This window comes from Microbulbifer yueqingensis, from assembly GCF_900100355.1.
Taxonomy (GTDB): domain Bacteria; phylum Pseudomonadota; class Gammaproteobacteria; order Pseudomonadales; family Cellvibrionaceae; genus Microbulbifer; species Microbulbifer yueqingensis.
The window spans coordinates 631614-689284 of record NZ_FNFH01000002.1; the positions used below are offsets into that span (position 1 = coordinate 631614).

Consider the following 57671-nt stretch of genomic DNA (forward strand, 5'->3'; position numbering starts at 1 on the left):
GCACCGCACCCGCGCTGGCGGTGAAATACCAGATACTGATCATGTTCGCCATCGCCGCCGGCACCGGCTTCGGCGCCTTCCTGGCGGTGAGTATCGCCTCCCGGCGGCTGTTTGACGGGCGCGAGCGCCTGCGTCTCGATCGGCTGGGCTCCGGCAGGGGGCGCTAGGCGCCGAGTCGGTTAGCGGCCCCGGTCAACGCTCTCCCTCCCCGGACTCGTCGCCGGATCCGTCCTGGTCCGTTCTCTTGGCCACCCCGGTATTATCTTTCGCGCCCGGCAGGTGTTCCTTGGCCGAGGTGATCACCTGCAGGGTGAGGAAGGTCATTGCGCTCAGGACGACGGCGATCTCCAGCCGGGCGGTGGCCACCGCCAGGCCGATGGCACCGGTGGCCCAGAGACTCGCAGCAGTGGCCGTGCCCTGCACGCGCCCCTTGCCCTCTGACACACTCTTCAGAATCGCCCCGCCGCCGATAAAGCCCATGCCGGTGATGATGCCCTGGATCACCCGCGAATGGGCGGTTGAGCCCTCCAGCACCTGCAGGCCCACCAGGGTGTAACCACAGGCGGCCACAGCCACCAGGGGGAAGGTGCGCAGCCCAGCGGTACGTTCATGTTTTTCCCGGTCCCAGCCGATCGGCAGCGCCAGCATGTAAGCAATCACCATGTCGACGACATGATGCAGTACCAGCGGCCAGTCGAAATCCAGCAACTGCTGTAGTGAGTCCACGGCATTTTCCTGCAATAGCAACGATCACTTTTCCAGCGTGGTCACGGGCATTACCGTGAGATTGTGCAGCCGCCAGTCCAGCGCCGTCGCGCGCTCCCGGATATGCTCCACCTGCCGGGCCGTGTCGCCGCTGGAGGACAGGACCACAAAAACCTCGCCGGAAAACACATGTCCCTCCTCCCGCAGCCTGACGCCCACATCCTGTACTTCCTGCAGTGCCCCCAACTCTTCGCTCAACTTGTCGGCCAGCCCGAGCTGCTTCCCGCTCTTTACGTCCGTCGGGCTCTGGCCGAGCAAATCGGAGGTGGCGCGCTTGACGTTGGTGACACCATCCTTGATCACATCCAGGGAGATCACTGCCGCCGCCACCGAGTCTGCCCACCAGAAACCGAAACCCACCCCGACAATCCCAAGGCCCGCAGCCACCGCCGTCATCCAGTCGGCCTTGTTCATGTTTGCGTCGGCAAAGAGAGTCTTTTCCTGCAGGCCGGGTGCCAGCCGCAGCTTCATGCGACCGAGGATCACCGGTGGAATCACGCTGTATATGAGAGCGGCGATCATTACCCAACCGGACCAGATGTCCCAGCTGTTACCGAACAGGTGGAAATGGGCCAGGGTTGGGTGGTGCTGCTCCAGCAGCGCTTTCCCGGCGTCGTAAAGCAGATACAGGCCCAGTACCAGGATGGCCACTGCCGCGACCATAAACGATAGCAGCGGCGCGCGCCGGAAGCCGTAGGGAAAGCGGTCGGTGGGGGGATTATTGCGGTAGCGCATGGCCACCAGGAAAGAGATCGGCGGAATAAGACTGAGCACATCCTCAACCCAGGCTGTTTTCATCGCCTGGGACGACCCCATCGCCAGGTACATGACGATGGTGATCGTTATCAGGAAAAAGATGGTCAGCCACTCAAGACGTATCGCGCGCTGGAGCTTATCCTGCTTTTCCTCCGGCAACTTGTACCTTTCCGCCAGTACCGTCATTCCTGCGATCTCCCCGCCAAGAGTTTCTCCACGCGCCCGGGACTCGCCTTCTGCATCAGGAAATTCTCCAGCCGCATGATCAGCGCGTTCTCCCCCGAGGGTACCGCCATCACGTAACGGCGCTTGGTCAGCGTGATATCGGTTTTCCTCAGGCCGAGCCGCTCTATTTCCCAGGCCTCGGCCGCCACCGGCATATCAACATTCTCGAGGTAGCCCCGCTTGAATGGCCTGGCGCCACGCTCCTTCAGCAGGTGATGCAGGCCGCTGTCCGGGCGCAGCGCAACCGCCCGCCCCTCTACCGAGGAGATCCTCTCGCCGGACTGGGGCACACCCACAACTGCATGGCTGACATAGTAGGGAGAGGTAAAGCCCACCTCCTTACGCCAGGGGTTCGACCGCGTGATGCCACCCGCCACCACATCCAGTTCATAATGCTTCAGCGCCTCGAAATGCTCCTGGGCACTGCCCCAGTGCCATTCGATCTCCACCTCAAGCTCGCGGGCGAAGGCTTCCAGTAGCGACGCCTCTATGCCACCGGGCTTCCCGGGTGCATTGCCGGTTACCCACGGCTTGTGGCTGACGACTCCCACACGGAGCTTGCCCCGCTCCTGCACCTGCTTGAGCGAGTGTTGGGGGTCGCGGGGAAACCGCTCGCAGCCGGTGCCGAGCAATACGGGCAGCATGAAAAACACAGCGGCATACCAGAAACTTCCATATCTCTCTCGCATCAGGTCCCTCTGTATGGTTAAAGGTGCGCCGACCCGGCCTCAGTCGATATCCGGATGCTCCTTGCGGGTCTTGTTGATCAGCCCGCCCAGGCGCAGGGTCTCGATCTCTTCCCCGGACAGGTCGTGACGGACCTTGATGGTCTCACCCGAGGAAGTGATCTTCACCTCCACCGGCTTGCCGGGTTCCAGCTGCCCTACCGGGTCGTCTATTTCCAGCTCTGCATCCTGCTCGATCAGGTCGTAGTCCCCGGCATTTTCAAACAGCAGCGGGAGCACGCCGAAGTTGATCAGGTTGCGGCGGTGGATGCGCGCCATGCTCTTGGCGATCACGCAGCGGACACCGAGGTAGCGGGGCGCGATGGCGGCGTGCTCGCGGCTGGATCCCTGCCCGTAATTCTCCCCGCCCACCACATAGCTGTCGCCATCCAGTTCCATGGCGCGGTCGTAGTACTGCTCGTCGAGCCGGCAGAAGGTGTAGCGGCTGATTTCGGGGATATTCGAGCGCAGCGGCAGTATCTCCGCACCGGCCGGCAGTATCTCATCGGTGGAGACATTGTCCCCGGTTTTCAGCAGCACCGGCGCAACCAGCTTGTCGGGCAATCCGTCAAAGTCGGGCAACGGCTGGATATTGGGTCCCTTGACCAGTTCCACTTCCACCGGGATTTCCTGCGGCTCCTGCAACAGCGGGCGCATGTCCGGCAACTCGTCCGGCTCACTGAACTGCGGGTAGTCCATGTCCATATCGCGCGGATCGGTAATCTCACCCCGCAGTGCGCTGACGGTCGCGGTCTCGGGGCTGCACAGGTAAACCTGGTCCTCCTTGGTGCCGGAGCGGCCGGGGAAATTGCGCGGCACCGTGCGCAGGCTGATCTGGCCGCTGGCCGGCGCCTGGCCCATGCCGATACAGCCGCCACAGCCGGTCTGGTGCAGCCGCGCGCCCGCCTCCAGCAACCGTGCCAGGTCACCGGTGCGGCTGATCTCCTCCAGCAGCTGGCGCGACGTGGGGTTGATATCAAACGACACCCGGTCGTCCACCTGCCGTCCCTTCACCATTCGCGCCGGCACGACGAAATCACGCAGGCCGGGATTGGCCGAAGAGCCGATATAGCTCTGGTAGATCGGCCGGCCGGCCACCTCGCTTACCGGCACCACATTGTCGGGGCTCGAGGGGCAGGCAATCAGCGGCTCCAGTGACGAGAGGTCGATACTCTCATTCTCGTCGTAGCTCGCGCCATCGTCAGCCTGCAGCTCGACAAAGTCTTTCTCGCGCTGCTGCTGCCGGAGAAAGGCGCGCACCGCCTCGTCGGCGGGAAAAACGGTAGATGTCGCTCCCAGTTCCTGGCCCATGTTCGCAATCACATGCCGGTCCATGGCGGTGAGGTTTTTCAGGCCCGGGCCGTAGTACTCGATAATCTTGTTCACGCCGCCCTTGACCGAGTGGCGGCGCAGCATCTCCAGGATGATGTCCTTCGCGCTGACCCAGGGCGGCAGTTCTCCCTCCAGCTTCACTCCCATGATCTTCGGCATGGTGACGGAAAAGGGCATGCCCGCCATCGCCAGCGCCACCTGCAACCCGCCGGCGCCAATCGCCAGCATGCCCAGAGAACCCGCGGCACAGGTGTGGCTGTCGGAGCCGAGCAGCGTCTTCCCCGGGATGCCGAAACAGGACATATGCACCGGGTGACTGACCCCGTTGCCCGGGCGCGAATACCAGAGGCCGAACTTGCGACAGGCGCTGCTCAGGAAGAGGTGGTCGTCGGCATTCTTGTAGTCGGTCTGCAGCAGGTTGTGGTCGACGTACTGGGCCGACAGCTCCGTCTTGACCCGCGGCAGCCCCAGGGCCTCGAATTCCAGCATCACCATGGTGCCGGTGGCATCCTGGGTGAGGGTCTGGTCGATGCGAAGCTCGATCGGGCGGCCTGGTTCAAGGTCGCCACTTTCCAGGTGCGACTCGATCAGTTTCTGGGCCAGGTTCTTTGGCATTTTGCGCCTCCTTTACCTGTGCGCTGTATATCTTGAAAGATTAAGGCAGGTTTTACCGGTCGCCTGGGGGCGCGACAAAATGACTGCCATTGGGTCCATCTAAATTCCTGCGATCTCGCGAGCCGGATTTCAACCCCGCCCCGCGGCCCCGGAGCGGCGGCGCGGTCACCACCGGCAGACGTTTATGCGAGGGCTCAGGACCAGATGGAAAATCCTTTACGCGCCTTGACGCTAGCTGGAGAACTCCACCCGCGGCTCACTGAAGTCCCGGCCGTTGTAGTCGGGGGCACACTGGATAAACTTATCCGCAGTGATACCCGCGTCAATAAGGTAACGGGCCACGGCGCGGCCGCGCTTGCGCGCCAGCCGTTCCAGCTCACTGAGTTTTGCCCTCGGGGGATTGCGATAAAACGCCTCCCGCGTCCGGCGGCTCTGGTACATTTCTGGCGTGGATTCCGGATCCAGCGCGTGCCAGTCCCGCGCATTCGCAATACCGCAGATTCCGGGCCGTGCCCCGGGCTTTTCCCTCAGCGTCTCCACCACCTCGGCCAGGTGGCGCCTCGCTCTCTCGGTGAGCTCCACACTGCCCGGCTCGAACTCTATCGAATCCAGATGCACCGCAGTGAGACGCTGCCATGCCAGCTGGGCCAGGCTGTAAAAGCCCACGGGTGTAAAGTAGCTGAATAACGCCTCCAGTATCGCGCGCTGCAGCAGGTCGCTGAAAATAAAGCTGAAAGTAAAATTGGGGTCGTACAGGTTGCCGGTCACCGGCATAGTGAAGCGCACGTCACCCTGCCCGTCGCGCAGCAAGTACAGCGCCACGTTAAGGGGAATCATCGATTCCTCCACTGGCAGCTGGTCACTGTCGCGCACGCGCCGTACCCGAACCTTGTTCAGCCGGATATCCGCTACCGCGTCCACCTTGTTTTCATGGATTACGATGTCGATGATGGCGTCCAGCTGTCCTTGCAATATTTTGTAGCCGAGCAGGTTGGCAATATAGGGCGTGGCGGGGATCAGGTTGGCATTCTCTAGATAGCCGGTCAGGCTGGCATTCCATTTCTGGACATCCAGGTAGTCCAGCTCCCCCGCCAGCTGCATTTTGCCGAAGCCACCCGGTTGGCCCCGCAGCACAATCGTGGCGGGATCGTCCTCGGGATGATTACTGATTCCCCGGAGTTCGACAAAAATCTCGCGGATTGGCACCCGGGCGCGGAACTGTCCCTGGCGATCAAGCCAGGTAAAACGCCCGGCCTGCATCGAGACATGGTGCAGGCGGTAGCGAAAACGCTGGCTTTCACCTGCGCCCGGGACGTCGCCATCGCCCAGCAGCTCCTCCAGCTGTTGCTGGACGGGGAAACTCCCCGACCGGCTGCGGAAGAGAATCAGGTCCGGACGGTCGATGGCAATGCGGCCCACTTCCAGCGCGTTGCGGTTGCTGGAGTAAGCAAGGTTCTCCAGGCGCATCTTCTTAACTTCGCCATTCCAGCCGTGGCGCTGGAACTCGGGGTCCTCCTTTCCCCGCCCGAGAAATCCGAGTTTCTCAGCCTGAAGCCAGGGTAGCTGCAGTTCGCCGCTGTCGAGCAGGAGACGCGCAGTGACAATGGACTCCGCCCGCACCAGCCGCCGCCCATCGGTGTCCAGCACCAGCAGGTCTGCAGTGCGGAACTGCGCCAGGTCCAGGTAGCGCTCACCGACCCGGAAATCAAAACTCGCCTGCAACAGGTCCAGTTTCACACAGTGGTCGACGCCCCCGACGTAGCCTGCGGGCAGGCAGCCTGCGAGATTGTCGATTCGCAGCGCCCGCGCACTGAATTCGCCCTCGCCCAGTCGCGCCGCTTCAGCCTTGAGGGACCGGAACAGCAACAGCTCGGCCGGCAGGCCGGACGGGAATCCGGGCTGGGTAAACCGGCCGCCCCCTACCGACAGGCCATAGATAAGGTTGGCACCGGTACCGGCCTCCTGCTCTCTCCGCTCCACCCTGACCGGCCCCAGCTCATAGCAGGGTGCCAGCGCCGTGCCCGGGAACCAGTCGGCGGAAAGGCATCCGCTGGCACCGGCCAGGCTGATGAAGGGTGACTCGCCGCCATAGCTGAGCCGGTCGAGACGCAGGCTCTTGATTTCCAGCGGCGGCCCTTCCCGCCCGCCAATGACTATGCCGCCGAACTCCATGACGCCGTCGCTGGAGAAAGCGCCACCCAGTGACAATTGCTGGCTGCCGGAGAGTTCGAACCTGCGGACCCGCACGCACGGCTCCGCGGAGCGCGGCTCGAGGGCTTCTGCCACTTCCTCCAGGGCAGTGGTGACCGCCTCGGGGCTGCAACCGACAAACCCTTCCAGAGTCAGCCCGGTCACTGATAATCCTGTGCCCCCGCTCCAGCGCAGTTGCTGCCAGTTCAGGCTCTCTGCCCCGATGCGGGCAAAATCGCCGGTCTCCTGCCAGAAACGAATGGAGCCGGATTCCAGGGCCGCCAGCTCCACCATCGGGGCCGCCTTTCCGATCCCGATGCGGGTCACGCCAGAGAATTCCAGTCGCGGCGCCCGGAAGCAGTCGCCGATGTCGCGCTGGCTGGCAGCCTCCGGCAACAGGTCGCGCATCCCGCAGGCAAGCACGCCGCGAAACTCCAGGTCATAAAGCCGCAGCGCCTGCTCACCCAGGCTGATCCGTCCGGCCTCCACGGAGTCGAACTGCCACAGGGGCTCTGCCGTTGGCGTGCGTTTCAGTGTCGTCACACCCAGTTGCACCGCCGGCTGCGAACCCGGGCCTCCCAGCCGTATATTGTCCGCAGATACACAGCGCGGCAGGCCCGGTCGGAGGGATATGCCGGCGGGCAGGCAGCCATGGGCGGCGGCGACGGTCACCTGGCGCGCACGCACCCGGTCGGGCACTTCGTCGCCGCGGGACCACGCCAGCTTCAGTAACCCGATATCAACCGTCTCCACCTCCGCGAGGGTATCCCCGCCTGCACCGAGCAACCCCAACCACGCCGCACCGGACTGACTGAAGTCCAGCGCCAGCTCCTCCGTGTCTGCATCGAGGCTGAACGCCTTTCCCAGCTCCAGCTCGCGCGCCTCGATGCACCGGGGCGCGGTAACGTCGGGGGCTGCCGGAACGGCGCCCGGCTCGCAAACGCGCGCGCGGGACAGGGACAGGCCCGGCAGCTCGAGCTGGCGGTGAGCGCTACCGGCCGGCCACACCACCAGCGCCTCGGGCACCGCCAGGTCGCTGATAAAGAGTATTTCCCGGCCGCCGCGGGTCTCCGCCACGGCCCGCTCTGCACTGATAGCACCGGTGCGCAGGTGTACCCCGCCCTGCCAGGCAAGCCGCAATTCACTCTCCTGCTCAAGCTGTCGCACGTCGAAACAGGTGGGCATGGCGTCCGGCCGGCTGTAGAAAAGTGCCGCCCATCCCGCCGGCAGGCATCCCTCCAACCGCGCGAGCAGCAACCGCTGCAGGACCAGGTTGGGATCATCCAGGTTCGTGGGGGAGACGGTGCGGGCCGCCGCCGCTGCCCGCTGCCGGCGGCGCGCCAGCTCATCCCGCAGTAAACCTTTTTCCGCCCCGTCATCGTCAGGGCTGGCGGCGTCCGACCGGCGGGTTGCATCGGTTCCCTTTCCAACCGCGCCGCCCTCGATGGCCCCTCCGTCCAGGCGCAGCATCGCGGGCCCGGTGCGCAAGCCGGTCAACAGCAGGCCGGTCGGCTCCTGCAGGCCCTCGGCCAGCAGCAGCCGCTCCACCAGCAACTCTCCCGCCACCAGGTAGCCATCGCGCCGGTGCTGCCAGGCAAAGCTTCCCCTACCCTGCACATGGCGGGCCCGCGCGCAAAGTGGACGCAGGTCTGCCGGCAGGAGTGCATCGGGCACGCAGCCGGCCAGGAAGCGGAGCGAGAAGTCCTGGACCAACCAGGGCATGGCGCCACCCAGGAGGTTGAGCCTGGCCCAGTGCAGGCCCTCCACCTCCAGCTGCGTACCCGCACCCTCGCGCAGCTGGAACTGCCCCAGGCGCAGGGGCCCGCTGGCAACGCCGAATGGCATGCCGTGCCCTGCGGGGGCGAAGCGGAATTGCAGCTGTTCCGGAGCCTTCAGCCCGGCGAGCTGCAGGCAGTACTCGGGCAGCTCCCACAGCCGGGCGGGCACACAGCCGGTGGCGCTCTCCAGGTTGAAGGCACCGATGGCAAGCGTGCGGGTTTCGCCACGGTATGCCAGGGATTCGCCGCCGATGCGGTGAAAGGTCAGGGGCCGGTCGATCTCCCGCACCCGGTCCAACAGCTGGACCTGTTGCAGTCCCACATCATCGGTCTGCACCAGCAGCTTGTCCTGCCAGTCAAACAGGGTGGGATCGGGCAGGCTAAACACCCCGGCGCGCACACAGGCATGCATGTGATTGTCGCGCCATGCCGGCGGGCACCAGTCGAAGTTGCTGGCTCTCGCCTCGCGCCAGCGCAGGGTCTTATCGGCGCGCGAGAAATCCATCGCGAGGATAGACAGGGTGCCGGCATGCCAGTCGGGCCAACGGCGTGCGCGCTGCCGCAGTATCACGCCCTCTCCGCGGCCGCGCTGCCACTGCACCCTGGCTCCCGCACCAAAACTGAACAGGAGCTCCCCCTCCAGCTGCAGGCTGCGGGCGATACCACAGTGGCCCACCACGCGGCCAAATGCCGGTATTGCATCCGCCCAGTACCGGGGCAGGCAGCTGGCGAATCGCTCAGCGGCCAGCTCTGTTGCCGTAATGCGGTGGCCGGGCCGCTGGTAGAAGGCATCCCTCAGGGTCAACCCTCCCACCACGGTATGGATGGAGGTGGCCCCCTCCCGGCTGACCAGCAGATCCCGCAGTGCCAGCTCCTCAGCTCCCACCTGAACCTGCAGCGGCTCGTCGCCGGTGCGCTCCAGGCCGAGCAGGAAGTCCCCCGCCGACAGGCGGGTGAAACGCATGCAGCTCGGCCTCTCCCAGGCGTCCCGGTCGCGGTAACAGAGCCTGCTGTCGCGGATAAGCAGGTCGTCGATCAGCAGGCGCAGGTCCCGGTCAGTCCTTTCCCCGCCCTCGCCCAGGTCCCAGCCCGCCACCTCCCACACCCGGCCGCCAGCCTCGCCGCGTCCCGACTGCAGGTCGAACTCCATCCCGGCGACCCAGGCCCGCTGCAGGCGGGTGCCGCGCCGCAGTAACTGCCACCAGCTGTAGTCGAGCATCAGCTCGCGGGCGCGCAGGCCGCGCCCTTCAGGGTTGCGCAGCTCCAGGTTGTAGACCTCGAGCCGCAGCGACGGGATGGACAGGTGCAGGTAGCCGATATCCGCGCGGTAACCCCGTTCCTCGAGCCATCGCTCGGCCTTCTCTTCGAGGATCAATGACACCACCATCGACAACAGGCCGGTCACCACCACTATTCCCACCAGCAGCCAGAGCAGCTGCGTAACACGGTAGGGACTTTGCTGGGCGGACTGCTCTGGCATTATTTGCGTCGCTGGCCAAGAGAGAATAAAAAGGGACGATGAATCTGGTGCACAGGCAGGTCACAGCTGTGCCCCGTAATTAAAGACCAGCGACACGATTTTTTTTGGCGCCTGTCGCCGGCTTTCGCCATAATGCGCCCGACTTCCCTGCGAACTCCGCACCAGCAGATAGACTAGTTACGGTCAACAACCCATCCGGAACTCCCGGCGAATAACAATGCAACAGAATCCCTATTACCAGGACGTGGTCCTGGTCGGCGGCGGTCACTCCCACGCCATCGTTCTGCAGATGTGGGCAATGAATCCCCTGCCAGGCGTGCGCCTGACACTGGTATCGCCCCAGGTCCAGACCGCCTACTCGGGCATGCTGCCCGGCCTGGTGGCGGGGCACTACAGCCTGGACGAAACCCATATCGACCTGGTGCGCCTGTGCCGCGCGGCAGGCGCGCGCTTTATCCGCGCCAGTGCCCGCCGCATCGACCCGGTAAACCGGCGTATTTCGCTGGAGGGGCGTCCCGACCTGGAGTACGACCTGGTGTCACTGGATGTGGGCAGCGGGCCGGTGTGCGAGCTTCCCGGGGCAGAACACGCCGTGCCGGTAAAGCCGATCAGCCGCTTCCACCATTTCTGGCAGGAACTGCGGGAGCGGGTACGCAGCACCCGCGAGCAGGTGCGCATCGGCGTCGTCGGCGGTGGTGCCGGCGGCTGCGAGCTGGCCATGGCAATTGCGTGGTCGCTGGAAGAGCAGCTGTATTCGGGCCGCGTGGAGGTGCACCTGGTTCACGGCGGCAAGCAGGTGCCGGAAGGCTACCCGCCGCTTGCCCGCCGCCTGGTGGCGCGTGAACTGCAGCGCCTGGGGATTGCCGTACATCGCGACTGGCGCGTGCAGGAAATTACCGCCCAGGGACTGCGAGGCGAGGACGATCGCACTCTCGCGCTGGAGGAGGTCGTGCTCTGCACCCATGCCGGCGCCCACCCCTGGCTCGCAGACTGCGGCCTGGCACTGGACGCCCGGGGGTTCGTGCGCGTGGACGACAAGCTGCGTGCAGAGGGTTTCAGCAATGTCTTTGCCGCCGGCGACACCGCCAGTTTCGTCTCGAGCCCGCTGCCCAAGGCCGGTGTCTATGCCGTGCGCCAGGGGCCGGTGCTGTTCCACAACCTGCGCGCGAGCCTTACGGAGCAGCAGCTGCGCAGTTATCGCCCGCAACGACATTTCCTCAGCCTGCTCTCGTGCGGGGACAAGCGCGCGGTGGCGTCCCGCAACGGGGCGGCAGTAGCCGGCAGTGCCCTGTGGCACTGGAAAGACCGTATCGACCGGAAATTCATGCAGCGCTTCGCAGAGCTGCCGGTGGACATGGATGAAGCGCGAGGCACCCCCTTCTCCTTCCTGCCATCACGGCGCCCGGCCGCCGTGCGCGAGCGCGGCGGTGCGGCACTGGCCCGGATGCGCTGCAATGGTTGCGGCGCCAAGGTGGGTGCAGACATCCTCCACCGCGCCCTGCAGCAACTGCCGCGCCAGCAATCACCGGTGCTGCTGCGCGGCGCCGGCGACGACGCGGCGGTGATGGAACTGCCACCGGGACAGTTGCTGGTACAGAGTTCCGACCAGCTCCGCGCCCCTGTGGACGATCCCTGGATCTTTGGCCGACTGGCGACACTGCATGCACTCTCGGACCTGTTTGCCATGCATGCCCAGCCAGCCACCGCACAGCTCCTGGCCACACTGCCCGTGGCTGCCGCCGAGCTGGTGCAGCGCGACCTGCAGCAACTGCTCGACGGCGCCATCTTCGAGCTCAACCGGCACGACTGTGCGCTGAGCGGCGGCCATACCGCCGAGGGCACGGAAATGCAGCTGGGCCTGACGGTCAACGGGCTCGCGGACGCGGGCCAGCTGCTCGAGAAAACCGGCGCCCAGGTCGGCGACCGGCTGATACTGGCCAAGCCTTTGGGAGTCGGCACGATACTCGCCGCCGAGGGCGCCGGTGCGGCCCACCCGCGCTGGGTCCAGGCAGCCATGGACACCATGTTGCAGAGCAACGCCGAAGCGGCCCGGATTTTCGGCCACTACGGGGCCCATGCGCTTACCGATATCACCGGGTTTGGCCTGCTGGGGCACCTGCTGGAAATGCTCGCCGGCCCCCCGGCCTGCGGTGCCGTGCTCGTGGCAGACCAGCTGCCGTTGATCGAGGGGGCGCCCGAGTGCGCCGACGCGGGCTGGCTGTCCAGCCTGCACCCGCAGAACGCCCGCTTTTACGACCGCGTGCAGAACCCGCGTGACTGGCAGCCGCTGCCCCACTGGGCCCTCCTGGCGGATCCGCAGACCTGCGGCGGCCTGCTCGCCGCGGTGCCCGCCGATCGTGCCGATGACTGCCTGCGCGAACTGCACCGTGCCGGTTACAGTAATGCGGCAACCATCGGCGCGGTGACAGAGCTTGCCGGCGAAGCGCCGCCGATCGAACTGCAGCGCAGCGCAACCAGCAAGCGACCTGCCCTGCAAAAAACGGAAGAGGCCGTGGACCAGGCCTGATATTGCCCCCGGGCGCAATTGCCATTTGCGCCCGGGGGCGCGATACTGCGCGCATAAATATTCCAATACGGTCTTCACAGTTCGGGGAGTCGAATCAGAAACGACACAGGAAGACCAATCATGAAAAAAATTGTCATTGTCGGCGGCGGCGCCGGGGGGCTGCAGCTTGCCACCCGCCTCGGGCACCACTTCAATCGCTCCTCCCTGTTTGGCGGGCAGCCCAAGGAACCCGCCGCGCAGGTCACCCTGGTCGACAAAAACCGCACGCATATCTGGAAGCCCCTGCTGCATCAGGTGGCAACCGGTTCCATCGACTCCAGCCTCGACGCGCTCAACTACCAGGTGCATGCGCGCAAAAACGACTTCCATTTCGAACTGGGCAGCCTGCAGGGACTGGACCGGGATCGACAGGTGATTAGCCTGGCACCGCTGGCCGACGAGGAAGGCGGCGAGCTGGTTCCGGCGCGGGAGCTGGAATACGACTACCTGGTGTTCGCCCTGGGCAGCCAGAGCAATGATTTTGATACGCCCGGTGTTCGTGAACACTGCGTTTTCCTGGACAGCAGCGAGCAGGCCAGTCTTTTCCACCGTCGGTTACTGGACCGTTTCCTGCAACTGGAAACGAAGACCCTGGCCAGGCTGCAGATCGCCATCGTCGGCGGGGGCGCCACGGGGGTGGAACTGGCTGCAGAGCTGGTCGAGGCCACACGACAGATGGGCCACTACAGCAAGATCGAGAGCGGCTCACTGCAGGTGACACTGGTCGAGGCCGGGCCGCACCTGCTGCCCGCCTTGCCGGAAAGACTCGGCAATAATGCCCGGCAGGAACTGGACAAACTGGGCGTGCGGGTAATTACCGGGACCGCCGTATCTGAAGCTACTGCGGAAGGGCTTATCACTGAGGAGGGCGAGGAAATCCCTGCTTCTGTGCGGGTTTGGGCCGCGGGCGTAAAGGCCCCGGACTTTCTCGCGCATATCGGCGGGCTCGCCACCAATAAACTCAACCAGATCGAGGTCTCGCCGGAACTGGTCTCGGTCAGCGACCCCAATATTTTCGCCATCGGCGACTGTGCCGGCTGCCGGGACGTCAAAGATGTACGCGTACCGCCCCGCGCCCAGGCAGCGCAACAGATGGCCGGGGTGGCCGAACACAACCTGATTGCGAAAGTAGAGGGGCACAAGCTGAAAGGTTTCCGCTATCGCGACCGTGGCTCGCTGATTTCCCTGAGCAAGCACACCGCCGTGGGCAACCTGATGGGTGCGCTGGTAAAGGGCAGCCTCACAATTGAAGGCCGCATCGCCGGGTTCGCTTACCGCTCACTGTATCGCATGCACCTGGCCGCAGTGCACGGCTGGGCCAAAGCCATGCTGATTTACATGGTGGGCCAGGCCAACCGATTCGTGAAACCAAGGCTCAAGATGCACTGACGAACGAGCCGGGAGCAGACGGCGAATTATTACGAAAAAGGCGGGAATATCCCGCCTTTTTGCCTCTGCGGAAAATTCAGATTTTCCACTCTTTTACGGTTTCCAGACCGTGCTCCTCAATCCACTGATTGAGCTGCTTCGGGTTGCGCTTCTTCTTCTCCACGGTGCCGCCGGTATACGGGTTGCGATAATGCCCCACCTCCAGTTTCGGCTCGCTCGGCTTGGCTGAAGCAGAGCGACGTGAACGGCGCTGGGTTTCGCCGGTGCGCTTCAATGAGCGCGCCACACGCGCCTTCAGGGTCTGGACGAAATCTGGTGCCTCCTCGTCGTCCAGCTGGCCTACCAGCCAGTTGACGATGGCCTCAGCGCGGGCCACGAAGAACTCTTCTTCTTCCATCTGGTATTCGGCGGCCAGGTTGACCAGTGCCTTGTCGAAAGCTATTACACCGGCTTTCTTGCGCTCAGCCTGGGCCATCTGCTCCTGCAATTGCTCGATTTTTGCCTGGTGTTGTGCAATCTCTTGTTCAATCTGGTCAAAATCCTGAAACATTCAAACAAACCTCAACTGGTAAATAATGACAAAACTGTTAACGCGGGCCTCACGCATCGCGCGCAAGCCGGTCATGCGACCCCACCAAATATCGCCCGCGGGATATGCACGCGAGCCAGCTGGCCGGGAATATTTTTCTGTTAAACGAGAAATGTAGGATTTAATTCCGCTTAAACCCCGAAGGCTGTATTTATAATTCAAGCGGAATACACTTAAGGTCTCGCTTCGATTCGGGGCACAAAATAAATAACAGCCAATATATGACTTTATTTAAATAAAGCCATTCAGGCTGAAATAGGCCAAACGCACTCTTTTGGTGCTGGCCGGGAATTCAGCCCTTGTATCTAATTGGTAATCGATTGGCTCTCAGGTGAATGTGAGGGAGCGACATTCACGGAGGCAGAATAATAAGCATTCGGGATGAAATATCAACTTCCTTTTGAGTGCCCGCATCCTTTACCAAGATACACAAGAACGTCGCTTCCCGGGGGCTGTCGCGAAATTCACCGGTTTGGTTAACGCCGGGCGATGTCCTATTCTAACTGGGCCGAAATTAACCGGGGGCCGATATGTCCAAACCACATGATATACATCATATGCCAACCCTGGCCGCCTTGATGACGCCTTTTCCGCTGCACATCGATATCAACGCTACGGTGGAAGAGGCGCTCGACATGATGGATGAGCATGAGGTTCACCACCTGCCGGTCACCCGCGAAGGGGATCTGGAAACAATCATCTCGCGCGGGGACATCGAGCGCGCCAATGCGCCCGGCCATCGCCTTGAGGAACAGCAGCTTTACGTACACGACCTGTGCGCCCGCCGCCCTTATATCGCCGATATTCACGACCCCCTGGACAAGATACTGCTGGCCATGGCGGAGACGGGGATCGGCTCGGTGCTGGTCATGCGTGAGGGTGAACTGGCCGGCATAGTGACGGTTACCGATGTGCTGCGCTTCTGCGGCAAGCTGCTGGCGGAGTTGGCCCAGCCGGTGGATGACTCCATCGCCTGACCCCGCCCGGTTACGTCGTCGCGGCAGCCCGCTCAGAGAGGCCACACCCAGAGCAACATGGGTACGCTGACCAGGATGACCAGGATTTCCATCGGCAGCCCCATCTGCCAGTAATCGCTGAAGCGGAAGCCGCCCGGCCCGAGAATCAGGGTGTTATTCTGGTGCCCCACCGGCGTGAGGAAGGCACATGAGGCACCGATCGCGACGGCCATCAGGAAACTGTCCGGATTCACCTGCAGCTGTGCGGCAGCACTGATGGCGATCGAGCACATGACCGCAGCGGTGGCGGCGTTATTCATAAAATCCGACAGCGTCATGGTCACCACCAGCAGGATGACCAGCGCCACCACCGGATTGCCCTGCGCGACATTGTCCAGCATCGCCAGGGCCACCAGGTCCGCAGCACCAGTCTTTTCCATCACCTCGGCGACCGTAATCAGGGCGCCGAGCAAGACGATTACTGCACCGTCGATCGATTCGTACACATTGCGCAAAGGCATCACCTTGAGGGCCATAAACGCCAGCACGCAGGCGGAGAAGGAAATGGCCGCAGGCAGCAGACCGAACGCCGCCCCGGCTACCGCCAGCGCCATGGCCACCAGCGCCACCACCGCCTTTTCCTTGTTGGGAATACTGATATCCCGCGTGGCCAGTGGTACGCAGCCCTGCTCCGCGGCAAAGGTATTCAGGCTATCGTCACTGCCCATCATCAGCAGCGCATCACCGGCGCGCAGGGGCGTGGAGCGCAGCCGCCGCACCGAACGGCGTCCCTGGCGCGACAGGGCCAGCAGGTTGATCTCGTAACGGGCAGGCAAGCGCAACATCCGTGAGGTGCGCCCGGTAAGGGGGGAGTCGGGCATGACCACCAGCTCGCGCAACTGAATATCTTCCCGGCGCGCGTGTTCCTTCTCTTTTTCCTTCTCTTTTTCCTTGTCCTTTTCCTTGTCCTTTTTTTTCTCCTTGTCGCCGTCCCCCTTGTCTTCATTCTCGTCGATGCCAATTGCCCCGGCTTCGGCCGACCTCTGGTCCGCCGTCCTGGCCCGTTCCTCTGTTTTTTTCTCCTCTTGTTTCTCTTTCTTCTCCTTCTCCTCTTTTTCCTCCTCCGGGTCGGCGGCCAGCCTCAGCCCCAGCTTCGAGACGGCCGTGGTCAGCGCCTCGGGCTCCGCCTCCATGATGAGGATGTCGCCACTGCGCACCCGCTGGGCCGGCGTCGCCGGCAACACGCGGGTGTCGTTGTGGACCACCCCAACGACCTGGGCGTCATCCTCCTCCAGCATCTGTGAGATTTCCCAGAGGGTCTTGCCGTCGGCGGAACTCTTTTCGTCCACCAGGGCTTCGGTCAGGTAGGTGCCGGTATCGAAGGTGGCGGCCCCCGCCTGGGTGCGGGAGGGCACCAGCCGCCAGCCGACCAGCGAGACGAACGCGATACCCACCAGGGCGACGGCGAGGCCCACCGGTGTGAAATCGAACATGCCATAGCTGCCCGCCCCGGCGGAGTCACGGAAACCGGAGACGATCAGGTTGGGCGGAGTGCCTATCAGGGTGGTCATGCCGCCGAGGATGGTGCCGAAGGACAGCGGCATCAGCACCTTGCCCGGCGGCAGTTTGTGCTTGTCGGCCACGTCGGCAGCCACGGGCATCAGCAGGGCCATGGCGCCCACATTGTTCATGAAGCCGGACATCAGCGCGCCCACTGCAGTGAGCGCCACGATGACGCCAGTGGTGGTGCCGTTCTTTGGTATCAGGCGTTGCGCCATCACATCCATGGCGCCGGTGCTCTGCAGGCCGCGGCTCAGGACCAACACACAGGCGACAGTCACTACCGCGGGATGGCCGAAGCCGTCGAAAGCCTCCTGCGGGGGCACCAGCCCGGTGACGACACAGGCCAGCAGCGCCCCCAGTGCCACCATATCGTGTCGCCAGTTACCCCAGACGAACATGGCGATGGTGATCGTCAGGATGATAAATAGGGTCAGCTGGTCAAAAGTCATGGGCGCCGACATTGAGAGGGCCGTATGCCGGCCCCCGGTCCTGTGTAAATCCTCTTTTCAGGTTACACTCACGCCGCCAGCCGAGGAGTCATGATTTGCGCCACAACACCGATAATTACCGCCAGCTGTTCCTGAATGACGTTCCCCTGATGGATGTGCGAGCCCCGGTGGAGTATGCCCGGGGGGCCTTCCCCACCAGCGAGAACTGCCCCCTCCTGGACGACCGCCAGCGCGAACTGGTGGGCACCGAATACAAGCGCGCCGGCCAGCAGGCAGCGATCGAACTCGGCTGGGAGCTGGCAACCGACGAGGTGCGCGCCGAGCGGCTGGCCGCCTGGCGCGATTTTGTCGAACGGCACCCCCAGGGCTACCTTTACTGCTTTCGCGGCGGCCTCCGTTCGCGCACATCCCAGCAGTTACTGCGCGAGGCGGGCATCGACTACCCGCTAGTGGAGGGCGGCTACAAGGCGATGCGCAACTTTCTCCTGGCGGAACTGGCCCACCAGTGCGTGCAGCTGTCCTTCGTGGTAGTGAGCGGTCACACCGGTTCTGGCAAGACAAAGCTTTTGCAGTACGCACGGCGCGCCGTGGATCTGGAGGGAATCGCGTGCCATCGCGGCTCGTCGTTTGGCCGCACCGGCCAGCCACAGCCGTCCCAGATCGACTTCGAGAACCAGCTGGCGGTGGACCTGCTCAAGCTCGGCGAGGAACAGGGCCCGGTATTTCTCGAGGACGAGAGCCGCCTGATCGGCCGCTGCGCGCTGCCGGTAATGCTGCGCGAGCGCATGCATGTGGCGCCGAGGGTGATGGTGGAGGAACCGGTGGAAGAACGGGCCCGCCGCATTGTGCGCGATTATGTCAGCTCGGCCCTGACCCGCTTTGCTGACGCCGATGAGGGCCCCCATGCCGCGCTGGGTGCGGAGCTGCGCGACAGCCTGGCCAGGCTGCGCAAGAGGTTGGGGGGAGAACGCCATCGCCAGCTGGATGAACAGCTGGCCGCAGCCAACGACGAGCTCGCCCGCGGCGGCGGCAGCGAGGCCTATATTCCCGTGGTCATGGGCCTGCTGATTGACTACTACGACCGCGCCTACGATCACACCATGGGCAAAAGCGCCGGCACAGTGCTGTTCCGCGGCACCTATGCCGAAGTGGCCCAGTGGCTGGAAAGCCAGTAGAAGCCGGGGGAACGATCAGGAGCTGGGGGAAATCCGCGTCAGCTGGAAGCGGCGCGCCAGCAGCCGGTCCCGCAGGCCCCGCGGCAGCCAGCGCGCCATCCACGGCAGCAGGCGACTGCGGTTGCCGACCCGCACCAGGCTGGGCGGGCGCTTGCGCAGCAATTCCTTAACCAGCTCCCGCGCCATCTCGCGCGCCAGGGTGGCATTCTGCTGCGATTCCTGCGCCCGGGCCCGCACCGCATCTTCCTGGCGCTTGTACCAGGAATCCGGCGCCAGCAGCCCCCGCAGCGAGACCTCCGCCGAACGCCCGAACTCGGAGGCGATGGCGCCGGGCTGTACCGTCATCACGCGGATACCAAAAGGTTTGAGCTCGAGGCGGAGCACATCCGACAGCGTGTGGAGTGCCGCCTTGGAGGCACAGTAGGCCCCGGAGAAAGGCGTCGGCAGCACGCCGGAAACCGAACCGATATTGCAGATAAGGCCACGGCGCTCCGAGCGCATGAGGGGGACACAGGCACGGGCCAGCGCCATGGGGGCGAACACATTGGTGCGAAACTGGTTTTCCAGCGCGCGGGTGTCCAGCTCGATCAGCGGCCCCATCTGCCCGAAGCCGGCGTTGTTGACCAGGATATCCAGGCGGCCGTAGGCGGCCTTGAGGGCATGCACCACACGGTTGATATCCGCCTGCGAATTCACGTCCAGGGCCTCGGTGGCAATCCCCATGTCCGCCAGCTCCTGCAGGCTCTCCGGCCGGCGCGCGGTGGCGATGACGATAGTGCCGCGACGGTGGAGCGCCAGTGCCAGTTCCCGCCCGATACCACTGGAACAGCCGGTGATCAACGCGACCCGGTCCGGCACCACATAGCCCCGCCCGATCTGCACCAGGCTCTCAGCCGCGAAACCGGCATCCGAAGGGCGGTAACTGGAGGCTGGTGGTTTGTTCACTGGCTGGCTCCGTTTGCTGGACCGGCGCTCAGGCCGCCGGGTTGCTCTCCCCCGCCCCCGGGGTTGAAGTGGGGGTTCTCAATCAGGCCAAAGATATTGCCGAATGGGTCGAGGAAGCTGGCCATCAGTATGCCCTCACCCACATCCACCGTCTCGCCATGCTGCCGCGCTCCCAGGGCATTCAGTCGCTCCACCTCGGTGGCAATATCGGTCACCCCCCAGTAGGCAATCACACCGTCGGCGCGGCTGATGACATTGCGGGCATCGGGGTTGAGGCCCAGCTCAAATCCGCCGACGTCAAAACCCATGTAGCAGTCGCTTTCGAAATAGGGCTCCCGTTCCAGCACCCTGCTATACCAGGAGCGCGCCTCGGCAAGGTCAGTGACACCATATACCACTGTCCGCAGGCCGAGAATCCGTTCCATTCGGGAAGCCTCCCCAGTTTGGCGGCTGTTTGCGCGGCAAGCCGCTACTGCAGCTCCTGCTCCAGCTGCTCCAGCAGGTCCAGCGGTTCGAGCTCGACCCCCTCCAGCTCACTATTCCAGTTGATGCCTACCAGCAGTACGTCGTCGTGCATTCCGGTGAGCCAGTCGTCCATGAACTCTTCCAGGTCGACGGCCACCGTGCGGTAGCCCGCCCAGTCATCGGCGATATGGATTTCCGCGAATTCCCGCTGGGACCAGAAAGGCATCACATCGGTGTCGGGATGCCGCTCTGATGCACACAGTGCAAATCCCTCCTCGCCCTCGAGGGACCAGACACACCCTTGCGCCGCCGCCTCCGGCAGGAAGCGTGCGCAATTGTCCTCGAAATCATCGCTCAGGGGTTCGACTTGCATGGCTGCGGCACCTTGGAATTCGATCGCAGTTTACGCCAGTTTCGCTGCGGGCACCAAAGACAACGCACGCGCAGGTCCGGCTATTTTCCCGCCGGCATTCACAGCACCAATTGGTGGCCGTTATCACGCAGCCAGCGCCGCAGCTCCCGGTAGTCGGGGCAGGCGCTGGCCACCAGCTGCCAGAAAGCCCGGCTGTGGTTGTGATGGCGCAGGTGGCAGACTTCGTGCGCAACCAGGTAATCCACCACCGCCTCCGGGGCCAGGCACACCAGCCAGTTGTATTGCAGTTCACCGCGCAGGGTGCAGTGCCCCCACTTGCTGCGGGTACGCCGCACCCGCACTGAACTGAACGCCAGTCCCAGCCGCCCTGCCAGTTCCGTCGAGCGCCGGGTGAGCAGCGCCAGCGCCTCGCGCTGGTAGAGACGCTGCAATGCCGCCCTCAGCTGCGCCTCATCCGGCTCACGATAGCGGGTATAGAGCCGGATGGCGTGGCCATCGATGCCGGCTTCTGCCGCGCGCGCCACACGCAGCAACGGCAGCTGCCGCCCCAGCCACGGGAAATATTCGCCAAAGGCAAAGCGGTGCTGCGGAATCTCGGCCGCGCGCTGGCGCGCCCTTAACAACTGGGTGCGAACCCAGTGGATGTTTTCCTGCAGGAAACGGTGGCCGTGGCGTGCGGCACAGCGCTCGGGGATCCGCACCTCCACGCCCGAGTCGGCCATCACCAGCCCCAGCCGCTTGCGCCGTGGAGAGCGCACCAGCCGATAGGGCACCTCCTCGAACTCAAACTGCCCCGCCTCGTTCATCACTCGCCGTGCGCCACCACCGCCATGGTGATCCGGGAGATGCAACTCAGCTTCCCGCCGGCTTCCGTAATGCGGATCTCCCACACCTGGCTGCGGCGGCCGATATGGATCGGCCGCGCGGTGCCGGTCACTATCCCCTCGGGGACCGGACGCAGGTGGTTGGCGTTGATCTCCTGGCCCACGCAGTAATACTTCTCCCCATCCACCACCATGTTGGCGGCAATGGAGCCCAGGGTCTCGGCGAGCACCACGCTCGCGCCACCGTGCAGGATACCCATGGGCTGTCGCGTGCGCTGGTCTACGGGCATGGTGGCCTGGAGGTAATCGTCACCGATCTCGCTGATCTCGACCCCCAGGTGGCCCGGCATACAGCTGCCGGACATTTCATTCAGTTCCGCCAGCGTCGCCGTGCGGTGCCAGATATTCATTCAGACTCCTCAGTGCCAGAAGTTTACGCGCGGTGCGCCGAATCGATGCAGCTCCAGGTCGAGTATGCGCAGCTCGCGCACCAGGCTGCGGCGGCGCAGGTTCAGCACCCGGGCCTCCTCCTCGCTCTCCGCCGAATGCAGGGCTGCGCGCACGGCGAACAGCTCGTCCTGCAGGCGATCGTAACGGTATGCCAGCTGCTGGTATTGCTGCTCCACCCGGTAGAGTTGCAGCCCGCGACGGTACTCCGTCATAAACTGGTCTGCATTGGGGCCGGTACAGACGCCAGCGTAATCACGGCCCCGGCGGCCCTCACGGAAGCCGTTTTCCGGTGTGCAGTACTCCTCCACCCCCTCCTCGTGGCCGCGCAACCAGGCGTCGCTGTCCACGCGTAACCCGTGCGCCTGGCACGCCTGCGCTATCTCGTAGACGGTGGACTGCGCGACACCGCGCTGGCCGCCCGCCACGCCCTGCTCGTACCAGTTGCCGGCCCGGCACTGGTCCTCGGAGATCACCGCGCAACCGGAAAACAGGGCAGCTGCGGCGATGGCGGCGAAAACGGGCAGGCGCCTCAGTGTCTGCATAACGGGTCTCGCTGTGGAAATCCGGCGGGATCAGCCGAACCGGCTGTCCGCCACGAACGGATTGGTTTGCCGCTCGTGACCGAAGGTGGACATGGGACCATGGCCGGGAATAAACCGAACATCGTCCCCCAGCGGCCAGAGCTTTTCGGTAATGGAGCGGATCAGGGTGTCGTGGTCCCCACGGGGAAAATCCGTGCGGCCGATGGAACCGGCAAAGAGGACATCCCCCACCAGCGCCAGCTTGCCGGGACGATGGAAGAAGATCACGTGGCCCGGGGTGTGGCCGGGGCAGTGGTGCACTTCCAGGGACTCATTGCCCACTGTGACCGTGTCCCCCTGCTCCAGCCAGCGATCCGGGGAGAAAGTCTCGACCGGGGGGAAACCGAACATCTGGGTCTGGACCGGCAGCTGCTCGATCCAGAAGGCATCCTCGCGATGTGGCCCCTCGATGGGCAGCTGCAGTTGCGCGGCCAGCGCAGCGGTGCCCCCAACATGGTCCAGGTGGCCGTGGGTAAGGAGGATCTTCTCCAGTTTCAGGCCCCGCTCTTCCACCGCCGCCAGGATGCGCTCGATGTCGCCGCCCGGGTCCACAACCGCTGCGCGCTTGCTGTCCTCACACCAGAGCAGGGTACAGTTCTGCTGGAAGGGAGTGACCGGTACGGTATGAAACTGCAGGGACATAGGGTTAACCACCAACTAGTAAATCAGCCGTCATTATACAGGGGCAGCCGTGCGATTCAGTGGCCGCGGGGATCAGGCCGGGGCCTCGGCAGCCCCCCGCGCCGGTACGGGCCGCCCGCCCGTGCGCTGCAACAGTGCCCGCAGGTCCTGCAACAGCTGTTCCTGCACCGTCTCGCTGTCCCAATAGCCCTGGTGGGCCACCAGTTGGGGGCCCAACTGGGCCGCGCCCGCGTCGGCCAGCGGGCTGGTCTCGTAATCGCGATACACCGACTGGTTGTAGGAGGGGCTAAGTGGCTTGAGCGGCCAGCCGAACAGGTCGTCCGGGTGATAGAAATTCTTCCAGCGAAAGTTGTAACCGCGGGTGTCGGAAGTGACCGCCTGGATCTGCTCCCGCGGCAGGGCCGCTGTCCACAGGGGCATCGTCGGCCCCAGCGTGTACCAGTAACTGAGTGTTTTCAGGCGCAGGAACAGGTCGCGCGCGGAGCCCTTGTGCACACCGCGTGGGCCGCCGTCGCGCCAGATACCGTGGCCGATGGTGGGCCGCTGCGCATCCCAGAGGTAGTTGGACAGGCTGGTGCAACCCGCGGAGTGACTGAGCAGGACCACCGGCGCCGTATCACCGGCGGCGGCCGCGGCGCGTTCCAGGGTGCCGTAAATGGCCTGCTGGCTCTTGTCGTAGTTGCCGTCGCGCTGTTGCGCCGTGGAAAACTGGGCGGCACTCTCGGCCATGCCAAACAGCATGAAACGGCGGGCGCGGAGGAAATCCAGGTCGCGCTTCTGCATGCCCTCGAACACGCGGTCAATGTTGGTATGCAGGTGGTCGTGGCAGGGAATGGTGTCGCAGTGCACCCTGGCCCAGTCCTCTCCCAGGCCCCGGCGCAGGGCTTCGAACAGCGGCTGGGCGAAGGCCCCGTCCGCGGTACCCATACCCGGCGCCGCCAGTATGACGATATCGCTCATGTTTGCCCCTGATTGTTTTTTAGTTGTTGTTATGCATGTGCCGGCGCGACGGCCTCGCTCAATATCCATCTGCAGGCAAGGATACCGGATCCCAGCCTGTACCAGCGTCCCTCAACCGGCCAACACACGAAGCTACCATCTGGTCACTGTTTTGCAAGAAAACTTGATGGTCGTCCTCCCCCGGCAGGGGGGATGTCACCGCCCGGTAGCCATGTAAAGCTCATCGTGCATAATTACGCCTGTATAAAAACCACTCAACGGGCCCGAACACTGCGATGCTTTTAGCCTCCAAATACAGCCTGCCGGATTGCCCGGAGCACACCCTTGCGCGGCCGCGCCTGCTCTCGCTGCTGGACCAGGGCGATATCGATCAGGTAGTCCTGGTCACCGCGCCGGCGGGCTATGGCAAGACCACTCTCGTCTCCTCCTGGGCGGCCGCCCAGGACAGCCCGGTGGCCTGGTTCTCCCTGGATTCCGGCGACAACGAGCCCGGCCAGTTCTGCCGCTATCTCGTCGAAAGCGTGCACCGCGCCACCGGCAACGGCGTGCCCGAAACCCACAACCTGGTCGCGGCCCAGCAACGCCCGGAACCGTCAGTGGTCATCAGCCAGCTGCTGGCCGAGCTGCGCGGCCTGCCCAGCGAGCTGCGCATCGTGCTCGACGATTACCACCAGATTGACAGCGAGGCGGTGCACGACATCACCCGCTTCCTGCTCCGCCATGCCCCGACCGGTATCGGCGTGGTACTTACCAGCCGCAGCCAACCCCCACTCGGCCTCGCCACGCTGCGGGTCCAGGGTCGGCTGCTGGAACTGGACAGCGAGGAGCTCGCGCTGAATGTGGAAGAGACCTCCGCACTGCTGCAACAGCGCCTGCCGTTTCCACTGGACAGTGACCGCATCGGGCAGCTCCACCAGTTAAGCGAAGGCTGGCCGCCGGCCGTGCAGCTGTTCGCGCTGTCCGTGCGCAACGCCGAGGAAGTGGACCGCTACCTGGGCGAGCTGGAACAGGGCCACAGCCACATTCTGGACTACCTGGCAGAGGAGGTACTGGAACGGCTGGACCCGCAATTGCGCGAGCTGCTGGCCTGCACCTCCATCCTCACCCGCGTGAACGCCACCCTCGCTGAACGGCTCAGCGGGCTCGAAAACGGCCAGCAACTGCTGGAGGAAACTGCCCGCCGCGGCCTGTTCCTGCAGGCGCAGGACTCCAGCCGCCAGTGGTTCCGCTACCACCCGGTTTTCGCCCGCTTCCTGCAGCGCCAGCTGACGGAGAGATCCCGGCTACAGGCGCTGCATCGCATCGCCAGCGATACCTGGCTCGAGCTGGGCCAGCCGCTGGAGGCCCTCCGCCATGCGCTGGCTGCGGAGGATACCGAGCGCCTGCAGCAGTTGCTGTACGTGCAGGGAGAACAGTTCCTGCGCGAGGGCCAGATACGCGTACTGAACGACTGCCTCACCTGGCTCGGCAACGACAAACTGCGACGCAACGCCCGCTTCACCCTGATTGCAGCGAAACTGGCGCGGGACAACTTCGAATACGACCAGTGCGAGAAAGTGCTGTCTGCGGCAGAGAGCTGGCTGCAGCGCGAGGACCCGCAACAGTGGCGACAGTTCGAGGGCGCCTTCGCCACCGTGCGCGCGCAGGCTGCAGTAGCACGGGGCCAGACCCTGGTCGCCAAGGAATACGCCGAGGAGGCGCTCGAGCTGCTGGCCCCCGATCAGCACGGCGAGCGCATTGCCGCCCTGCTGGTGGTGGGCGAGACCAGCTTTTGCCTGGGGGCGCTGGGTGAGGCTGTCGACCACATGCGGGAAGTCGAGACCCTGGCACTGGCAGAACAAGACTATCCCAGTGCCGCCTGGGCCATCTGCCAGCAGACCGAGATCGCCATCGCCCAGGGACTGCTGAAGAAGGCCGCGGTGCTCCAGCAGCGGGCGCAACGACTGGTGGAAGAGCGCCACCTGGCCGGCCTGCCCATCTCCGAATTTATCTGCCGGCTGGGCGGCCAGCTGGAATGGGAGGACTGCCGCCTCGAGGAAGCGGCTGCCTCTGCCCGGCGGGGCATGCAGATCAATCGCAAGGCCGGTGAGCGCTGGCTGTTGCAGGAATATACCCTGTTGCTGAAAGTGGCGCAGGCCCGCGGGGAGCGGGATGAATCCCTGGAATGGCTGTCGCGAATCAACCGCCTGCTGGCAGGCGAGCGCTACCATCGCGACTGGGTTGCCAATGCCGATGCCGCGCGACTGCGCGCCTGGCGGGCCCTCGACGACCAGCAGGCTATCGCCACCTGGCTGGAACAGGCCCAGCCGGTGGCGGATCGCCCCACCAACCACTTCGAGCAGTGCCACGGCCGCAACCACGTGCGCGCCCTGATCGAGCTGCACCGCTGGTCGGATGCCAACCGGCTGCTGAGTCGCCTGCAACAGGTCGCCCGTGAGTGCGGCCTGGTCACCGATTGCCTGCGCAACCTGGTACTGGAAGCCCACCTGCTGTGGCTGCGGGAGCAACGCGATGCGGCCATCCAGACCATGCGGGAAGCGCTGGCCATTGCCGTCGAGCGGGATTTTCGCGCCAGTTTCCTGCAGATCGGCAAGCCACTGATCGTGATCCTGAAGGCCGCCATCGACAGCGGTCTCGAGGAGGGCGAGCTGGACAAGGCCCATGAGCTGATCCGCCTCGCACAGCAGCAGCCGGAGCTGGACGGCGGCATCCGCATCGAGCTGGATGAGACCATCATCCGCGAGATCCTCGAGAGTGATGCGGTGCCCGACTTCCTGCGCCATTCGCCCCTCACCCCGCGGGAGTGGCAGGTCCTCAACGCCATCCACTCGGGCCTGTCCAACGAGCGCATCGCGCGTCACTTCAAGGTGGCCCCCAGCACCATCAAGACGCACATCCGCAGCCTGTACCAGAAGCTCGACGTGCAGGACCGCCAGGAAGCCATTGCCCTGGCGGAACAGATGCTGCGCTCGGTACAGGACCAGCCCGCTGATAGCGACCCGGCTCACTCCTGACTTTCCTCCGCCCTCCTCCCCCACATGGGGAGGAGGCGTCCCATGCGGGGCGCCGTCATACTGAGCCTATCCTATTAAGTGACTATCCGACGGGCAGTAGTTATGAGTGGCAGCAATACCGAGTGGTGGCGCAACAGCGTCATCTACCAGATCTACCCACGCAGTTTCTGCGACGCCAATGGCGACGGGATCGGTGACCTGGCAGGTATAACCAGCAAGCTCGACTATGTGCAGTCACTCGGTGTGGACGCCATCTGGATTTCACCCTTTTTCAAGTCGCCAATGGCGGACTTCGGCTATGACGTTTCGGACTACCGGGACGTGGACCCGATCTTCGGCAACCTGGGGGATTTCGATGAGCTCATCGAGGCCGCCCACGCCCGCGGCCTGAAGGTCATCATCGACCAGATCCTCAGCCATTCCTCCGACCAGCATCCCTGGTTCCAGGAGAGCCGCTCCAGCCGCTCCAACCCCAAAGCGGGCTGGTATGTCTGGGCCGACCCAAAGCCGGACGGCAGCGTGCCCAATAACTGGATGTCCAACTTCGGCGGCAGCGCATGGCGCTGGTGCACCCGCCGCCGCCAGTACTACCTGACCAATTTCCTGAAAGAGCAGCCCGACCTGAACCTGCACAACCCGGAGGTCCAGGAACAGCTGCTGGCCGACCTGAAGTTCTGGCTCGAGCGCGGGGTGGACGGATTCCGCCTGGACGCCATCAACCACGCGTTTCACAACCAGTCACTGCGCGACAACCCGGCGCGGCCCCTGCAGCTGGACGAGAATGGCCTGCCGCCGGTCAATACCTACCAGTACCAGTGGCACATCCACGACAAGTCGCAGCCGGAAAACCTGCTTTTCCTGCAGCGCGTGCGCAAGCTGCTGGACCAGTATCCGGACACAGTGACTGTGGGTGAAGTGGGTGACGACAACACCCACAAGATCATGGCCGAGTACACCACCGAAGACCGCCTGCATATGGCCTATTCCTTCGACCTGCTGGCGGAGGACTGCAGCGCCGGGTTCCTGCGCGAGACGCTGCGCAAGAACCGCCAGGTCATCGAGGAGGGCTGGCCCTGCTGGTCGATCAGCAACCACGACGTGCCGCGCCCCATGACCCGCTGGAACAGGGAATTTGACCGCGAGCAGGCCGCTGCACGCGTGCCGCTGTTCCTTCTCACCCAGCTGTGCCTGCGCGGCAGCGTATGTCTTTACCAGGGCGAGGAACTGGGGCTGGAGGAAGCCGAGATCGCCTTCGAGGACCTGCAGGATCCCTACGGCATCAACCTGTGGCCGGAATTCAAGGGTCGCGATGGCTGCCGCACGCCCATGCCCTGGTTCAACCACGGCGAGGTCAATGCCGGGTTCTCCAGGGCCAGGCCCTGGTTGCCGGTACCGGAAGAGCATCGCAACAAGGCGGTGAGCGTGCAGGAAGACGACCAGCACTCCATCCTCAATCGCTTTCGCGCCCTGTTGCAGTGGCATCGCGAATGGCCGGGCCTGGCCAGCGCTGAACAGCAAGTCGTAGACACCGGCGACGAGCTGCTGGTTTTCTACCGCCGCACCGCAACCGAGGAATTCCTGGTGGCCACTAATTACGGCCGCGAGGATGCCGAGCTGGCACTACCGGAGGAATTCTCCGGTGCGCGCGATATCACTCCCCACAACTTCGCTGGCGAGGTTACCGGAACCAGTATCCGGCTGCCGCTGGCCGGCGCGCGGGTGTTACACCGCAAGAGGAATCAGCACGGCGGTTAATCAACAATTTCGCTGATCGGCCGCGGCGGCAACACCTTGCGCCCCGGGCTGCCTCCCCCAACAAGTGCGTTTCTCTCGTCACTTGCACTGCCATGGATGGCACCTGTTGACATCTCTCTTCGCCGGCCCCGGGCCGGCTTTTTTATGCCTGCGTACTACCCGCACACTGGACGCGACGGCGCGAGCGCGTCAGTCGTCCCGCTTGCGACTGAGGACCTCAAAGGACTGGCCCAGCCTGATCTCCCAGCTGTCCTTGCCATCACAACTGGCTCCTACCACCTTGAAACCGTAGTCCTTTACGCGGATGCGGCCATCCTCACAGTTGACCGCCGCCAGCGCTGCACGCACTCGCGCTTTCTCCTCTTCGGTGGGTTCGCGTTCCGCCGCGGCGGCAAACGGCACCAGGAGGATAAAAACCGACAACGCCAGGAATACCTTTTTCATTCATCACACCCCTTCGGAATTTTGTCAGCGGGCCAGTGGGCGTGGCCGGACCCAGAACCAGCAGAAAACCACCAGTGCCCCAAACCCGGTATAGCACAGGATAAATACCCAGTCCGGAATCCGGTAATAGAGAATCCTGCCCAGCCAGTGGGAAATAAAACTGCCCGCATATACGGTATCACCGGCGCGCTCACGCAGGGCCATCTCCCAGATGGTAAGCGGGCAAATCGCCCCTAGCCAGGACTGCAGCACCACTATCACGATGGCTATAAGGTGCGCCAGGCGGAACCAGGGATTGCGCACCCAGGACCAGGCGCGCAGTTTCCCGGCGACGATGCAGAGGAGACCACAAATAACAAAGGCGACGAACACCACATGTGTGACCAGAATTGCATCCGCGGCCAGGGCATAAAGCACTTCCGCTTTCATATCACCGTCCACCTTTCCCAGAGGGTTTAACCAAGGCACTTGCCCGTCTCGCCGCCGTCGAGCGGAATCGGCAGCCCCGCTTTTTCGACCTGGTAATAGACGGATATGATTCGCCAGTGGCCTTTGTCCAGGTACAGCTGGATACTATTTACCCCGGTAAACTCTGCGGCTGCGCCTCTCGCGGTGCGGGACTCCACTACGCTGTAGACCGTCGCGAAGCGATCATAGGAGTTGACCCGCCGCGCAACCTCACACTCGTAAAACCCCTTTTCCCCAATGCGATCGATTCGCTGTATGAAATCGGCCGCAGTCATCACTGAAAATTCCGGTTTGCCCTCACGGTAACGCGCGCCGAACACCATCGCCTCCGGGTGGAATACACGCTGCAACGTGCCGATGTCGGGCCTTTCGCCCGGCTCGCGCGACAGCGCCTGCCAGAAACCGGATACGACACTCCCCGGCGAGGAAGTTGTCGCATACGACGCCAGCGGTATCAAAAGCAACAGAAAAATATACGCTCTCATCAAAAGCTCCTCGAAAGCTCGCGGGATAAATCCGGCGGTGGTGTCACGCGGGCGACACTCAACCGGGTGTCAGGCCGTCCGCTTTGCATAAGCATGGCCGCGGGCGAACCCGCCAGCGGAATCATTAGGCCCTATCTTACCCCGAGCGCCATCACATTGCCGCGCGCCACTGCCCGGCTGCCGGATGCCCGCCGGGCAGCTATGCCTTCTCTCTCTATAGCGATCGCGCCTAATACCCAATCGGTTTAATAAGGTGCCAGGCCCTCACCCTACCATCCAAGCCACTTGTTCGCGGTTTTTCCGCCAGAGCCCTGTCCGCGGCAGAGACCAGGAGACACTGGTCGCCGCCTGGGGAAATCCAAGACCTGTCGTCGCGCCTGCCGGACGTGCAGGATCCCTTTACCTCGCGGAGGTACGCGCGGCGGGTTCGTCTCGCAGATGCAGTAGATTGCAAGAGAGGTGCGCAATGCAGAGCCGTTTTTCACTGCTAAAACGATCGTCACTTGCCGCGTTGCTGGTATTCAGTAGCGCTTCTCTGGTAACAGAAGTAGCAGAGGGTGCCGATTATCGCGATCCAAACAACCTGCCTCCGCACGTACGCAGCTACTACAACTCGCAAGGCCAGCACAACTCGTACGGCCGCCCCGGCTACAATTCGCGCTATTACAGCAGGTCACCCTACGGGGGTTACGGCGCCCAGCAATACACGGGCAGGTCCTGGTGGCGTCACGAGGTTAGCGGTGGTGCACCTAAAATTGTGATCGATCTCAGCGAACAGAGGGCCTATTTTTATAAGGGCGGTAAGCTGGCAGGCGTTTCGCCTGTATCCACCGGCAAGGCCGGGCACAGGACGCCCACTGGCAACTTCCGCATCTCGGAAAAGAAATACAACCACCGCTCTAACCTTTATGGCCACTATGTAAGTAGAAGTGGTTATGTATTGCGCAGCAATGTGGACGTCCGTCGTCACCGCAAACCGCCCGGCTCGATATTTCGCGGTGCGTCAATGGACTTCATGATGCGGATCAACGGGGCGGTGACCATGCACGCGGGCTATGTACCGGGCTACCCGGCTTCCCATGGCTGCATCCGCCTGCCCTGGCATATGGCAAAGATCTTCTTTAACAACGCGTCCGTGGGTACCAAGGTTTCCGTAGTACCGTAACGAACAGTACCGTAACGAACTGGCACCAAAGAAGCAGAAAGGGCGAACCCGTGTTCGCCCTTTCTGCTTTATACGGGGTCTTTCAGGCCCGCTTTCTCGCCAGACTCCATCCGCACAAAGTAATCGTGCGCGGCCCGGTTTACGTACTTCGCCAGCAAAAGAGTCGACGTCATGGTGGGAACCGCCATCACTGCGTACATGCCGATAATGATGCTGTTGACTGCATTCAGCGAAGCCACGGCACCAATCGCGATCAGCGAGATGTAGATGGCGGTATACAACCACTGCAACCGGGGCCCGAACAGGAACACGAAACACTTCACGCCGTAATACCAGAAAGTGACGATAGTGCTGAAAGCCAGCGGCAGCACCATCAGCAGTAACAGCACCGGCCCCCAGTGGCCAAACACCTGCGAGAAGGCCTCTGCCGTGAGCGACACCCCCTCGATACCCTCGCCATGCTGCCAGACACCGGTGAGCAGGATCACCAGTGCGGTACAGGTGCAGACCACCAGGGTATCGACAATGGGGCCCACCATGGCCACCACGCCCTCGCGGATTGGCTCGGTGGTCTTGGCCGCGCCGTGGGCCAGGGATTCCGTGCCGATGCCAGCCTCGTTGGAGAAGGCCCCGCGACTGATGCCGGTGGCGATCACCGCCCCCAGCGCGCCGCCGGCCACCGCCCGCCCGGAGAAGGCATCGGTCACGATCAGCCACAGTGCCGCCGGGACTTCCTGCCAGAAATAACCGATCACGATAAAGGTCAGCGCCAGGTAAAACAGCACCATGCCCGGCACGACCATTACGGCAAACTTGCCGATGCGCTGGATACGCCCGGCAATTACCACCGCCGCAGCGATGGCGAGCACCACGCCGATGGCAAAATCGAACCAAAGCGAACCATCTTCGCCCACCACGCCCAGCGGCACGGCGAAGGATTCCCGCAGCAATTGCACCGTCTGGTTTGACTGGAACACCGGCAGCATGCCGCACAAGCCCGCCACCGCAAACAGCAGGGCCAGCGGCATCCAGCGCTTGCCCAGCCCCTCGCGGATCACATACATGGGTCCGCCCTGCAGCTCACCGGCCGCGTCCCGGCCGCGGTACATCACCGCGAGGGTGGCGGTGTAAAACTTGGTGGCCACCCCCACCAGGGCGGTAACCCACATCCAGAAGACGGCTCCCGGCCCGCCGGTGCTGATGGCAATGGCCACCCCGGCAATATTGCCCAGGCCCAGGGTCCCGGAAAGGGCAGTGGACAGGGCCTGGCGGTGCGGCACCTGGCCGGGATCATCGGGGTTGTCATACTTGCCACGCAGCAGGTCGATGCTATGGCCCAGGTGGCGGTATGGCCGGCCGCGAGAAACCACCAGCAGGTAAAGGCCGCCGCCCACGAGCAGGACCAGCAGGGGCGTCCCCCAGACAAAGGAAGCAAATGCGGCCAGCGCCGCATCGAGGGATTGCAGGAATTCCATGGAGGATTCGATCAGTGGTTGGTGTACCGGGGAGTCTATGAAGCGCGATGCCTGCTTGTCAAAACGGTCCGCAGTGAGGAGGGGGGCATACTCACCCAGGGCCACAATAAAAAGCCCCTCGGCGAGGGGCCCTCTTATCAGGCAACAACCGGTTCCGGCTCCAGCTCATCCACCACAATCTCGGGCTCGCGTACGAAAAATACCGAAATCGCGCCGAAGATCATAAAAACACCGGCCAACACGATGATATAGATGGCCTGGTTACCAAATACGCCGTGCAATATCGGGCCCGCCACCAGGGCCGAGAGGATCTGCGGTGCGGCGATGGTGAAATTGAAGATCCCCATGTACACGCCGGTCTTGCTGGCCGGCAGGGAGTCGGACAGGATCGAATAGGGCATGGCCAGGATCGCAGCCCAGGCGATACCGATGCCCGCCATTGGCAACAGCAGCCCGAGTGCACCGCTGGGCACCGTAACCTCTGTAATCAGCAGGTTGACCCGGGTCAGCTCGCCGCCCTGGAACAGCAGGAAGCTGATATAACCCAGGCCGCCCAGCAGCAACGACAGCGCATAGGTGGGCTTGCGACCCAGCGCGCGGGCTATGCGGGTCAGCGCTATCGAGAATATGGCAGCGAACAGCGAGTAGGCGGCGAAGATAATTCCCACCCAGTCGCCGGCGGCACCCTTGGCCGCGGCAATGTGTTCAGGTATCTGGCCCACAGTGGCCAGGTAGTCGTGGTCGAACCACCTGGCGTCCACACCCCAGACATGCTGGGTGATGGCCGGGGTGGTGTAGACCCACATGATGAACAGGGCAAACCAGGAAAAGAACTGCACCACCGCCAGCTGGCGCATGGTCTTCGGCATATTGAACAGCAGCGTCAGGAAACCGCCGAGCCGCTGAAACAGTGACTTGCGCTCGGCCAGCTCCCGCGCCAGCTGCTCCGCGTCGATACCCTTGTACGCGTTGTATTCTTCCGGGGCGTACTCACGGGTGCGGAACACGGTCCACAGCACACTGCCGAGCAACACGGTTGCACCGATATAGAAGGCCCAGATCACTGACGGCGCCACCTGCCCCGCCTGCGCGGTGTTTTCCAGCCCGATCACGTTGGTCAGGATAAACGGCAGCATGGAGCCAAGCACCGCGCCGATATTGATCAGCAGCGACTGGACGGAGTAACCCAGGGTGCGCTGTTCGGACGGCACCATATCGGACACCAGTGCCCGGAATGGTTGCATGGTCACATTGAAGGCCGCATCCATCAGCGCCAGCATCACCCCGCCGAAGAGGATCGGCGCCACGAAGGCCACCACGATTCCTGCATTGGGCATAAACGCCATGCCCACAGCCGCGGCCATGGCACCGAACAGGATATACGGGTTGCGGCGGCCAAAGCGGCTCCAGGTGCGGTCGGAGGCAGAACCCACGATCGGCTGTACGATCAGGCCCATCAGGGGCGCAACAATCCAGAACAGCGACAGCGAATGGAGGTCGGCCCCAAGGTCGGACAGGATGCGGCTGGCATTGGCATTCTGCAGGGCAAAGCCGAACTGCACACCGAGGAACCCGAGGCTCACATTCCACACCTGCCAGAAGGGTAACTTGGGCTGTTTCATCATCATCTCTGCGAGTTTCTTTATCTTTATGGGGGCGGGCACGTCGGGGAGCGGCCCTCTCTATATGGCTTACGGGATCATGGCACGGGGACGGTGGCCGGCCATCCTCCCCCTTCGGGGGAGTAGACTGGCGGATGATCGCCACGACGGACAGGCCCAGCGAGTTTGTGACCCGTAATCCCGGCTCGGTTTCGTCGGGGCTGCGACGGTGCCCTCCCCCTGTCGGGAGGGGGATCTCCCGAAGCACCGCTTCCTGCAGAATACGTGGTGGAGATTTGTACGACCCCCCGGGAGGAATACGGTAATGAAGCACTTACTCGCACTGGTGCTGTTGCTCGCTGCGGGCGGAGCAAGCGCAGCCCCCGCAACAACCCCGGATCGTATCGAGCCACCATTCTGGTGGCCGGGCATGAAAGAGCCGGACCTCCAGCTGATGCTGCACGGGGAGGCTATTGGCAACCTGCAGGCGGCCGTGGACTATCCGGGCGTGGAGGTAGTGGGTACCGAGTCCACCGCCAACCCCAACTACCTGTTTATCAACCTGCGCCTGGCCCCCGATGTGAAGCCGGGCACCTTCCCCATCCAGCTCCTCGAGAACGGCACCCGCCGCAGCGCCTTCGATTACCAGCTGCGCGCCCGTACCGCCCCGCCGCGCGGCCAGCGTGGTTTTGACAGCACGGATGCAATTTACCTGGTCACTCCGGATCGCTTCGCCAACGGCGATGCCGGCAATGACATCGCTCCCGGCATGCAGGAAGGCCCGGACCGGGAGGCTCCAGGGGGCCGGCACGGCGGGGATATCGCCGGCATGCGCGCGGCCCTCGAGTACATCGCCAATATGGGGTTCACCGCTATCTGGCCCAATCCGCTGCTGGAAAACAACCAGCCTGCCTACTCCTATCACGGCTACTCCGCCACGGATCACTATCGCATCGACCCACGCTTCGGCAGCAACGAGGAGTATCGGGAATTTGTCGCCGCCGCTGGGGAGAAGGGGATCGGCGTGATCCAGGATGTAGTGCTGAACCATATCGGCGACGGCCACTGGTGGATGACCGACCTGCCCGACACGAGCTGGCTCAACGGTGCCGGAACGGGCAGGGGTGAGTACGCGATTACCAACCACAGCCGCTTCACCCCGGTGGACCCCCATGCCAGCGAGGCAGACCAACGCCTGTTTACCGAAGGCTGGTTCGTTGACTCGATGCCCGACCTTAACCAGCGCCATCCGCTGTTGGCCAACTACCTGATACAGAACACACTGTGGTGGATCGAGTACGCCGGCATCAGCGGCATCCGCGCCGACACCTACGCCTACTCCGACCCGGGCTTCCTGGAGAAGTGGGCCGGGCGTATCCGGCGGGAATACCCGGGCTTCAATATCGTGGGGGAGGAATGGACCCGCAACGCCGCCCTGGTGGCCCACTGGCAGCGCGGTGAACGTGAGCCGGCGACCGGCGGGCGCCTGCAAAGCATGATGGATTTTCCCCTGCACTACGCCTTGCGCGAGGGCCTGACCGAAAAGGAAAGCTGGAGCAGCGGACTGATCCGCCTCTACGAGGGGCTGGCCAACGACTTCCAGTACCCGAATCCCGAGCGGCTGGTGATCTTCGGCGGTAACCACGACACCAGCCGCCTTTTCAGCCAGTTAGGCGAAGATCTGGCCCTGTTCCGCATGGCGGTGGCCTACCTGGCCACCATGCGCGGCATCCCGCAGTTCTTCTACGGCGATGAGCTGCTGATGACGAGCCCCCGGCACCGCGCCGACGGTATCGTGCGCAGCGACTTTCCGGGCGGCTGGAACGGAGACAAGGCCAACGGTTTTACCGGCGCCGGCCTGACTGACTCCCAGCGTAAGGCGCAGGCATATGTCCGCGCACTTTTTCGCTGGCGCCGCACCCAGCCGGTCATCCACCGCGGCCAACTCACCCATTTCGCCCCGGTCGACGGACCTTATGTTTACTTCCGTCACGATAACGACAACGTTGTAATGGTGGCCATGAACAAGGGCGATAAACCTGCACCATTCAGGAAAGAGCGCTTCGCCGAGATAATTGGAGGGAAAAACCGCGGGGTGGATGTGGTTAGTGGTCGCGGCTACCAGCTGAATCACCTGCAGATCCCGCCGCGCGAAGTGATGGTACTGGAAATACAATAATGACCGGCCCGACGCCGGCATAGCAGCCTCGAGCCAAGGCAGAAATGATGATGAAGTTAAAAAAGACCCTGCAATTTTGTGCCCTCGCTGGCGCTATCGTGAGTAACAGCAGCGGCGCAACCGAGTCGCGCCATTACCTCGAGCACCGCCTCGAGGGGAATGCACTCACCATCGAGACTACTGATGGCGAAGTCACCCTGACCCCAATCAATGATGACTCGGTCGCCGTGCACTACCGACGCGAGGGCGTGAAGCAACTGCCCTCGTTCGCCCTGGCTGGTACCAGACGCGCCCCCGTTGAGACCAGTATCGAGGAGAGCGCAGGGCTGATCACCTACGACCTTGGTGACCTGCACGCGGTGATCCGCAAATCCCCGTTCGCCATCAGTTACCACCGCGACGGCGAGACCATCCTCAGCGAGGAAACAGGGTTCTTCGCCACCGAGACCATGCGCGGCTTCCGCTTTGCGCTGGCAGAGGGGGAAAAACTTCTGGGAGGTGGAGAGCGGGTGCTGGGCATGGACCGGCGCGGCAGGCGCCTGCCGCTGTATAACCGCGCCCATTACGGCTACACCACCGAGTCAGAACAGATGTACTTCAGCCTGCCGGCGGTGATGTCCAGCAACAAGTACATTCTGGCCTTCGACAACTCCGCCACGGGAGCCCTGGACCTGGGCGCGAGCGACGAGGATGTACTGCAATTCGAGGCGGTGGGCGGCCGCACCGCCTATATCGTCGCCACCGGCGACAACTACCCTGAGCTGGTCGAAAACTACGTTGACGCCACCGGGCGGCAACCCCTGCCACCGCGCTGGGCCCTGGGCAATTTCGCCTCGCGCTTCGGATATCACACCGAGGAAGAAGTACGCGAGACTGTGGAAAAGTTCGCCGATGAAGGTTTTCCCCTGGACGCAGTGGTACTTGACCTCTTCTGGTTCGGTCCCGATATCAAGGGGCATATGGGTAACCTTGCCTGGGACCGGGGGGCTTTTCCGCAACCCGAAGAAATGATGGCCGATTTCCGCGAGCGCGGAATCCAGACCATCCTGGTCACCGAGCCTTTTGTACTCACCAGTTCCGAGCGCTGGGACGAGGCGGTGGCCGCCGGCGCGCTGGCAAAAGACCTCGGCGGGAAGCCCATGCGTTTCGATTTCTACTTCGGCAACACCGGCCTGATCGACGTGTTTGATGAGCGCGGGCGCGACTGGTTCTGGAATATCTACGACGGCCTGCTGCAGCAGGGTGTCAGTGGCTGGTGGGGTGACCTGGGCGAGCCCGAGGTGCACCCGTCGGATACCGTTCACGCCATTGGTATGGCCGACGAGGTACACAACGCCTATGGCCACCGCTGGGCCCAGACCCTGTTTGAGAGACAGTCCGCTGCATATCCGGAGCGCCGGCCCTTCATCATGATGCGTGCCGGTTTCCCGGGCTCCCAGCGCTACGGCATGATTCCCTGGACGGGTGACGTGGCGCGCGAATGGGGCGGGCTAAAGCCACAGGTGGAACTGGCACTGTCCATGGGCCTGCTGGGTTTCGGCTATACCCACTCTGACCTGGGCGGCTTCGCCGGCGGCGAGGAGTTCGATCGCGAACTCTATATCCGCTGGCTGCAATACGGCGTTTTCCAGCCGGTCTACCGGCCCCACGCGCAAGAACATATTGCCTCCGAGCCGGTCTTTCACGACCGCACCACCCGGGATATCACCCGCGAGTACATCAAGCTGCGCTACCGGCTGCTGCCGTATAACTACACCCTGGCATTCGAGAACAGCCAGACGGGTATGCCGCTGATGCGACCGCTGTTCTTTGAGCCGGACAGCGACCCGGCGCTGATGGACTACAAGGATGCCTACCTGTGGGGCAACGACTTCCTGGTGGCGCCGGTCACCGGGGCGGGAATTGACGCGGTGGAATTACGTCTTCCCGGCGGCGTCTGGTTCAATTACTGGAACGATGACCAGCACAGCGGTGAAAAAGCCACGATCGATGTGAACCTGGAGACGATCCCGGTACTGGTCCGTGCGGGTGCGTTTATCCCCACGGTGGATGACATGGCGACCACCCGGGACTACTCAAGTGAGAACCTGACCCTGGACTACTATGCCCACCCGGCTTCTATTGAATCCAGTGGCTATGTCTATGAAGACGACGGACTCACCGTCAATGCGTTCGCGCGCGACCGCTACACCAGGCTGCACTTCAAGGCCGGGCGTAGCGCCGGGGGTATCCGCTTTGACTTCCGCCGTGACGGCGGCGGTTACCCGGGGGAACCGCAACAGCGTAATATGCACCTGAATATCCACAACTGGAGTCTGCAGCCATCGCAGGTCCGGGCAGCGGGTAAGGAAATTCCCGTGCTCGAAAGCAAGCGTGACTTCGAGCAGGCCAGCGAGGCTGCCTGGCTTGACCAACACGCGAACCAGTTACGGGTAAAATTCAAATGGGACCGGCAAGCTCTGTCTCTCGACGTCAGGCATTAAGCACAGCATCGTTTGGCTCACGGCGCCGTCTGGCACCGGGGAAACAATGCGGCACTACGATAACTAAAACCGGAAAACTACCCTGAGCAGATTGCATGAAACACCTGAATAAACTGATCGTAACCGCCCTGCTCGTCGCCGGCTGCACCAGCGAGAAACCGGATGCACCGGTAGAAGAGCCCGGAATAAAACCCAGCCACCCGCAGAAAGCGGTGATCTACCAGGCGCTGCCGCGGCTGTTCGGCAACACCACCGAAACCAACAGCCCCTGGGGCACCATCGAGGAAAATGGTGTGGGTAAGTTCAACGACTTCACCCCCAGGGCGCTGGGAAAAATCCGCGAACTGGGCGCCACCCACATCTGGTATACCGGTTCCCTGCACCACGCCCTGGTGCGCGATTACAGTGACTACGGCATCAGCATCGATGACCCCGACGTGATCAAGGGCCGCGCCGGTTCACCCTATGCCATCAAGGACTACTACAACGTGAACCCGGACCTGGCCGAAAACCCGGCACAACGTCTGCAGGAGTTCCGCCAGCTGATCGCGCGCAGCCACGACGCGGGGCTGAAGGTCATCATCGACATCGTGCCCAACCATGTCGCGCGGGCCTATGAGTCGACGACCAAGCCCGCCGGGATCCGGGACTTCGGCGCCGACGACGATACTTCAGTCGCCTATGCCCGCGACAATAATTTCTATTACGTTGTCGGTGAGGACTTCAGGGTCCCGGAGTCCCATGATTACCAGCCCCTGAACGGCGAGCCACACCCACTTGCTGATGGAGAGTTTGAGGAAAGCCCGGCCAAATGGACCGGCAACGGCGCCCGCACCGCACAGCCGGACATCAACGACTGGTATGAAACCGTCAAGATCAACTTCGGTGTACGCCCGGACGGCAGCAAGGATTTCCCCGAGCTGCCCGATGACTATGCGAAAAAAGACTACCGGGCCCACGCCGAGTTCTGGGCGGACAAGGACGTGCCCGACTCCTGGGAGAAGTTCCGCCATATCACCCATTACTGGCTGGACCTCGGTGTGGACGGTTTCCGCTATGACATGGCCGGCATGGTGCCGGTGGAGTTCTGGAGCTACCTGAATTCCTCCATCAAGATGAAAGCCCCTGACACCCTGCTGCTGGCCGAGATCTATACTCCCGAGCGCTACCGCGACTATATCCACCTGGGCAAGATGGATTATCTCTATGACAAGGTGGGCACCTACGACGCTATCCGCGCGGTGATCGAAGATAAAGGCAGCACCGACCGCGTGGCAGAAGTCCAGGCGGAATTGCAGGATATTGCCCCCCATATGCTGCACTTTATGGAAAACCACGACGAACAGCGCATCGCCAGCCCCGAATTCGCCGGCGATGACCGTATGGGTGTGCCGGCCATGGTGGTTTCCGCAACGGTCTCCGCCGCCCCTACCCTCCATTATTTCGGTCAGGAGTTCGGCGAGCCGGCACGCGAGGACGCCGGTTTCGGCAAAGCCAGCCGCACCACCATCTTCGACTACTGGTCGGTACCGAGCGTGCGACGCTGGGTGGACGGGGGCAGTTTCGATGGCGGCCGCCTGGCGGAATACGAAAAGGAGCTGCGTGACTTCTACCGCCGCCTGCTCAACTTCTCCACCGAGAGCGAGGCACTGCGCGGAGAGTTCATGGACCTGCACCCGCTGAACCGCACCGAGAAGAATGGCTATGGGGACAAGCACTACGCGTTTGCCCGCTGGGCCGGGGACGAGCGCCTGCTGGTGATGGCAAGCTTTGCCCGCAAACCTTCCAGTCCGGACCTCGGCATACCGGCCACCCTGATCCAGAAGTGGCAGCTGGCGGACGGTACCTACCCACTGGTGGACCAGCTGGATAAATCCCGCACCGCCAAGCTGGAGGTGCGGGACGGCGTGGGCCGGGTCAGGCTCGACCTCAAGCCGATGAGTGGTCACATATTCAGGGTGGGCGGCTGAGGCCTTCTCTGCTGCGGGCGGCCCGCTGCCGCCCGATTCAATTCCGCACGGGTTGATTTATCTCAAGTCCCCCACATCTCCCTACTGCATCATTCGATTCCAAGTTGGTCATGCTTGACCCCACGGCCGGGCCCTGCGGGCCGCACGACCGGCGGTGGCGAGCCCCGGCCTGCCAGTGGCAGGCTTGATCCGGCCGCGACACAGCGCCCCTGAATAACAAAATCGAGGAGAGATAAATGCAACAGCAAACCATATTCGTCGTCGTCGACCCCAATGACGATCAACATGTCGCCCTGGAGCGCGCGCTGGCCACCGCCCGCCTGCGCTCACCCCAACCGCGCCTGCTGGTGTTCGTCGCAGTGGATGGCGAAGCGGTGGATACCCGCGCAGTCAACGACCACCTGTTCCGTGACGAGCACTGGTTCCGCGAAGCCATTCGCGAACCCATTGCGGAGGCGGGCCTCGAGTGCGAGATCCAGGTGTGCTGGTCCAGCGACTGGCAGGGCGCCATCATCCAGGAATCCAAGCGCTGTAACGCCGAGATGATCTATCTGCCGGTCCATGCCAAGACCAGCCGGCGCTTCACCTTCGCCGAGTCCAAGTGGCAGGTACTCAAGGGCGCCCGCTGCCCGGTAGTGCTAATCCGCCCGGGGGCAAAGGCCCGGCGCAAGGTAGTCCTGGCCACGGTCAACTACCAGGCCAAAACCGCCAAGCAGCGCCAGCTCAACCGGCAAATCAGCGAGCGTGCGCGCTACATCGCCGCCAACTACGATGCAGAACTGCATCTGGTGAACGCCTACCTCGATTCCATGTTGTACCCTGACCGGGGCGCGCTGGCCAAGCTGGCTTCCAAGACCGGCGTGCCGGCCAACCGCATCCACGTCCATCGCGGTTACACCAGTGACGTGGTGGCCGCTGTCGCCGGTGAAATCGATGCGGATGTGGTAGTGATGGGCACCCTCAACCAGTACGGCGCCACGGGCACCCTGCTGCGCGGCAATACCGCCGAGCGGGTAATCGGCGAGCTGGACGTGGATGTAATGGTATGTAACGAATTCACTTTCACCGACAGCGAAAGCGCGGCAGCCGAAGCGGAGGAGGCTGCAGAGGCGACCACCTGAAGCAGGTTGCCTCTAGCCGCCGCGACAGCAGCGGCGGGATGCGGGCGGGCCTGTTTTACTGGCGCCCGCAGCCCGCACGGGCTGCTTCAGCCCCGGTCGACGGGGCCGAGCAGCACCATGTCAAACTCGCCGTCGACGGTCACCGCCCCGTCCTTCACTGTCAGCTGCTGGCCGGAATAAAAATCCCGGACCGCGGTACCGTCGGCAAAGATTCCACCAACGGCCACTTGCCTGGCGCCTGGTTCCAGGCCCAGGGCGACCACAACCGGCGCCTCACCCGGAAGTGTACGTGCAAACGTATAGGGCCGGTCCGCCAGTTTGCGGTGTTCGCCAGCACCAACAGAGAGGTGCGCCTGGCGGAACTGGCCGAGCTTCTGCCAGTGGGCCAGCAATTCCTGCGTGGCCGGCTTTTCCAGGTCCTCCCAGTTCATGGCGCTACGCAGCTGGGCATCCCCATTGGCGTCAGGAGCGTGCAACGGCCGGGCCAACTCATCTCCGTAATAGATCTGTGCCGCACCCGGCGCGAGCATCAGTTTGGTTGCGGCTTCCCGGGTACGCTGCCGCTCGCGGTCGAAGGAGTTCATATCATCGTGGGATGACAGGTAGTTGAGTACGCCCAGACCGTCCAGGGGCCCACCGTGCAGGTTTTCCGAATAGGTGGAGAACAGGCTCTCCCAGCCGTCATCGGCGCGCTGGGAGAAATCGAAGTTGATCAGGCTGTCGAATCCGTAGTTATAGAAGTCCACCTGTCGATCGCCGAAATCGTAATTGCGCCCACGGGTCACACCAAAATCATTGGCGCCAAAACCGTAGACCTCCCCCACCATAAAGAAGTCACGGTCGTCGAGTTTCTCCCGGGGATTTTCCGCTCGCCACTCCGCCAGGGCCCTGCTCGCCTCCTTTTCAAGCACCGCCCAGACCTCCGGCTCAACATGCTTGGTGGTGTCCACGCGGAATCCGTCCACCCCGTATTCCCGCACCCAGTCAGTGACCCATTTCACCAGGTAGTACTTTGGCGCGCGCGGGTATCCGGTGCGCGCGAAGAAGGCATCGAGCTCCGCCAGCTCCTGTTCGAGCCGGCCCTCGCGCTGCCACTTTTCCAGCAGCTGTGGCGGCAGCTCGACCGGTTCTTCGCTCTCGGTGCGGATGTCCGGCAGGTTATCGACAAGCGTACAGCTCACGGTGCCGGCAAAACCGGACCAGTCACACACAGGATCGGGGCGCACCCAGGACTGCGGTGCCAGCAGGTCTTGCCCGGTGACGGGCCCGGTGTGGTTGATCACCACGTCCAGCAGCACACGGATACCCCTGCTCCGGGCCTTTCCTATAAGCTCCGCCAGCTCGGCTTCGGTACCGAAGTTACGGTCAACCGCGGTCCAGTCTCTCGGCCAGTAGCCATGGTAGGCATAAGTGCGGCCTGTGCCCTCATCGGTGGCACCTTGTATTTGCTCATGCACGGGTGACATCCAGATGGCGTCGACCCCGAGATCATTGAAGTAACCGGCCTCCAGCTTCTCTATCACCCCCCGCAGGTCACCACCCATAAAGCCACGCAGGGGCGCGGCGTCATCTTCGCGGCCGTATGCCAGGTCATTGTCAGGGTTGCCATTGGCAAAGCGGTCGGGCAGCAGGAAATATACGGTGGCATTGCGCCAGAAGGGGTCCACCTGCTGGCTTTCACCCGCCTGATACTGTTCTTCCACCTGCTCTGTCTCCGGCCCACAACCGGCCAGCAGGGCCACGCCTGCCAGTACGCACGCTAACTTCTTCTTTATCATCGCTCGATCCGCAGCCATTGTTCGTAATTGTCTCTGCTTAAACCGTCACTCTAGCGCGCCGGCAAACCGCTGCCTCCCCCCGGCTCGGGGCGTAGCCGCAGCGGCGTATAGCTGTGGCAGAATCACGGCCAGTAACCCGCAACGGAGCCCCCATGCACCCCAATTCAGCATCCGGCAACCGGCTATTGCTCCTCGCAGGCCTGTACCTGCTCTCTGTACTGGTCACAATGTCCGCCGTAGCAGCGGACGCGGACAAAGTGCCCGTCCCCGGTACCGCGACCGCAAATGTGCGGGTCCTGCCGGCAATGCAGATGGAACGCCTGGCGCGTGAGCGGACCGTCCGCCTGTACCTGCCACCCGGATACGAAGGCGGCGACAGGCGCTATCCGGTCCTGTACATGCACGATGGCCAGAACCTGTTCGATGACGCAACTGCCTACGCCGGCGAGTGGGGCGTGGATGAAACCCTGAACCGGCTGGCAGCTGAGCGCGGTCTCGACCTGATCGTGGTGGGGATAGACCACGGTGGCGAACACCGTATTCACGAACTGACTCCCTTCGACCACCCCAAATACGCCGCGGCAGAGGGTGAGGCCTACCTGGAATTCGTGGTTCACCAGCTTAAACCCTATATTGACGGGCACTTCCGCACACTGGCCGGCCGGGAGCACACGGCCATTATGGGAAGCTCCCTGGGCGGCCTGATCTCGCACTATGCCATGCTGCGCTACCCCCAGGTATTCTCCCGGGCGGCGATTTTCTCCCCCGCCTATTGGATCGCCCCGCCCATCCACCGGATGGCCGAAAACCGGCAGGGCGAGTTCCCTGCGCGAATGTACCTGCTGATGGGCGGCGCCGAGGGAGAGGAGATGCTCGAGGGCTACCGGGCCATGAAGGCCCTTCTCTCCCGGAAAATGCCCGCGACCTCCTGGCATGCAAGCCTCGTGGATGGCGCCGCACATAATGAGGGTTTCTGGCGGACCCAATTTGCGCCGGCCGTGACCTGGCTGTTCGATCAACCCGCCCGCCAAGACGAGACCGGGGCCGAGTAGCCGGCCTCGATCGGCACGTTGTAACTCCCACCCGGCGAGCATACCTTTGGCCTTACGGCCAGCGCCGCGCGTTTGCAGCGCGCCGTTTTCCCCACTCGCGGGAATCGGTACGAAACTGCGCCTTGCACCTGCTGTCTGAAGTTTTATGCTCATACCTGAGCCATTGTTAGGCTGCTGGTGCAGCGGCCTCTTCAACTCAATAAGCGCCAGCTCTCCGCCGGCGCATCCAATTCAAGGGACAGGGGATCGGGAATATGGCAGAAAACAATTCAAGCCGTGGTTGGATAATCGGGCTGGCGATCGTGGTCGCCGTGGCGATAGGCGCCTATTTCTTTCTGACCTCGGCGCCCGAGCCCGAGATACCGCCGGTGGTAAGTGAGCCGGAACCGGAGCCCGAGCCCAAGGTGGACCTGGAGCCGGAGCCTGAGCCCGAGACCGCAGATACCGGGGAGCAGGAGCCAGCCGCGGAACCCGAGCGCGAACTCCCTCCCCTCAATGAGAGTGACGAGGCGGTACGGAAGGACCTGCTGAGCCTGGCCCCGGACGGCGCACTGGGCCGCTGGCTGGTATCCGATGAGGTCATCCGCAAATGGGTGGCCGCCGTCAACGCCGCTTCCAGCGGCCAGATGATGGCCAAGAACCGGCCGTACAATTCACCTCCGGGATCACTCGTCGTGGAGAAGGAAGGGGCCACCGGTATGGTGCTCTCCGAAGAGAACTACCAGCGTTACGATACGCCGGTGCGCCTTCTGGCGAACATGAACAACGACGCCGCAATGAGGCTGTACAGGTTCTGGTACCCTCGCCTCGCGGAGGCCTTTGCCGAACTGGGAATGCAGGACAAGACCTTCCATGACCAGGTCCTGAAGGCGATCGACGTGGCTCTCGATGCGCCGGAAGTCGACCGGCCCATCCAGCTGGTGCGCCCGTCGGTCTACTACAAGTTCGCCGATCCCAAGCTGGAGAAGCTGCCCGGCGTACACAAGCTCATGATCCGCCTGGGACCCGACAACGCGGGGCGTGTGAAAGCAAAACTTCGGGAGCTGCAGTCGGAGCTGCAACAGTTCCAGCCACCGCGCCAGTAGCTCATTGTTTCGGGAGACAGCAGCTCGCCGTCTCCCTGTGAAACGGCTGCCGGGGCGCATTCCCGGCCGCCGCCCTTCACACCTCCGGGGGCAGGAACTTTTCGTGTTCCGGCATTTTCCTCACGGTGCCGTCTACCAGGGTCTTCAGGCTGGACATCAGGTCAGCGAGCTGCTCTCCGGTAAGGGAATCCGCAATCGTATGGTGGTCCTCGGGGATGACACCCTGGCCAATCAATACCTGTTGCCAGGCGACTTCGGTGAACAGGTCATCGTAATCCCGGAAGACCTTCCCCGTGTGCCGGAACAACTCGATTTTTTCCTCCAGGCTGGCGGGAATATCCATCCGCTCACAGTCGCGCCAGAAGTCACTGTCACGGCGCTGGTTGGCCTTGTAGTGCAGGATAATGAAGTCGCGGATACGCTCCATTTCAACCCGCGACTGCCGGTTGAATTCCGCCACCTCCTGCGGACGGATGCCCGCATGGGGGAAACACTTGATCAGGCGCGTGGCCGCGGACTGCACCAGGTGGATACTGGTTGATTCCAGCGGCTCGAGGAAACCACTGGAAAGCCCGATACTGACCACGTTCCGGTTCCACTGCTTGCGCCGGCGGCCGGTGCGGAAACGGATCAGGCGCGGCTCGTCCAGGGGCTCTGCATCCAGGTTTTCCAGCAGGGCGCCCTGCGCCTCCTCGTCGCTCCAGTGCCTGCTCGAATAGACCATGCCATTGCCCGTGCGATGTTGCAGCGGGATACGCCACTGCCAGCCCGCCTCGTGGGCAATGGAGCGGGTATAGGGAACCAGCGGTGTTAGCGCGGCACTCGGCACGGCGATCGCACGGTCACATGGTAGCCAGTGGGACCAGTCCTCGTACCCGGTGCCAAGGGTCTTCTCAATCAGCAGGGCAGCCATACCGGAACAATCCACGTACAGGCCGCTCTCCACCAGCTGGCCGTTTTCCAGGACCAGGCCGTCAACAAAACCACTGTGCGGGTCGACCTTCACCTCACTCACCGTGCCTTCGATCCGTTTTACGCCTTTGCTCTCCGCATAGCGGCGCAGGAACCGGGCATAGAGGCCTGCATCGAAATGGTACGCATAGGAAATACCGGGGAGGCTGGTGCCCGGGATCTGCGCCAGCGGGGCGAACTTGTTGTGACGCGCAGCCTGGTAGTTCAGGGAGTATTCCCACAGGCTGGCATCATTCCCCTGCTTCCGGCTCCTGTTCCAGAAATGGTGAAAATCACAGAAAGGAAAGTTCTTGCCGATGGAACCAAAGGCGTGCATGTAACTTTCACCCTTCCGCCACCAGTCCTCGAACTGGATACCCAGCTTGATGGTACCTTTGGTGGCCTGCAGGAATTCCCGCTCGTCCAGCCCGAGCGCCTGGTTGAAATTGAGGATAGGGGGAATGGTGGCCTCGCCAACCCCGACCGTGCCGATCTTGTCTGATTCCACCAGGGTGATGTTGATGGACTTGCCCAGTACCTTGGCCAGGAGGGCGGCCGTCATCCAGCCGGCAGTACCACCTCCCAGTACCACCACATCTTTTATTATCTTGTCGCTCACTATGTACACCTGAGATGGGGATATGTGCTGACTTTCACAAACAAAAAAGCCCTTGCAATAAACCTATTACAAGGGCTTTGGTTGGCTCAACCTCTAACCGCGGGGATTACAGCTCGTAGCTGAAGCCCAGCAAATAGATACTGCCATAGCTCTGGTAGTCGCGAACCTGCAGAGCGTTATCGCCACTCAGGGTGGTGAACGGCTCATCGGTGAGGTTCTGACCCTGCAGGTACACGGACAGACCCTCCAGGCCACTGATACCGGCATCGGCAAAGTCGTACCCCAGTTGGATATCGACGATGGTTTCACCCACGACATCGACCTGCTCAGTTGCGAACCCTACGCCATATACCTCGCCCTTGAAGTCGTCACGCTTGCGCATGCTGGCACGGGCAGAGAAGCCATAGTTTTCGTAATAGGCAGTCAGGCTCTGGATACTCTCGGACAGGCCCGGCAGCTCGTAGTCGTTGCCGTTGGGGTCCTGGATATCGGATTCCAGTCCGGTATGGCTGGCCAGCACCCCGAAACCATCCAGGCTCTCGGAGAACATATTGAACGGCAGGGCCACGGACAGCTCATAGCCGTGCAGTGTACCGCCACCACCATTTACCTTGCCGTAACCGGTGGCAGTGGAATTCGGCGGAACCTCGCCTGTCGCCGGATCTGCCACGCCTGTGAGGTCTACCTCGTAGTTGCCGTCAAAGGTCCACTGGTCCAGGTCTTTCCAGAACAGCGCCACGGAGAAATAGCCTTCTTCGCTGAAGTAGTTCTCATAAGACAGGTCGACCCCGACGGCCTCTTTCGGCTCCAGTTCCGGGTTGCCGCCACTGATACTCCAGTAGTTGCCGTTGCTATCCGGCTGCTGGCTGTAGCTCACCTCGACAGACGCATTCATCTCGTCCAGGCGTGCCCGGGAGATGGTTTTGGCTGCACCGAACCGCAGGGTCTGCTGGTCATCCAGTTCCAGCGCCAGGTTCAGGCTCGGCAGGAAGTGGCTGTAGTCGTGGCTGATATCGGTAGGGTCTGCCACTACCAGGCCGTCGACAGTATTACCGGCGAAGCCCTGTGAGTTCTGCTCGGTATAGACATAGCGCATACCGGCGTTACCGGACAGCGGCAGGCCGGCAACCTGGGTCTCGAAATTCGCCTGCGCAAATGCGGAAGTGACCTCTTCGCCGACGGACCAGGACTTGGTCAGGTGGCTGAGGTTGGTCAGCGACTCAGCCAGCAGGTTGTAGTAGCCGTCGTTCAGCATAGCCGCCGCGTCATAGGCGATCATGTCACCCATGCCGATGAAGTCGAGGGAGGCGGTACCGAGGCGGTACTGTTCCGGCACTTCCAGCATTTCGGGGAAGTTCGCCAGGGTCATGAAGTAACCCTCGGACTTCTTGGTCTTCTCGCGGTCGCGATAGGAAATGCCATAGGAGACCTCGTTGACGATACCCACTTCGACCATCTGGCTGGCGGCCAGCTTCAGCGAGGTCAGCTCGTCGTCGATTTCCGGTGTGTTCAGGAAGCCATCCTGCGCGGTATTCTCCAGCGGGGTACCGGTAATCCCGTACTGCTCGTTCAGCGCAGAGCTCCAGCCCCAGGTCAGCGGGCCGCCCATCTGGATCAGGTTCCAGTCGCTGTAGTCCAGGCCGTGCTCAAACTTCGCACCCGTATTGCCGCCGTCAAAAGTGTAAGAGAGGTCATCGGCTGCGCCCTGGCCGTCACCGCGGCCGGTACCGGCGTAGCTCTCAAAGCTCCAGATATCGCGCTCCACTTCAGAGTGGCTGGCGTCGAACTCGATCTGCAGGGAATCAGTGAGGTCATACTTGGTATTGAAGCCGAATGACTTCAGCTTCGCGGCACGTGTCTCCAGGTCGTTACGCACCACAACCCGCTGGCCTTGTGTGGTGGCGCCGGTTACAAAACCGGTGGCCGGGTCTACTGTCGCCGTGGCGGGATCGATGGAGCCCTGGCCCCAGGCGAACGGAATCTCGATACCGCGGAGGATTTTCTCGTCGGAGAAGTCCACGTACAGGGCATCGAAGGTCATATTGAGCTTGTCGTTCGGCTGGGCCTCGACCACCAGCATGGTGCTATCGCGATCGAGCACAGAGGAGCGCACGAACGGCTTGGCGCCCCCGAGGATCGAGTAGTTCTCGCCCTCGTAGGTGAACTCGGGATAACCCCAGGAATTCCAGCGCTCTTCCTGGTTCGGGGAGCTCATGGTGTTGTAGGCAAATGCCACACCGATGGTGTCGTCGGCGAACTGGTCGATGTAGGAGAAGGTCGCGCGGTGCCCGTCATCCTCGCCATCGGGGTTCAGCTTGTCGAAGCTGGTCATCTCATACTGGGTGTTCACCTTGATGACGCGCTCGCCCCGCTCCAGCGGCTTGACGGTCTGCATGTCGATCACACCGGCAATACCCTCCGCCTCGATGCTGGCCTTGGGGGTCTTGTAGACGGTGACGCCGCTCATGATCTCGGACGGATAGAGGTCGAATTCCACACCGCGGTTGTCGCCGATGGAGACCTGCTCGCGCCCGTTGAAGGTGGTGGCGCTCTCGTTTTCACCGAAACCGCGGATGGAAACGCGGCTGGCGCGTCCGTCCAGGCGCTGGGCCGCCAGGCCCGGCAGGCGGGCGATGGATTCGGCAATGGAGGAGTCGGGCAGCTTGCCGATATCCTCGGCAGAAATCGCCTCAACAACGGCCTTGGCATCGCGTTTGGTGTCGATGGAATCCATCACACTCTTGCGGAAGCCGGTAACGGTGACCTCTTCCAGCGACTTGGCACCCTCTTCCTGCGCAAGGGCGCCGAAGGAAGCAGTTGCCGTCGCTGCTATCGCTGCGGACAGCAGGGCTGGCCGGAAGCGCTTATTATTTGAACTCATCATCATCTCCCTGGACTTATCGTTATGGTGAGTACCCTGCATCCTAGGTATACCCATCGTCCTTGACCTCCTCCCCCGAGGGGGGAGGAGGGGGGAGAAACAGCGGCGCGCCCTGACCGGGCGTCCCGTTACACCGTAACTCGTCTGGCTATCTCGACAAAAATCTCATCTACGGCTCAGCGGTCAAGCTGGGCCGCCGCCCCCAACAGGGCCTGGAAGCCGGCATTCAACGTGTATACCGGCACCGTCAGCATCCAGTCACGCAGGCGCCCCTTGGCAAGGAAACGCTGCTCGAACTCGCTCTCGGGGAGCAGGGTCTCAATCCGCGGCAGTATGCCCCCGCCCAGGAAGATCCCGCCCCGGGCCGCAAAGTAGGCAGCCACATCGCCGGCGGTAGCGCCGAGCAGGTTGAGGAAATCGATCAGCGTCTCGCGACACATAGGATCGGTGCCCTCCAGCCCCCGCGCGCTGACATCCGGCGGGGTCAGCGCCTCTGCCCGGTGCCCGTTCAGTTCGCACACCGCGCGATAGAGGTTGACCAGCCCGCTGCCGGACAGGATCCACTCGTTGAATACCGGCTGCTGCTCGCGCAGCAGTATGCCCAGTAACTGCAGCTCGCGCTCGGTGGATACCGGCAGGTTGGCATGGCCACCCTCGCCCGCCACCACGTGATGGCGCCCATCGGCGCGAATCAGGCCAGCCACCCCCAGGCCGGTACCCGGCCCCAGGACGGCCATGGTGGCACCCTCGACCCGCGGGGCATCCCGCAGCACCTTGAAGTCCTTGTCGCCGAGCAGCGGCAGCGACAGTGCCAGGGCGGCAAAATCGTTCATCAGCTGCACCTCGGCCAAACCGTGGCGGACCCGCAAGCCGGCGGCATCGATATGCCAGCCCAGGTTGGTCATATAGACCTTGCCGCCGGTGTCATTCTTTTCGACCGGCCCGGCACAGGCGATGCATGCCCGCCGCGGTACCGGCTGCTCCAGTTCCCCCAGCCAGTGCTGCAGCGCGTCATCGAAGCCGCCGAACTCGCGACAGTTCACCACCCTGAGCGCCTCCAGCGCATAGCCCGAGGCGGTGGGTGTGGCAATGGCAAAGCGGGCATTGGTGCCGCCTATATCCGCGACGATACTTGTCATGTTGCTTCCTGTTGTCTCCCGGATTCAGCGGGCGCGTAAGTTAAGGTGCTCGCCCGGCTAATTCCAGCGGTTATGTACACTTTTCCTGCAGCTGTCGGTCCGGCTCCGGTCCCGCAACGGACGCCCCCGGCAATTGTAATAGGCTCTCGCCCCGCGTCCGGCAACCGGCGTCCTAGCCCTTCACCGCTCCCGACGAGAGCCCCGCCACAAGGAAGCGCTGCAGGGACAGGAACAGCAGGATCACCGGCAGTGATACCAGGATGGCGCCGGCAGCGAAGTAGCCCCATTCCGATGCGTAGTCACTGACGAAGAACCTCAGCCCCACGGGCACGGTATAGAGCGCCTCGTCATCCATGAAGATGGAAGCGAGGATAAACTCGTTCCACGCGGTCATGAATGAGAAGAGCCCGGTGACCGCAATGGCCGGGCGCGCCAGCGGCAGGATTATGCGGTAGAAGATGGTGAAGCGGGACGCCCCCTCCAGGAGGGCGGATTCCTCGATCTCGTAAGGCAGGGTGTCGAAATATCCCTTGAGCATCCACACGCAGAAAGGCAGCGCGGTAATGGCGTAGACCAGGACCAGCCCCAGCCAGCTGTTGCCGAGCCCCAGCCACTGCACCACGATCACATAGAGCGGGATCAGCATCAGCACTGCCGGGAACATCTGCGAAATCAGGAACAGTACCAGTCCCCGGTCCCGTCCGGGAAAACTGAAGCGCGAGAAGGCATAGGCCGCTGAGCAGGCCAGGGCCAGCCCCACCAGGGTGGTGCCCAGAGACACCACCAGGCTGTTCAGTAACCAGCGCAGGAACGGCTGCTCCGTCAGCACTGCGCGGAAGTTCTCCAGTGACCACTGCTGCGGCAGGGGTATGAGCGCCGCCAACTGCTGCCAGGCAGTCGCGTCCCCGGGCAGCTGCACCAGCTGCAGGGACTGCTGGCCGGAAAAGGCCAGGCTCACCACCCACAGCAGCGGGTAGACCACCACCGCACCGGCAAACAGCAACAGGGCGAAGCGCCAGCTGAAAATATCCGCCGCCGCCCGGCGCACAGGGCCTGCCAGCGGGGACCGAGGTACCGCTGGGCCAGCACTTGAGACCGTACGGCCAGTCATCGCGCCGCCTCCAGTGTCCGCGACACCCGCATCTGCCACATCGCGTATGCGAACAGCAGCGCCAGGATCACCATGGAGTAGGCCGCGGCATAGGCGTACTGGTATTTTTCGAAACCGATACGGAATGCCTTTGTGATCAGGATGTCGTTGGCACCCGCCGGGGCGCCGTCGCTGACCAGGTAGATGACATTGAACATATTGAAGGTCCACACCACCGACAGGATGATTGCCGGCACCAGCACCGGCTTCAGCAGCGGCAGGGTGATGGCGCGGAACTGGCACCAGCGGCCGGCGCCCTCCACCCGGGCCGCCTCGTAGAGATCCCGCGGTATCGACTGCAACCCGCCCAGGATCACCACCATCATGAAGGGGATGCTGAGCCAGACATTGGTCACCAGGCCGGTCATGAAACTCGCACCGACCGAATCGAACCAGGCCACCGGCGCCAGCCCGACCACCTGCAGCGCCTGGTTGACGACCCCGAACTGCGGGTGGAACATGCCCTTCCACACCAGTGCGGTGATGTAGTTGGGAATCGCCCAGGGCAGGATCAGCAACAGGCGGAACCAGGTGCGCCCGAGTATCGGCTTGTCCAGCGCCAGTGCCAGCACCAGCGCCAGCCCCACTGACAGCACCACGTTGCCGGCGGTCCAGCAGATGGTTACCAGCAGGGTCCAGTAGAAGTTGTCGTAATTGATACTCCGGCCCGCGCCCTCTCCGTACCAGAAATTCCAGTCACCCAGGATACTGGCGTAGTTGCCCAGTCCCTGCCAGCGCGAGAGGAACGGTGTGTTCTCATTCAGCAGGGTGGTGTCGGTAAACGAGAGCAGGAAGCCGTACAGCAGGGGGAAAAACACCAGCAGCAGCATGCCCAGCATCGCGGGCAGGATGTAGACATAGGCCGTGCGGTGTTCGCGCCAGGCGGCGGCGATCCGCCGGCGCCGGCGCAGGGCCGGTGAGAGGGCCGCCAGCGCCAGCAACGCCAGCCCGAGCCATGCCCAGGCCGGAATGGATCGTGGCCTGCCGGCCCTGTCCCCCGCCGCCTGCAGGTTCGCCACGTCGCGCCGGATCTCCCGCTGCAGCCGCTGCAGCTCACCCGCGGGACTGGCGGAACCCTTCACCACTTTGTTCAGGGCCTTCTCCAGCGGTTTCCACAACAGTGTCATCTGCGGCAGGTTGGGGATGGGTACCGCCGTCTCCAGCTGGCGCCGGAAGGCCATGGTGTTCGCATCGCGGGCTACTTCGGGATGGGTGTAAGCATTGAGATTGGCCGGCAATTGGCCGCCCGCCATGGCCATGTGCAGGGCAGCGCGCTCGCCGGTGAGGTAGTTCATCAGCCCCAGGGCCGCCTGCTGCCTGCCGCTCCAGGGAGAGAGGAAGAGACCTTCCACCGCCACCCAGGGCGCCAGCGGCCTGCCGCTCTCGCTGTTCTGTGGCAGCGGGGCCACAGCATAGTCGATACCCTCGCTGATCTCGCCGAGCAACCAGGGGCCGCTGATGACCATCGCTGCCCGCCCCTGGTTGAACAGGTTGGTCACCAGGGTGCTGTTGGGCTCCTCGGGCAGGATGCCCTCTTCCCGGACCCAGCGTGCCAGCTGCTCCAGCGAGCGAACATTGCCGGGACTGTCGAGCGCCAGCCGGCCGTCGGCATCGAAAGGGCCACTGCCGAAACTGTTCAGCAGGGCACCGTGGAAAAAGGGCTCGGTATAGCTGTAGGCGAGCCCGAAACGGCCGCGCCGGCGGTCGGTCCGGGCCCGGGCCAGCGCCAGCAATTCGTCGGTGGTCTCCGGGGCATGCCGCACCAGTGCGCGGTTATAGATCAGCGCCGTGCTCTTGAAGTTGAACGGCAGGCCGTAAAGGCGACCCTCGAAGCGCATTGCCTCCACCAGGCTGGGAGGAAAGCGTGCGAGAACCCGCGCGGGCACCAGGTCATCGACCGGTGCAACCGTATTGCCGGCGCGCGCCCAGCCGCCGATGCGGTCATGACCAAAGATAAACAGGTCCGGCCCCTGCCCCCTGGGCAGGGCCGCGGAGAGCTTGTCGGCAAAACTGCCGAAGGGAACCGCCAGGGCCTTCACGCGGGCGTCCGGCTGGTTGCGGTTGTAGTCCTCCAGCAGCTGCTCCAGCGCCCGTCGCTCCTCGCCGCGGTAACCGTGCCAGAGCAGCAACTCCTCGCGAGGCTGGGCGTACACCAGCTGGGCCACCAGGGCCAGCAAAAGCAGGAACACCTGGCCCAGTAGCCTGGTGGCCGAAGTCTCGATCACAGCGCCGGCTCCGCGCTCTCCACCGGCTGGGACAAGCGGATGCGCCGCTGGCTGTCAGCATCAAACAGGTAGGCCGCACGCGGATCAAAGGCGAGCTCGATGGTTTCGCCGGCCGCCAGCGGCCGCAGGCCGGGAAGGCGCGCCACCATGCGCGTATCACCCTCGCCGAGGTGCACCAGCATCTCGGCACCCAGGGTCTCCACCATCTCGATGGCGGCGCGCAGGCGCGGCCAATGGGCCGGTGCAGCCGCGGCGTACTCGAGCTTTTCCGGGCGCAGTCCCAGCAGGAGTTCGCCGGGCAGGCCCTCGAGGCCTGCCAGGGGCACCTCCAGTACAGCATTCCTCAGCGCCCGCCCCAGGTTTTGCACCGCAACGATATTCATCGGCGGCGAGCCCATGAACCCGGCCACGAACACATTGTCCGGGTCGCCGTATAGCTCCATGGGTGTGCCCACCTGCATAAGCTCGCCCCCGTTGAGGATGGCGATACGCTGGCCGAGGGTCATGGCCTCAACCTGGTCGTGGGTCACGTAGACGGAAGTGGTGGCAAACTCCCTGTGCAGGCGGCCGATATTGCCGCGCATCTGCACCCGCAGCTCGGCATCCAGGTTGGAGAGGGGCTCATCGAACAGGAACACCTGCGGGTCCCGCACCATCGCGCGGCCCAGGGCCACCCGCTGGCACTGCCCGCCGGACAGCTGGCCGGGCCTGCGCCCGAGCAGCCCGGTGAGGCCGAGGGTTTCCGCCGCGCGCTCAACCTTCGTGCGGATCTGCGCTTGCGGCTCCCTGCGCACCCGCAGGCCGAAGGCCATGTTCTCGAATACGGTCATGTGCGGGTAGAGGGCGTAGTTCTGGAACACCATGGCCACGTCGCGCTCACCCGGTGGCACCCGGTTGACCAGCCGATCGCCAATCCACAACTCACCTGCAGTCACCGACTCCAGGCCGGCGATCATGCGCAGCGTGGTGGACTTGCCGCAGCCGGACGGGCCCACCAGCACCATGAACTCCCCGTCGCGCACGGACAGGTCGAGTCCCGGCACCGTCGGCGGGCTGTCGGGATACTGTTTGACGACCCGCCTGAACTCAATACGGGCCACGGCAACACCTCGCGGTGGCGCGGACGCCGGTCGGGAACTGGGAGCTGGGTATATTCATCGACGCTAGGCTTCGTCTTCTTATGTTTCGGGCACAACAATCGCACAAAAATAGTGCCATGCAACGGCCCCTGGGGCAGCCGGCTATTCTTTACCGCCGACCGCACCGCGGCATCCACCCCGTACAGGGCGTAGGCCTGCCGTTCCGGGCGGCTGCATGACCGGTGGCATGGCAAGGGACTTGTGGCGAAATCCACGCTGATCCGGGCCGACAGAGGGGTGCCGGCAAAGACCGGGACAATAAATGAACACCTCCAAAAGGTCAATTTTTAGACAGCCGCGTAGGCACACTGCCTTCCAGCGAGCTGTCGAGCAACCGCCGCCCTGATTGAATTGGGCATGGGGTTCCCCCACTCCGCCGGGTTAGAATCATCGCCCGTACAAACATAACAAGGGGAAACCGCCGTGAAAAAAGCGTTCCTGTCACTGGCCATCGGCGCGTCGCTGGGCGCCGCCATCCCGGTCACCGCCGCCGAGCCAGGCAAGCTGCTGGACAAAACCGAGGGCAAGGTGATCGAGTGGCGCCGCCACCTCCACCAGAACCCGGAACTGGGCAACCGCGAGTTCGAGACCGCCAAATACGTGGCTCGCCACCTGAAATCGCTGGGGATCGAGGTGGAGACCGGCGTCGCCCATACCGGGGTGGTGGGACTCCTGAAGGGCGGGAAGCCCGGACCTACGGTGGCGCTGCGCGCGGACATGGATGCCCTGCCGGTGACCGAGCAGGTGGACCTGCCGTTTGCCTCAAAGGTGAAGACCACTTTTAACGGTGAGGAAGTGGGCGTGATGCACGCCTGCGGCCACGATACCCATGTGGCCATGCTGATGGGTGCCGCCGAGGTGCTCGCCGCAATGCGCGATGAACTCCAGGGCAATGTGCTGTTCGTGTTCCAGCCCGCCGAGGAGGGTGCCCCCGAGGGCGAGGAAGGCGGCGCAGAGCTGATGCTGGAGGAGGGACTGTTCAGGAAATACAAGCCGGAGGTCGCCTTCGGCCAGCACGTTACCTCCAACCTGCCGGTGGGCGTGATCGGCTATCGCTCGGGCCCGCTGATGGCCAGTTCCGACAAGTTCCGCATCATGGTGAAGGGCCGCCAGACCCACGGTTCCCGTCCCTGGGGAGGGGTCGACCCTATTACCGCGGCGGCGCAGATCGTGATGGGTACCCAGACCATTGTCAGCCGCCAGATAGATATCACCAAAGAACCGGCGGTGGTCTCCTTCGGCAAGATCGACGGCGGGGTGCGCAACAACATCATTCCCGATGAGGTGGAGCTGGTGGGTACCATCCGCAACTTCGACATGGACAACCGCCAGCAGATTTTCAAGCGGCTGAAAATTACCGCCGACCATATCGCCCGGGCCAGTGGCGCCGAGGCGGAGGTGACCATCTACGAAGGCTACCCGGTCACGGTCAACAACCCCGAACTTACCCGGGAGGCGCTGCCCGTCCTGCGCGAAGTGGCCGGTGAGCAGAAGGTCATGGAGATCCCCAAGATCACCGGGGCCGAGGACTTCTCCTTCTTCGCCAACGAGGTGCCCGGCTTCTACTACTTCCTGGGCGTAACCCCGGAGGGGAAAGACCCGGCAGCCGCCCCCAGCAACCACTCGCCGCGGTTCTATGTGGATGAGGCAGCGCTGGAAGTCGGCACCGAGGCCCTGACCCGGCTGGCTCTCGACTACA

42 protein-coding genes (2 of these 42 cut by a window edge) are annotated in these 57671 nt (G+C 63.3%); 15 read left to right on the plus strand and 27 right to left on the minus strand.

The window, feature by feature from the left end:
• Positions 1-167, plus strand: the 3' portion of a protein-coding gene (locus BLT26_RS06570) for an ABC transporter permease (RefSeq protein WP_091510511.1). The gene continues 640 nt to the left of window position 1, outside the view; only the last 167 of its 807 coding nucleotides appear in the window; its start codon lies beyond the left edge, outside the window; its stop codon occupies positions 165-167.
• A gap of 25 nt (positions 168-192) precedes the next feature.
• On the opposite strand, the gene BLT26_RS06575 is transcribed toward BLT26_RS06570, so the two are convergent.
• The 5 genes from BLT26_RS06575 to BLT26_RS06595 all read right to left on the minus strand — a co-directional run bounded on the left by BLT26_RS06575 (position 193) and on the right by BLT26_RS06595 (position 9866).
• Positions 193-726, minus strand: a complete 534-nt coding sequence (locus BLT26_RS06575) for an MgtC/SapB family protein (RefSeq protein ID WP_245720617.1) — start codon at positions 724-726, stop codon at positions 193-195.
• A gap of 24 nt (positions 727-750) precedes the next feature.
• Positions 751-1707 (minus strand): cation diffusion facilitator family transporter, encoded by a 957-nt coding sequence (locus BLT26_RS06580; protein WP_091510514.1) that lies wholly within the window; start codon positions 1705-1707, stop codon positions 751-753.
• A complete protein-coding gene (locus BLT26_RS06585; RefSeq protein ID WP_091510519.1) occupies positions 1704-2435 on the minus strand; it encodes a substrate-binding periplasmic protein in 732 nt (243 codons plus the stop codon). The genes BLT26_RS06580 and BLT26_RS06585 overlap by 4 nt, the downstream gene beginning before the upstream one ends.
• Before the next feature lie 39 nt (positions 2436-2474).
• Positions 2475-4418, minus strand: coding sequence for an aconitate hydratase (locus BLT26_RS06590; protein ID WP_091510523.1), 1944 nt, complete (start codon positions 4416-4418; stop codon positions 2475-2477).
• Positions 4419-4649: 231 nt separating this feature from the next.
• Positions 4650-9866: a DUF748 domain-containing protein gene (locus BLT26_RS06595; RefSeq protein ID WP_091510526.1), complete on the minus strand. Its 5217-nt coding sequence runs from the start codon at positions 9864-9866 to the stop codon at positions 4650-4652.
• Between the two features lie 217 nt (positions 9867-10083).
• On the opposite strand from BLT26_RS06595, the gene selD reads away from it, so the two are divergent.
• Both selD and BLT26_RS06605 read left to right on the plus strand, forming a co-directional pair.
• Entirely contained in the window at positions 10084-12393 is a 2310-nt protein-coding gene (gene selD, locus BLT26_RS06600) for a selenide, water dikinase SelD (RefSeq protein WP_091510530.1), read from the plus strand.
• Between the two features lie 120 nt (positions 12394-12513).
• On the plus strand, positions 12514-13821 hold the full coding sequence (locus BLT26_RS06605) for an NAD(P)/FAD-dependent oxidoreductase (protein WP_091510532.1): 1308 nt from the start codon (positions 12514-12516) through the stop codon (positions 13819-13821).
• 76 nt (positions 13822-13897) lie between these two features.
• Here the strand turns inward: BLT26_RS06605 and BLT26_RS06610 are convergent, their stop codons facing one another.
• Positions 13898-14371 carry a DNA binding protein gene (locus BLT26_RS06610; protein WP_091510535.1) on the minus strand — a complete coding sequence of 158 codons (474 nt, stop codon included), beginning with the start codon at positions 14369-14371 and terminating at the stop codon, positions 13898-13900.
• Between the two features lie 569 nt (positions 14372-14940).
• On the opposite strand from BLT26_RS06610, the gene BLT26_RS06615 reads away from it, so the two are divergent.
• Entirely contained in the window at positions 14941-15387 is a 447-nt protein-coding gene (locus BLT26_RS06615) for a CBS domain-containing protein (RefSeq protein WP_245720618.1), read from the plus strand.
• Positions 15388-15419: 32 nt separating this feature from the next.
• Here the strand turns inward: BLT26_RS06615 and BLT26_RS06620 are convergent, their stop codons facing one another.
• Positions 15420-17378: an SLC13 family permease gene (locus BLT26_RS06620; RefSeq protein ID WP_245720619.1), complete on the minus strand. Its 1959-nt coding sequence runs from the start codon at positions 17376-17378 to the stop codon at positions 15420-15422.
• Positions 17379-17473: 95 nt separating this feature from the next.
• Between BLT26_RS06620 and mnmH the strand changes: the two genes are divergently transcribed.
• Complete coding sequence (gene mnmH / locus BLT26_RS06625; RefSeq protein WP_091510540.1) at positions 17474-18553, plus strand: tRNA 2-selenouridine(34) synthase MnmH; 1080 nt, start codon at positions 17474-17476, stop codon at positions 18551-18553.
• A 15-nt stretch (positions 18554-18568) separates the two neighbouring features.
• Here the strand turns inward: mnmH and BLT26_RS06630 are convergent, their stop codons facing one another.
• The 8 genes from BLT26_RS06630 to BLT26_RS06665 form a co-directional block, all read right to left on the minus strand.
• Positions 18569-19498, minus strand: a complete 930-nt coding sequence (locus BLT26_RS06630) for an SDR family oxidoreductase (RefSeq protein WP_091510542.1) — start codon at positions 19496-19498, stop codon at positions 18569-18571.
• A complete protein-coding gene (locus tag BLT26_RS06635; protein ID WP_217631386.1) occupies positions 19495-19923 on the minus strand; it encodes a VOC family protein in 429 nt (142 codons plus the stop codon). The genes BLT26_RS06630 and BLT26_RS06635 overlap by 4 nt, the downstream gene beginning before the upstream one ends.
• 44 nt (positions 19924-19967) lie before the next feature.
• Complete coding sequence (locus BLT26_RS06640; RefSeq protein ID WP_091510544.1) at positions 19968-20336, minus strand: DUF2750 domain-containing protein; 369 nt, start codon at positions 20334-20336, stop codon at positions 19968-19970.
• Positions 20337-20434: 98 nt separating this feature from the next.
• Positions 20435-21187, minus strand: a complete 753-nt coding sequence (locus tag BLT26_RS06645) for a M48 family metallopeptidase (RefSeq protein ID WP_245720620.1) — start codon at positions 21185-21187, stop codon at positions 20435-20437.
• On the minus strand, positions 21142-21570 hold the full coding sequence (locus BLT26_RS06650) for a hotdog fold thioesterase (RefSeq protein WP_091510550.1): 429 nt from the start codon (positions 21568-21570) through the stop codon (positions 21142-21144). The genes BLT26_RS06645 and BLT26_RS06650 overlap by 46 nt, the downstream gene beginning before the upstream one ends.
• Before the next feature lie 9 nt (positions 21571-21579).
• A complete protein-coding gene (locus BLT26_RS06655; protein ID WP_091510553.1) occupies positions 21580-22152 on the minus strand; it encodes a DUF2799 domain-containing protein in 573 nt (190 codons plus the stop codon).
• A 30-nt stretch (positions 22153-22182) separates the two neighbouring features.
• A complete protein-coding gene (locus tag BLT26_RS06660; protein WP_091510556.1) occupies positions 22183-22833 on the minus strand; it encodes an MBL fold metallo-hydrolase in 651 nt (216 codons plus the stop codon).
• Positions 22834-22905: 72 nt separating this feature from the next.
• Complete coding sequence (locus BLT26_RS06665) at positions 22906-23793, minus strand: hypothetical protein (RefSeq protein WP_091510559.1); 888 nt, start codon at positions 23791-23793, stop codon at positions 22906-22908.
• A 275-nt stretch (positions 23794-24068) separates the two neighbouring features.
• Here BLT26_RS06665 and malT point away from each other — a divergent pair, with 275 nt between their 5' ends.
• Together malT and BLT26_RS06675 are read left to right on the plus strand one after the other, a co-directional pair.
• Positions 24069-26807: an HTH-type transcriptional regulator MalT gene (gene malT / locus BLT26_RS06670; protein WP_091510562.1), complete on the plus strand. Its 2739-nt coding sequence runs from the start codon at positions 24069-24071 to the stop codon at positions 26805-26807.
• 102 nt (positions 26808-26909) lie between these two features.
• Complete coding sequence (locus BLT26_RS06675) at positions 26910-28562, plus strand: alpha-amylase family glycosyl hydrolase (protein ID WP_091510564.1); 1653 nt, start codon at positions 26910-26912, stop codon at positions 28560-28562.
• 189 nt (positions 28563-28751) lie between these two features.
• Here the strand turns inward: BLT26_RS06675 and BLT26_RS06680 are convergent, their stop codons facing one another.
• The 3 genes from BLT26_RS06680 to BLT26_RS06690 are packed head-to-tail and all read right to left on the minus strand — an operon-like array spanning position 28752 to position 29959.
• Positions 28752-29006 (minus strand): hypothetical protein, encoded by a 255-nt coding sequence (locus BLT26_RS06680; protein WP_091510567.1) that lies wholly within the window; start codon positions 29004-29006, stop codon positions 28752-28754.
• Positions 29007-29030: 24 nt separating this feature from the next.
• Entirely contained in the window at positions 29031-29435 is a 405-nt protein-coding gene (locus BLT26_RS06685) for a DUF2784 domain-containing protein (protein WP_091511125.1), read from the minus strand.
• Positions 29436-29461: 26 nt separating this feature from the next.
• Positions 29462-29959, minus strand: coding sequence for a nuclear transport factor 2 family protein (locus BLT26_RS06690; RefSeq protein WP_139169420.1), 498 nt, complete (start codon positions 29957-29959; stop codon positions 29462-29464).
• A 466-nt stretch (positions 29960-30425) separates the two neighbouring features.
• Here BLT26_RS06690 and BLT26_RS16605 point away from each other — a divergent pair, with 466 nt between their 5' ends.
• A complete protein-coding gene (locus tag BLT26_RS16605; protein ID WP_245720621.1) occupies positions 30426-31124 on the plus strand; it encodes a L,D-transpeptidase family protein in 699 nt (232 codons plus the stop codon).
• A gap of 68 nt (positions 31125-31192) precedes the next feature.
• On the opposite strand, the gene BLT26_RS06700 is transcribed toward BLT26_RS16605, so the two are convergent.
• Together BLT26_RS06700 and BLT26_RS06705 are read right to left on the minus strand one after the other, a co-directional pair.
• Positions 31193-32599, minus strand: coding sequence for an alanine/glycine:cation symporter family protein (locus BLT26_RS06700; protein WP_091511130.1), 1407 nt, complete (start codon positions 32597-32599; stop codon positions 31193-31195).
• 137 nt (positions 32600-32736) lie between these two features.
• Entirely contained in the window at positions 32737-34227 is a 1491-nt protein-coding gene (locus BLT26_RS06705; protein WP_091510573.1) for an MFS transporter, read from the minus strand.
• 298 nt (positions 34228-34525) lie between these two features.
• Between BLT26_RS06705 and BLT26_RS06710 the strand changes: the two genes are divergently transcribed.
• The 4 genes from BLT26_RS06710 (at position 34526) to BLT26_RS06725 (ending at position 41953) form a co-directional block, all read left to right on the plus strand.
• Complete coding sequence (locus BLT26_RS06710) at positions 34526-36379, plus strand: glycoside hydrolase family 13 protein (RefSeq protein WP_091510576.1); 1854 nt, start codon at positions 34526-34528, stop codon at positions 36377-36379.
• A 47-nt stretch (positions 36380-36426) separates the two neighbouring features.
• On the plus strand, positions 36427-38862 hold the full coding sequence (locus BLT26_RS06715; RefSeq protein ID WP_091511135.1) for a glycoside hydrolase family 31 protein: 2436 nt from the start codon (positions 36427-36429) through the stop codon (positions 38860-38862).
• Between the two features lie 95 nt (positions 38863-38957).
• Positions 38958-40832, plus strand: a complete 1875-nt coding sequence (locus BLT26_RS06720) for an alpha-amylase family protein (RefSeq protein WP_091510579.1) — start codon at positions 38958-38960, stop codon at positions 40830-40832.
• A 236-nt stretch (positions 40833-41068) separates the two neighbouring features.
• The gene (locus BLT26_RS06725; protein ID WP_091510582.1) at positions 41069-41953 is read left to right on the plus strand and encodes a universal stress protein; all 885 of its coding nucleotides are present in this window, start codon (positions 41069-41071) and stop codon (positions 41951-41953) included.
• Positions 41954-42039: 86 nt separating this feature from the next.
• Here BLT26_RS06725 and BLT26_RS06730 read toward each other — a convergent pair whose 3' ends face one another.
• Complete coding sequence (locus BLT26_RS06730) at positions 42040-43731, minus strand: alpha-amylase family glycosyl hydrolase (RefSeq protein WP_091510586.1); 1692 nt, start codon at positions 43729-43731, stop codon at positions 42040-42042.
• Between the two features lie 152 nt (positions 43732-43883).
• On the opposite strand from BLT26_RS06730, the gene BLT26_RS06735 reads away from it, so the two are divergent.
• Together BLT26_RS06735 and BLT26_RS06740 are read left to right on the plus strand one after the other, a co-directional pair.
• A complete protein-coding gene (locus BLT26_RS06735; RefSeq protein ID WP_217631387.1) occupies positions 43884-44783 on the plus strand; it encodes an alpha/beta hydrolase in 900 nt (299 codons plus the stop codon).
• 254 nt (positions 44784-45037) lie between these two features.
• Positions 45038-45868, plus strand: a complete 831-nt coding sequence (locus BLT26_RS06740) for a DUF3014 domain-containing protein (RefSeq protein WP_091510590.1) — start codon at positions 45038-45040, stop codon at positions 45866-45868.
• A gap of 76 nt (positions 45869-45944) precedes the next feature.
• Here BLT26_RS06740 and BLT26_RS06745 read toward each other — a convergent pair whose 3' ends face one another.
• From BLT26_RS06745 to BLT26_RS06770, 6 genes are all read right to left on the minus strand, one after another.
• Complete coding sequence (locus tag BLT26_RS06745) at positions 45945-47438, minus strand: tryptophan halogenase family protein (RefSeq protein WP_091510593.1); 1494 nt, start codon at positions 47436-47438, stop codon at positions 45945-45947.
• A gap of 106 nt (positions 47439-47544) precedes the next feature.
• Positions 47545-50319, minus strand: coding sequence for a TonB-dependent receptor (locus tag BLT26_RS06750; protein ID WP_091510597.1), 2775 nt, complete (start codon positions 50317-50319; stop codon positions 47545-47547).
• Positions 50320-50495: 176 nt separating this feature from the next.
• Complete coding sequence (gene glk, locus BLT26_RS06755; protein WP_091510601.1) at positions 50496-51458, minus strand: glucokinase; 963 nt, start codon at positions 51456-51458, stop codon at positions 50496-50498.
• Positions 51459-51630: 172 nt separating this feature from the next.
• The gene (locus BLT26_RS06760) at positions 51631-52506 is read right to left on the minus strand and encodes a sugar ABC transporter permease (RefSeq protein ID WP_245720622.1); all 876 of its coding nucleotides are present in this window, start codon (positions 52504-52506) and stop codon (positions 51631-51633) included.
• 59 nt (positions 52507-52565) lie between these two features.
• Positions 52566-54833, minus strand: coding sequence for an extracellular solute-binding protein (locus BLT26_RS16550; protein WP_217631388.1), 2268 nt, complete (start codon positions 54831-54833; stop codon positions 52566-52568).
• Complete coding sequence (locus tag BLT26_RS06770) at positions 54830-55933, minus strand: ABC transporter ATP-binding protein (RefSeq protein ID WP_091510608.1); 1104 nt, start codon at positions 55931-55933, stop codon at positions 54830-54832. Before BLT26_RS06770 ends, BLT26_RS16550 begins: the two co-directional genes overlap by 4 nt.
• A gap of 462 nt (positions 55934-56395) precedes the next feature.
• On the opposite strand from BLT26_RS06770, the gene BLT26_RS06775 reads away from it, so the two are divergent.
• Positions 56396-57671: the 5' portion of an amidohydrolase gene (locus tag BLT26_RS06775; protein WP_091510611.1), read on the plus strand. 23 nt of this gene lie beyond the right edge of the window; the window shows 1276 of its 1299 coding nt (coding positions 1-1276); its start codon is at positions 56396-56398; the stop codon falls past the right edge of the window.

What these genes read in the sequence shown, in the direction of transcription:
- BLT26_RS06735 (WP_217631387.1), top strand. Translation starts at nt 43,884, where the DNA reads ATGCACCCCAATTCAGCATCCGGCAACCGGCTATTGCTCCTCGCAGGC.
- BLT26_RS06580 (WP_091510514.1), bottom strand. Translation starts at nt 1,707, where the DNA reads ATGACGGTACTGGCGGAAAGGTACAAGTTGCCGGAGGAAAAGCAGGAT.
- BLT26_RS06610 (WP_091510535.1), bottom strand. Translation starts at nt 14,371, where the DNA reads ATGTTTCAGGATTTTGACCAGATTGAACAAGAGATTGCACAACACCAG.
- BLT26_RS06615 (WP_245720618.1), top strand. Translation starts at nt 14,941, where the DNA reads ATGTCCAAACCACATGATATACATCATATGCCAACCCTGGCCGCCTTG.
- BLT26_RS06595 (WP_091510526.1), bottom strand. Translation starts at nt 9,866, where the DNA reads ATGCCAGAGCAGTCCGCCCAGCAAAGTCCCTACCGTGTTACGCAGCTG.
- BLT26_RS16605 (WP_245720621.1), top strand. Translation starts at nt 30,426, where the DNA reads ATGCAGAGCCGTTTTTCACTGCTAAAACGATCGTCACTTGCCGCGTTG.
- BLT26_RS06740 (WP_091510590.1), top strand. Translation starts at nt 45,038, where the DNA reads ATGGCAGAAAACAATTCAAGCCGTGGTTGGATAATCGGGCTGGCGATC.
- BLT26_RS06675 (WP_091510564.1), top strand. Translation starts at nt 26,910, where the DNA reads ATGAGTGGCAGCAATACCGAGTGGTGGCGCAACAGCGTCATCTACCAG.
- BLT26_RS06720 (WP_091510579.1), top strand. Translation starts at nt 38,958, where the DNA reads ATGAAACACCTGAATAAACTGATCGTAACCGCCCTGCTCGTCGCCGGC.
- BLT26_RS06635 (WP_217631386.1), bottom strand. Translation starts at nt 19,923, where the DNA reads ATGGAACGGATTCTCGGCCTGCGGACAGTGGTATATGGTGTCACTGAC.
- BLT26_RS06590 (WP_091510523.1), bottom strand. Translation starts at nt 4,418, where the DNA reads ATGCCAAAGAACCTGGCCCAGAAACTGATCGAGTCGCACCTGGAAAGT.
- BLT26_RS06605 (WP_091510532.1), top strand. Translation starts at nt 12,514, where the DNA reads ATGAAAAAAATTGTCATTGTCGGCGGCGGCGCCGGGGGGCTGCAGCTT.
- malT (WP_091510562.1), top strand. Translation starts at nt 24,069, where the DNA reads ATGCTTTTAGCCTCCAAATACAGCCTGCCGGATTGCCCGGAGCACACC.
- BLT26_RS06705 (WP_091510573.1), bottom strand. Translation starts at nt 34,227, where the DNA reads ATGATGATGAAACAGCCCAAGTTACCCTTCTGGCAGGTGTGGAATGTG.
- BLT26_RS06660 (WP_091510556.1), bottom strand. Translation starts at nt 22,833, where the DNA reads ATGTCCCTGCAGTTTCATACCGTACCGGTCACTCCCTTCCAGCAGAAC.
- glk (WP_091510601.1), bottom strand. Translation starts at nt 51,458, where the DNA reads ATGACAAGTATCGTCGCGGATATAGGCGGCACCAATGCCCGCTTTGCC.
- BLT26_RS06700 (WP_091511130.1), bottom strand. Translation starts at nt 32,599, where the DNA reads ATGGAATTCCTGCAATCCCTCGATGCGGCGCTGGCCGCATTTGCTTCC.
- BLT26_RS06730 (WP_091510586.1), bottom strand. Translation starts at nt 43,731, where the DNA reads ATGATAAAGAAGAAGTTAGCGTGCGTACTGGCAGGCGTGGCCCTGCTG.
- BLT26_RS06710 (WP_091510576.1), top strand. Translation starts at nt 34,526, where the DNA reads ATGAAGCACTTACTCGCACTGGTGCTGTTGCTCGCTGCGGGCGGAGCA.
- BLT26_RS06655 (WP_091510553.1), bottom strand. Translation starts at nt 22,152, where the DNA reads ATGCAGACACTGAGGCGCCTGCCCGTTTTCGCCGCCATCGCCGCAGCT.
- BLT26_RS06725 (WP_091510582.1), top strand. Translation starts at nt 41,069, where the DNA reads ATGCAACAGCAAACCATATTCGTCGTCGTCGACCCCAATGACGATCAA.
- BLT26_RS06650 (WP_091510550.1), bottom strand. Translation starts at nt 21,570, where the DNA reads ATGAATATCTGGCACCGCACGGCGACGCTGGCGGAACTGAATGAAATG.
- BLT26_RS06685 (WP_091511125.1), bottom strand. Translation starts at nt 29,435, where the DNA reads ATGAAAGCGGAAGTGCTTTATGCCCTGGCCGCGGATGCAATTCTGGTC.
- BLT26_RS06690 (WP_139169420.1), bottom strand. Translation starts at nt 29,959, where the DNA reads ATGAGAGCGTATATTTTTCTGTTGCTTTTGATACCGCTGGCGTCGTAT.
- BLT26_RS06640 (WP_091510544.1), bottom strand. Translation starts at nt 20,336, where the DNA reads ATGCAAGTCGAACCCCTGAGCGATGATTTCGAGGACAATTGCGCACGC.
- selD (WP_091510530.1), top strand. Translation starts at nt 10,084, where the DNA reads ATGCAACAGAATCCCTATTACCAGGACGTGGTCCTGGTCGGCGGCGGT.
- BLT26_RS06750 (WP_091510597.1), bottom strand. Translation starts at nt 50,319, where the DNA reads ATGAGTTCAAATAATAAGCGCTTCCGGCCAGCCCTGCTGTCCGCAGCG.
- BLT26_RS06585 (WP_091510519.1), bottom strand. Translation starts at nt 2,435, where the DNA reads ATGCGAGAGAGATATGGAAGTTTCTGGTATGCCGCTGTGTTTTTCATG.
- BLT26_RS06620 (WP_245720619.1), bottom strand. Translation starts at nt 17,378, where the DNA reads ATGACTTTTGACCAGCTGACCCTATTTATCATCCTGACGATCACCATC.
- BLT26_RS06680 (WP_091510567.1), bottom strand. Translation starts at nt 29,006, where the DNA reads ATGAAAAAGGTATTCCTGGCGTTGTCGGTTTTTATCCTCCTGGTGCCG.
- BLT26_RS06715 (WP_091511135.1), top strand. Translation starts at nt 36,427, where the DNA reads ATGATGAAGTTAAAAAAGACCCTGCAATTTTGTGCCCTCGCTGGCGCT.
- BLT26_RS06665 (WP_091510559.1), bottom strand. Translation starts at nt 23,793, where the DNA reads ATGAGCGATATCGTCATACTGGCGGCGCCGGGTATGGGTACCGCGGAC.